General features: G+C 46.4%; 54 protein-coding genes, 3 tRNA genes and 1 pseudogene (1 of these 58 running past the window's edge). 39 read left to right on the top strand and 19 right to left on the bottom strand.

What is annotated here, in order from left to right; genetic code table 11:
• From H3V14_RS00280 to H3V14_RS00225, 13 genes and pseudogenes are all read left to right on the top strand, one after another.
• A protein-coding gene (locus H3V14_RS00280) for an NAD(P)H-quinone oxidoreductase (RefSeq protein WP_246784906.1) crosses the window boundary here: on the top strand, positions 1–455 show its 3' end. 547 nt of this gene lie to the left of the window's left edge; 455 of the gene's 1,002 nt are visible here — the last part of the coding sequence; the start codon falls outside the window, past its left edge; its stop codon occupies positions 453–455.
• A 131-nt stretch (positions 456–586) separates the two neighbouring features.
• Positions 587–1,282 (top strand): DUF1013 domain-containing protein, encoded by a 696-nt coding sequence (locus tag H3V14_RS00275; protein WP_198226027.1) that lies wholly within the window; start codon positions 587–589, stop codon positions 1,280–1,282.
• 812 nt (positions 1,283–2,094) lie between these two features.
• A complete protein-coding gene (gene tolQ / locus H3V14_RS00270; RefSeq protein WP_075913894.1) occupies positions 2,095–2,808 on the top strand; it encodes a protein TolQ in 714 nt (237 codons plus the stop codon).
• 13 nt (positions 2,809–2,821) lie between these two features.
• Positions 2,822–3,283, top strand: coding sequence for a protein TolR (tolR, locus tag H3V14_RS00265; protein ID WP_075869306.1), 462 nt, complete (start codon positions 2,822–2,824; stop codon positions 3,281–3,283).
• Positions 3,284–3,304: 21 nt separating this feature from the next.
• Positions 3,305–4,357, top strand: coding sequence for a hypothetical protein (locus H3V14_RS00260; RefSeq protein WP_198226026.1), 1,053 nt, complete (start codon positions 3,305–3,307; stop codon positions 4,355–4,357).
• Between the two features lie 124 nt (positions 4,358–4,481).
• Positions 4,482–4,616 carry a hypothetical protein gene (locus H3V14_RS10900; RefSeq protein ID WP_255520363.1) on the top strand — a complete coding sequence of 45 codons (135 nt, stop codon included), beginning with the start codon at positions 4,482–4,484 and terminating at the stop codon, positions 4,614–4,616.
• Positions 4,617–4,847: 231 nt separating this feature from the next.
• Positions 4,848–6,089, top strand: a pseudogene (gene tolB / locus H3V14_RS00255) (Tol-Pal system beta propeller repeat protein TolB); the annotation flags it as partial.
• Positions 6,090–6,455: 366 nt separating this feature from the next.
• Entirely contained in the window at positions 6,456–6,947 is a 492-nt protein-coding gene (gene pal, locus H3V14_RS00250; RefSeq protein WP_075869304.1) for a peptidoglycan-associated lipoprotein Pal, read from the top strand.
• A 122-nt stretch (positions 6,948–7,069) separates the two neighbouring features.
• Positions 7,070–8,125: a tol-pal system protein YbgF gene (gene ybgF / locus H3V14_RS00245; protein ID WP_198226024.1), complete on the top strand. Its 1,056-nt coding sequence runs from the start codon at positions 7,070–7,072 to the stop codon at positions 8,123–8,125.
• On the top strand, positions 8,116–9,465 hold the full coding sequence (gene tilS / locus H3V14_RS00240) for a tRNA lysidine(34) synthetase TilS (RefSeq protein WP_198226023.1): 1,350 nt from the start codon (positions 8,116–8,118) through the stop codon (positions 9,463–9,465). The genes ybgF and tilS overlap by 10 nt, the downstream gene beginning before the upstream one ends.
• Before the next feature lie 101 nt (positions 9,466–9,566).
• Positions 9,567–11,717 carry an ATP-dependent zinc metalloprotease FtsH gene (gene ftsH / locus H3V14_RS00235; protein WP_198226022.1) on the top strand — a complete coding sequence of 717 codons (2,151 nt, stop codon included), beginning with the start codon at positions 9,567–9,569 and terminating at the stop codon, positions 11,715–11,717.
• 231 nt (positions 11,718–11,948) lie between these two features.
• Complete coding sequence (gene glmM / locus H3V14_RS00230) at positions 11,949–13,301, top strand: phosphoglucosamine mutase (protein WP_075915452.1); 1,353 nt, start codon at positions 11,949–11,951, stop codon at positions 13,299–13,301.
• A 219-nt stretch (positions 13,302–13,520) separates the two neighbouring features.
• Positions 13,521–14,249: an outer membrane protein gene (locus tag H3V14_RS00225; RefSeq protein WP_198226021.1), complete on the top strand. Its 729-nt coding sequence runs from the start codon at positions 13,521–13,523 to the stop codon at positions 14,247–14,249.
• 73 nt (positions 14,250–14,322) lie between these two features.
• On the opposite strand, the gene H3V14_RS00220 is transcribed toward H3V14_RS00225, so the two are convergent.
• Positions 14,323–14,760 (bottom strand): phage holin family protein, encoded by a 438-nt coding sequence (locus H3V14_RS00220; RefSeq protein ID WP_198226020.1) that lies wholly within the window; start codon positions 14,758–14,760, stop codon positions 14,323–14,325.
• 3 nt (positions 14,761–14,763) lie between these two features.
• Positions 14,764–15,075: a YqjD family protein gene (locus tag H3V14_RS00215; RefSeq protein ID WP_075869297.1), complete on the bottom strand. Its 312-nt coding sequence runs from the start codon at positions 15,073–15,075 to the stop codon at positions 14,764–14,766.
• A gap of 184 nt (positions 15,076–15,259) precedes the next feature.
• Here H3V14_RS00215 and H3V14_RS00210 point away from each other — a divergent pair, with 184 nt between their 5' ends.
• The 7 genes from H3V14_RS00210 to H3V14_RS00180 all read left to right on the top strand — a co-directional run bounded on the left by H3V14_RS00210 (position 15,260) and on the right by H3V14_RS00180 (position 22,781).
• On the top strand, positions 15,260–16,540 hold the full coding sequence (locus H3V14_RS00210) for a glycerate kinase (protein WP_198226019.1): 1,281 nt from the start codon (positions 15,260–15,262) through the stop codon (positions 16,538–16,540).
• A gap of 142 nt (positions 16,541–16,682) precedes the next feature.
• Entirely contained in the window at positions 16,683–17,705 is a 1,023-nt protein-coding gene (gene exbB / locus H3V14_RS00205) for a tonB-system energizer ExbB (protein WP_198226018.1), read from the top strand.
• A 6-nt stretch (positions 17,706–17,711) separates the two neighbouring features.
• Positions 17,712–18,143 (top strand): TonB system transport protein ExbD, encoded by a 432-nt coding sequence (exbD, locus tag H3V14_RS00200; RefSeq protein ID WP_198226017.1) that lies wholly within the window; start codon positions 17,712–17,714, stop codon positions 18,141–18,143.
• A 283-nt stretch (positions 18,144–18,426) separates the two neighbouring features.
• The gene (gene fdhE, locus H3V14_RS00195) at positions 18,427–19,341 is read left to right on the top strand and encodes a formate dehydrogenase accessory protein FdhE (RefSeq protein WP_075913902.1); all 915 of its coding nucleotides are present in this window, start codon (positions 18,427–18,429) and stop codon (positions 19,339–19,341) included.
• On the top strand, positions 19,341–20,723 hold the full coding sequence (selA, locus tag H3V14_RS00190) for an L-seryl-tRNA(Sec) selenium transferase (RefSeq protein ID WP_198226016.1): 1,383 nt from the start codon (positions 19,341–19,343) through the stop codon (positions 20,721–20,723). The genes fdhE and selA overlap by 1 nt, the downstream gene beginning before the upstream one ends.
• Positions 20,720–22,648, top strand: a complete 1,929-nt coding sequence (gene selB, locus H3V14_RS00185; RefSeq protein WP_198226015.1) for a selenocysteine-specific translation elongation factor — start codon at positions 20,720–20,722, stop codon at positions 22,646–22,648. The genes selA and selB overlap by 4 nt, the downstream gene beginning before the upstream one ends.
• A gap of 37 nt (positions 22,649–22,685) precedes the next feature.
• Positions 22,686–22,781, top strand: a tRNA-Sec gene (locus tag H3V14_RS00180).
• A 381-nt stretch (positions 22,782–23,162) separates the two neighbouring features.
• Here the strand turns inward: H3V14_RS00180 and H3V14_RS00175 are convergent.
• Together H3V14_RS00175 and selD are read right to left on the bottom strand one after the other, a co-directional pair.
• Positions 23,163–23,822 carry a DUF4167 domain-containing protein gene (locus tag H3V14_RS00175; RefSeq protein WP_083650177.1) on the bottom strand — a complete coding sequence of 220 codons (660 nt, stop codon included), beginning with the start codon at positions 23,820–23,822 and terminating at the stop codon, positions 23,163–23,165.
• 371 nt (positions 23,823–24,193) lie between these two features.
• A complete protein-coding gene (gene selD, locus H3V14_RS00170) occupies positions 24,194–25,237 on the bottom strand; it encodes a selenide, water dikinase SelD (protein WP_198226014.1) in 1,044 nt (347 codons plus the stop codon).
• Positions 25,238–25,583: 346 nt separating this feature from the next.
• On the opposite strand from selD, the gene fdnG reads away from it, so the two are divergent.
• Genes fdnG through H3V14_RS00155 form a run of 3 tightly spaced genes read left to right on the top strand, consistent with a single transcriptional unit; the run spans position 25,584 to position 30,293 of the window.
• Entirely contained in the window at positions 25,584–28,682 is a 3,099-nt protein-coding gene (gene fdnG / locus H3V14_RS00165) for a formate dehydrogenase-N subunit alpha (protein WP_198226013.1), read from the top strand.
• The gene (gene fdxH / locus H3V14_RS00160; protein ID WP_198226012.1) at positions 28,679–29,623 is read left to right on the top strand and encodes a formate dehydrogenase subunit beta; all 945 of its coding nucleotides are present in this window, start codon (positions 28,679–28,681) and stop codon (positions 29,621–29,623) included. Before fdnG ends, fdxH begins: the two co-directional genes overlap by 4 nt.
• Positions 29,613–30,293 carry a formate dehydrogenase subunit gamma gene (locus H3V14_RS00155; RefSeq protein WP_075913908.1) on the top strand — a complete coding sequence of 227 codons (681 nt, stop codon included), beginning with the start codon at positions 29,613–29,615 and terminating at the stop codon, positions 30,291–30,293. The genes fdxH and H3V14_RS00155 overlap by 11 nt, the downstream gene beginning before the upstream one ends.
• Positions 30,294–30,505: 212 nt before the next feature.
• On the opposite strand, the gene dut is transcribed toward H3V14_RS00155, so the two are convergent.
• From dut to H3V14_RS00125, 6 genes are all read right to left on the bottom strand, one after another.
• Positions 30,506–30,976, bottom strand: a complete 471-nt coding sequence (gene dut, locus H3V14_RS00150; RefSeq protein WP_198226011.1) for a dUTP diphosphatase — start codon at positions 30,974–30,976, stop codon at positions 30,506–30,508.
• Positions 30,977–31,062: 86 nt separating this feature from the next.
• A complete protein-coding gene (gene mbfA, locus H3V14_RS00145) occupies positions 31,063–32,049 on the bottom strand; it encodes an iron exporter MbfA (protein WP_075869286.1) in 987 nt (328 codons plus the stop codon).
• 632 nt (positions 32,050–32,681) lie between these two features.
• Positions 32,682–33,173 carry a GNAT family N-acetyltransferase gene (locus H3V14_RS00140; protein WP_198226010.1) on the bottom strand — a complete coding sequence of 164 codons (492 nt, stop codon included), beginning with the start codon at positions 33,171–33,173 and terminating at the stop codon, positions 32,682–32,684.
• A gap of 81 nt (positions 33,174–33,254) precedes the next feature.
• Entirely contained in the window at positions 33,255–34,130 is an 876-nt protein-coding gene (gene gluQRS, locus H3V14_RS00135; protein WP_369522664.1) for a tRNA glutamyl-Q(34) synthetase GluQRS, read from the bottom strand.
• Positions 34,120–34,599: a disulfide bond formation protein B gene (locus H3V14_RS00130; RefSeq protein ID WP_083650178.1), complete on the bottom strand. Its 480-nt coding sequence runs from the start codon at positions 34,597–34,599 to the stop codon at positions 34,120–34,122. Before H3V14_RS00130 ends, gluQRS begins: the two co-directional genes overlap by 11 nt.
• Positions 34,600–34,673: 74 nt before the next feature.
• Entirely contained in the window at positions 34,674–35,261 is a 588-nt protein-coding gene (locus tag H3V14_RS00125) for a YqaA family protein (RefSeq protein ID WP_198226009.1), read from the bottom strand.
• A gap of 168 nt (positions 35,262–35,429) precedes the next feature.
• On the opposite strand from H3V14_RS00125, the gene H3V14_RS00120 reads away from it, so the two are divergent.
• Together H3V14_RS00120 and arsC are read left to right on the top strand one after the other, a co-directional pair.
• Positions 35,430–35,515, top strand: a tRNA-Leu gene (locus H3V14_RS00120).
• Between the two features lie 448 nt (positions 35,516–35,963).
• A complete protein-coding gene (gene arsC / locus H3V14_RS00115; RefSeq protein ID WP_075869282.1) occupies positions 35,964–36,335 on the top strand; it encodes an arsenate reductase (glutaredoxin) in 372 nt (123 codons plus the stop codon).
• Between the two features lie 316 nt (positions 36,336–36,651).
• Here the strand turns inward: arsC and H3V14_RS00110 are convergent, their stop codons facing one another.
• Entirely contained in the window at positions 36,652–37,368 is a 717-nt protein-coding gene (locus H3V14_RS00110) for an NAD-dependent deacylase (protein ID WP_198226008.1), read from the bottom strand.
• An 85-nt stretch (positions 37,369–37,453) separates the two neighbouring features.
• Between H3V14_RS00110 and H3V14_RS00105 the strand changes: the two genes are divergently transcribed.
• Complete coding sequence (locus tag H3V14_RS00105; RefSeq protein WP_198226007.1) at positions 37,454–39,451, top strand: hypothetical protein; 1,998 nt, start codon at positions 37,454–37,456, stop codon at positions 39,449–39,451.
• Between the two features lie 47 nt (positions 39,452–39,498).
• Here H3V14_RS00105 and H3V14_RS00100 read toward each other — a convergent pair whose 3' ends face one another.
• Positions 39,499–40,815 carry a L,D-transpeptidase gene (locus H3V14_RS00100; protein ID WP_198226006.1) on the bottom strand — a complete coding sequence of 439 codons (1,317 nt, stop codon included), beginning with the start codon at positions 40,813–40,815 and terminating at the stop codon, positions 39,499–39,501.
• 459 nt (positions 40,816–41,274) lie between these two features.
• A tRNA-Thr gene (locus tag H3V14_RS00095) sits at positions 41,275–41,349 on the bottom strand.
• A gap of 168 nt (positions 41,350–41,517) precedes the next feature.
• Here H3V14_RS00095 and H3V14_RS00090 point away from each other — a divergent pair.
• The 11 genes from H3V14_RS00090 to clpB all read left to right on the top strand — a co-directional run bounded on the left by H3V14_RS00090 (position 41,518) and on the right by clpB (position 50,837).
• On the top strand, positions 41,518–41,679 hold the full coding sequence (locus H3V14_RS00090; RefSeq protein ID WP_198226005.1) for a hypothetical protein: 162 nt from the start codon (positions 41,518–41,520) through the stop codon (positions 41,677–41,679).
• Positions 41,680–41,859: 180 nt separating this feature from the next.
• Complete coding sequence (murA, locus tag H3V14_RS00085; RefSeq protein ID WP_198214530.1) at positions 41,860–43,149, top strand: UDP-N-acetylglucosamine 1-carboxyvinyltransferase; 1,290 nt, start codon at positions 41,860–41,862, stop codon at positions 43,147–43,149.
• A gap of 56 nt (positions 43,150–43,205) precedes the next feature.
• Complete coding sequence (locus H3V14_RS00080) at positions 43,206–43,649, top strand: DUF2948 family protein (RefSeq protein ID WP_198226004.1); 444 nt, start codon at positions 43,206–43,208, stop codon at positions 43,647–43,649.
• A gap of 20 nt (positions 43,650–43,669) precedes the next feature.
• Positions 43,670–44,962 (top strand): histidinol dehydrogenase, encoded by a 1,293-nt coding sequence (gene hisD, locus H3V14_RS00075; RefSeq protein ID WP_198226003.1) that lies wholly within the window; start codon positions 43,670–43,672, stop codon positions 44,960–44,962.
• 19 nt (positions 44,963–44,981) lie between these two features.
• Positions 44,982–45,452 (top strand): UPF0262 family protein, encoded by a 471-nt coding sequence (locus tag H3V14_RS00070; protein ID WP_075869275.1) that lies wholly within the window; start codon positions 44,982–44,984, stop codon positions 45,450–45,452.
• Between the two features lie 2 nt (positions 45,453–45,454).
• Positions 45,455–45,901 (top strand): low molecular weight phosphatase family protein, encoded by a 447-nt coding sequence (locus H3V14_RS00065; protein WP_075869274.1) that lies wholly within the window; start codon positions 45,455–45,457, stop codon positions 45,899–45,901.
• 158 nt (positions 45,902–46,059) lie between these two features.
• A complete protein-coding gene (infA, locus tag H3V14_RS00060; protein ID WP_075869273.1) occupies positions 46,060–46,278 on the top strand; it encodes a translation initiation factor IF-1 in 219 nt (72 codons plus the stop codon).
• Between the two features lie 4 nt (positions 46,279–46,282).
• On the top strand, positions 46,283–46,939 hold the full coding sequence (locus H3V14_RS00055; protein ID WP_246784945.1) for a Maf family nucleotide pyrophosphatase: 657 nt from the start codon (positions 46,283–46,285) through the stop codon (positions 46,937–46,939).
• Positions 46,940–46,941: 2 nt separating this feature from the next.
• The gene (gene yacG, locus H3V14_RS00050; RefSeq protein ID WP_198226002.1) at positions 46,942–47,154 is read left to right on the top strand and encodes a DNA gyrase inhibitor YacG; all 213 of its coding nucleotides are present in this window, start codon (positions 46,942–46,944) and stop codon (positions 47,152–47,154) included.
• Positions 47,151–47,954, top strand: a complete 804-nt coding sequence (locus tag H3V14_RS00045) for a glutamate racemase (RefSeq protein ID WP_198226001.1) — start codon at positions 47,151–47,153, stop codon at positions 47,952–47,954. Before yacG ends, H3V14_RS00045 begins: the two co-directional genes overlap by 4 nt.
• 198 nt (positions 47,955–48,152) lie before the next feature.
• On the top strand, positions 48,153–50,837 hold the full coding sequence (gene clpB / locus H3V14_RS00040) for an ATP-dependent chaperone ClpB (protein ID WP_083639739.1): 2,685 nt from the start codon (positions 48,153–48,155) through the stop codon (positions 50,835–50,837).
• Positions 50,838–50,907: 70 nt separating this feature from the next.
• Here clpB and H3V14_RS00035 read toward each other — a convergent pair whose 3' ends face one another.
• The 4 genes from H3V14_RS00035 to H3V14_RS00020 all read right to left on the bottom strand — a co-directional run bounded on the left by H3V14_RS00035 (position 50,908) and on the right by H3V14_RS00020 (position 54,006).
• On the bottom strand, positions 50,908–51,450 hold the full coding sequence (locus tag H3V14_RS00035; protein ID WP_198226000.1) for a hypothetical protein: 543 nt from the start codon (positions 51,448–51,450) through the stop codon (positions 50,908–50,910).
• Positions 51,451–51,606: 156 nt separating this feature from the next.
• Positions 51,607–51,966, bottom strand: a complete 360-nt coding sequence (locus tag H3V14_RS00030; protein ID WP_198214536.1) for a hypothetical protein — start codon at positions 51,964–51,966, stop codon at positions 51,607–51,609.
• 186 nt (positions 51,967–52,152) lie between these two features.
• Positions 52,153–53,166, bottom strand: a complete 1,014-nt coding sequence (locus tag H3V14_RS00025; RefSeq protein WP_198225999.1) for a PAS domain-containing sensor histidine kinase — start codon at positions 53,164–53,166, stop codon at positions 52,153–52,155.
• A gap of 48 nt (positions 53,167–53,214) precedes the next feature.
• Positions 53,215–54,006, bottom strand: a complete 792-nt coding sequence (locus H3V14_RS00020) for a response regulator (RefSeq protein WP_198226476.1) — start codon at positions 54,004–54,006, stop codon at positions 53,215–53,217.
• A gap of 186 nt (positions 54,007–54,192) precedes the next feature.
• Between H3V14_RS00020 and H3V14_RS00015 the strand changes: the two genes are divergently transcribed.
• Positions 54,193–54,381, top strand: coding sequence for a NepR family anti-sigma factor (locus H3V14_RS00015; protein ID WP_198225998.1), 189 nt, complete (start codon positions 54,193–54,195; stop codon positions 54,379–54,381).
• A gap of 18 nt (positions 54,382–54,399) precedes the next feature.
• Positions 54,400–54,960 (top strand): RNA polymerase sigma factor, encoded by a 561-nt coding sequence (locus tag H3V14_RS00010; RefSeq protein ID WP_075869267.1) that lies wholly within the window; start codon positions 54,400–54,402, stop codon positions 54,958–54,960.
• 230 nt (positions 54,961–55,190) lie between these two features.
• On the opposite strand, the gene H3V14_RS00005 is transcribed toward H3V14_RS00010, so the two are convergent.
• Both H3V14_RS00005 and H3V14_RS10765 read right to left on the bottom strand, forming a co-directional pair.
• A complete protein-coding gene (locus H3V14_RS00005) occupies positions 55,191–57,179 on the bottom strand; it encodes a M23 family metallopeptidase (RefSeq protein ID WP_075915472.1) in 1,989 nt (662 codons plus the stop codon).
• A 135-nt stretch (positions 57,180–57,314) separates the two neighbouring features.
• Positions 57,315–57,671 (bottom strand): hypothetical protein (locus H3V14_RS10765; protein WP_210326508.1); only part of this gene is annotated, 357 nt, incomplete at its 5' end.

Below are 57,671 nucleotides of genomic sequence, written 5' to 3'. Positions count from 1 at the left end.
AATGCGAAGCCTGTTTGAAACTCGGGGCCGATCTTGCAATCAATTATAAAAACGAGGACTTTGTGAGCAAGGCTCAGGAATTTACCAATAAAAAAGGTGTCAACGTAATCCTTGATATGGTCGGAGGAGACTATGCCAATAAGAATTACAAAATCGCTGCACCTGAGGGACGCATTGTCCAGATTGCCAATCTTTCCGGCTCTATGGCAACCGTCAATCTCAACTACATTTATGTAAAGCGGCTTATTCATACCGGCTCGACCCTGCGGGCACGTGACACAGCCTTCAAAGCTGCCATTGCCGTCCAATTGCAAGAAAAAGTCTGGCCGCTTCTTGAAGCACAAAAAGTTCATCCGGTTATTGATAAGGTTTTTTCGCTTGAAGAGGCAGCAAAAGCCCATGAACGCATCGAATCGAGCACCCATATTGGCAAAATAATTCTCGAAATTGATTGATCGGCTGCCGAGTTTTACCTGATGTCTTGTCGTTTTATAAAATTCGGTTTATAAGGCTTGGCGAATTCCCGGAAAATGTGGTCTATTCCACGTCCCGCCTCACCGGAGCGGGCGAACGAGAGGATAATGTTATGGCAACACAACTATTGATGCCCAAAGCCACAGCTGTTTGGCTGGTTGATAATACGGCGCTTTCTTTTGACCAGATTGCCGCTTTTTGCAAGTTGCATCCATTGGAAGTCAAAGCGATTGCCGATGGAGAATCAGCACAAGGCATCAAAGGGCTCGATCCGATTATTACCGGCCAGTTGACGCGTGATGAAATTGAGCGCGGCGAAAAGAATAACGATTACCGTCTGAAAATTTCCGAACCCAAGGTTCGCCTTCCGGAAAACAAGCGTAAAGGACCGCGCTATACCCCGCTTTCAAAGCGTCAGGATCGTCCGAATGCCATTTTGTGGCTGGTGCGCAATCATCCCGAACTGAAAGATGCGCAGATTTCCCGTCTGATTGGCACAACCAAGTCGACAATTGAACAAATCCGTAATCGTACCCATTGGAATTCCGCAAACTTGACTCCGATGGATCCGGTAACATTGGGGCTTTGCTCGCAAATCGAACTCGACATTGAAGTTGATAAGGCTGCCAAAAACCGTCCGGCTGTTACACCTGAAGACGGTACTTTGTTACCTGCATCGGCAACCGAAAATCTCGAAGTCAATGAAAATAAGGATGAAGAGCTGGATGCCGACAAGGTTTTTGCCAAACTTTCATCTCTCAAAAGTAATACTGACGACCAGACAGGTGATAACCGCGACGACAAATAGGCTCTGAAAAATTGTACAGGTTTATTTGCTGTTTAACTTGCTTGAGCAATGAATGAACGCAAAAGTAGGGTCTTGGCATGTGACACAATAAAATGATGTCGGATAAAAGGATGCCACGTTTAAAGATGTCTGAGTTATCAGAAGTTTGATTGTTTTGAATGACCCGCAATTTGAAAAATTGCGGGTTTTGTTTATTCTTGTATTACTGGTTTTATTTTTTTGGAATAAATGCTTGTTTTTTGAAAAATTTATGTCGACGTGAATCGGATAATAAAAATTATCAATCTCGTTCTGGAAAGGTAATTGAAACGGGAAAGCCGAAAAAATCAGTAAAAGTCAACAATTAGCTTGATCGGAATAAAAACAATTAAAATTCTTTGAGCTCATTAACTGTTGAGAAATACGATTGAGCAAGCCGATTGAATTAATAATTTTCACCGGCCAGTTTTATTTTTTTGCGATATTTTTACAATATTTGAATATCAGCATGAGGAATAGCTATCCGATCCTGCCAATATGACAATGCAAAAAAGTAAATCTGTAATATTTATAGCATTATCGAATTCGCATTGGGACAAGAAAAATTACCAAAAATTAACCATCTTTGTCTATCTATAGCGAGGAAGCGGAGGCACCGGAATCTTCCAGTCTTGGCCTTTGTTTCACCAAATTTAAACGTCATAGAAATGTCGTGAAGCATTATTAATAGAATTTTTTTGAATGCTTCGGGCGTTTAGACAGGAATTGAAGAGTTTTGCTAAAGGCCGCCCGGTAAAAGATGCCGGGCGTTTGGATTCAGGGATTAACACATTATGCCGGGAATAGAATTAGCAAGTCCAGCGTCGGTAGGAATCTGGAGCCTGTTCATGCAGGCCAATTGGGTTGTAAAAGCTGTCATGATCGGCTTGCTATTGGCATCTATCTGGAGCTGGGCAATTATTATTGATAAATTGATTGCCTATAGTCGCATTCGCCATGCGATGAACCGTTTCGAACAGATTTTCTGGTCCGGACAATCGCTTGAAGATCTTTACAGAAATCTGAATGACCGACGGGTTTTCGGAATGGGAGCCATTTTTATGGCTGCCATGCGGGAATGGAAGAAGTCGCTTGAAAAGGGTGCACGTTCACCTATGGGCTTGCAAAGCCGCATTGATAAAGCCATGGATGTTGCACTCGCCCGCGAGAGTGACAGAATGGAATCGCGTTTGGGGTTTCTCGCAACAGTCGGTTCGGCAGGGCCATTTATCGGCTTGTTCGGAACGGTTGTCGGTATTATGAGTTCTTTCCAGTCCATTGCTGCATCGAAAAATACCTCTCTTGCCGTTGTTGCACCCGGTATTGCGGAAGCCTTGCTGGCAACGGCCATTGGCCTTCTTGCGGCTATTCCGGCAGTTATTGCATTCAATAAATTGTCGGGAGACGCGGGGAAAATCACCGGACGTCTTGAAGGCTTTGCCGATGAATTTTCAGCCATTCTTTCCCGTCAAATCGATGAGAAATTGACTTCTCGCCAGTCTTACTAAAAGGAATTCTGAGATGGGTATGGCTGTAGGAAGTTCCGGTGGTTCAAGACGGCGTGGTCGCCGTGGCGGCGCACCGCGTCGTGGCTTGATGAGCGAAATCAACGTTACACCATTTGTCGATGTGATGCTGGTTCTGTTGATTATTTTCATGGTTTCGGCACCATTGCTTGTCAATGGTGTGCCGCTTGATTTGCCAAAGACGCAAGCCGGCCCCGTCAATACCGAAACAAAACCTTTGACAGTTTCCATTAACGATCAGGGGCGCCTTGCTGTTAACGAAGAATATTATGATACGCCCGATGAGGTTGTCGCAAAATTGAAAGCTGTGACAGAATCAGGCGGCGACGCTTCCAAGCAACGTATTTTTGTTCGCGGGGCAAAAACAGTAGAATACCAGAAGGTTCTTGACCTTCTTGCAATCATTCAGAAAGCGGGCTTTACCAATGTTGCATTGGCAAGTCTGCCACAACAGTAAAATTGGCGATAGACTGATATTATGAAAGCAGGTCTGGCAACATCGGTAGCGGCACATGCCCTGATTCTTACCTGGGGGCTTATCAGCCTTTCCTCGCCAGCCGATTTTAATGCGGAGGTAACCGAAGCTTTGCCGGTTTCTCTGGTGCCGATTGTCGAAACAACTTCGATACAAAAAGGCGAGTTGACTGCATCCAAAGAGAATAAAGCCGCGCCGAAGCCGACCACAAAACCGGTTGAAAAGCCTGACGCCGAGCATGTCGGTGATGGCAAAGTTGATAATGAAGCACCATTAAAGCCCAAGGAAAAGGATCGCGATGTGGATGCAACACCGCCGCCTTCAGGCACACCCGACGCGGATCCGAATCCTGTTCCACCTACAAAAACACCGGAAACAAAACCGGATAATACGCCAAAACCTGAAGAAAAACCGAAGGTAGAAGAACAAAAGCCGGAAGAAAGTTCAAAACCGGATCAGGCAGAGCCGAAGCCGCAAGAATCAGCTGATGCGAGTGAGCCTGCAAGTGAGCCGAAGAAGGATCCTTTCCCGAATCTGCCTGAAAAGGCACCTTTGCCGACGGCAAAACCGAAACCGGCAGAACCAAAGCCTGCTGTAAAAGCCAAAGGTGAGAGTGTCGATGATATTCTGGCAATGAATGAAAAGGCCTTGATAGATAAAACGCGCACATCGGGCGGTGGTGCTGCCCGTTCGCAAGGGCCTGCGGGGTTTGGCGCCAAGAAAAATATCGGCAATGGTCAGGATGTTGGACAGACACTCGTTAATGCGGCAACAAGTTGTATCACCAAAAACTTGAAATTGGCGGCTCTTGGCGGCGGAGTTGCCGGAGAAAATCCGGTTGCAGAAGCCAAGTTTAATTTGAGCATCGAGGGCAAAGTTGTCGGTGAACCGATTATTACCGGAATGAGTGGTAACCCCAATAAAGTGGACTTGCTGATCAACCAGACACGTGCGGCCATATTTGCCTGTCAGCCGTTCGAGGATTTGCCACGTGACCAATACGACAAATGGGGTCAGGGATTTGATTTGAAAATCGACCCGTTCAATTCGTTCTGATTGTGTCGACGTATTTTGTGACGGGATTAAAGAAGGTAAAAAACTTTAGGGGAGATGACCGACTTTGCTATTCACCAATGGTGTTGATGAAATAATTTCTTCATGATGGCGTAAGACAGTTTCGATGTTCATGTTGTTTTCGGTTGCACATCCGGTTTCCGGCCTAACAAAATTATCTCACGGCAATGATGATAGTGGCAGAGGACAAGGCGTTGCTCGAAAATGGTTTGAAGATATCGGGCAGTTGGTAACAATCTGATGCAAAAAGGCTTGGAACCGGTTTTTCAAAAAAGTCTTGTCATGATTGAAAAGCGGTTCATGCAATTGGAATAAACATCGGAATTTTTACTATTCCGATACGAAAAAGACGTAACGTGGAATGCTTCAAGGCAACGGAAAGAAAATGGTTTCTTCGATGATTAAGAAAAATAAGCGCCTTTATATTTTTGTTTTTGTGTCAATGGTTTTGCCATTTTTAAGCTGGCATACCGCTTTTGCGCAATTGAAGGGAACTGTCTCGTCAGCCGATTTCAATCCAATCCCCATTGCGGTTACCGATTTTATCGCGGGTGACCAGATGGGGGTGCAAATTTCTTCAGTGGTGACCGCCGATCTTGAACGTTCAGGGCTTTTCAAGCCGATTGACAAATCGTCATTTCTGGAACGTATTTCCAATCCGGATGTACAACCGCGGTTTCCCGATTGGCAACAAATCAACGCACAGGGTCTGGTAACCGGCCGTGTGACAAAAGAAGCAGATGGACGACTGCGCGTAGAATTCCGCTTGTGGGATGTCTATGGTGGCAAACAACTTGAAGGCCGCCAGTTCTATGCAACGCCCCAAACCTGGCGCCGCGTTGCCCATATTATCGCCGATGCTATTTATACCAAAATGACCGGTGAAAAGGGGTATTTTGATACGCGCATCGTATTCGTTGATGAAACAGGTGCAGCAAATGCACGTGTCAAACGTCTTGCCATTATGGATCAGGATGGAGCAAACCTCACTTATATCTCGAACGGCCGTGAACTCGTTTTAACGCCGCGTTTTTCACCAAGCCGTCAGGAAATTACCTATATGGCTTATGCCGGTAACAATGTCCCGAAGGTTTATTTGCAACAGATCGAAACTGGCCAGCGTGAACTTGTCGGTACTTTCCCGAATATGACCATTGCACCACGTTTTTCACCTGATGGTCAAAAAGTGATCATGAGCCTCTTGCAGGATAATGGCAGTGCCAATCTTTACACCATGGATTTGCGCTCCCGTTCGACAACTCGCCTCACGACAACACCGGCCATTGATACATCGGCTTCCTATTCGCCCGATGGTACGCAGATTGTTTTTGAATCCGATCGCGGAGGAAAACCGCAAATCTATGTTATGAATACCGATGGCAGTAACCAGCACCGTATTTCATTCGGCGATGGCAGCTATTCGACACCGGTCTGGTCACCTCGTGGCGATTATATTGCCTTCACCAAACAGTCGCAGGGGCAGTTTTCAATCGGTGTCATGAAGCCTGACGGGCAGGGTGAACGCTTGTTGACATCGGGCTTTCATAATGAAGGCCCGACATGGGCGCCGAATGGTCGCGTTATCATGTTCTTCCGGCAAAATCAGGGACAGCAACCAAAGCTTTATACAATAGATATTACCGGACGCAATGAACGTGCTTTACCTACCCCCAATGGAGCCTCCGATCCGGCCTGGTCGCCGCTTCTTGACTAGCAGGAATACTGCTATCTATCTAAAAAGAGCTTCAAGGTTTTATAATTCGGAGTTTTTCGGCTGATTGACCTTGTTAGCCTGAACAAGAAAAGAAATTGGTTTCAACGCCGCTTTGAAAGTTTTAAAGCGGCGTTTTTATTTAACGGCTTTTCCGTTTAACTTGCTATTGGACTTTTTACTCATTTCGCGCTAAGGAAAAACACATCTGCCGTCTTTCCGCCTCAATCAGCGAGCAACCGGTGGATTTGTATTTTTTATAAAAAGTGATGCGTAAGTATTCATTAACCATGCGTGTTGAGAGCTTTTTAAGCAAATCAAGCTAAAAGCCTTGAAAATCAACCGCTAACTTTTAAGGAGTCTCGGCACATGGGCCGTTTCCAAAAACTTGCTCGCAATCCGCTTGCTATAGCATTTGTCTTATCGCTAACTCTCGCTGGCTGCGCCAAACACGGCCTGAATGATCCCAATGCGCTGGGACTGAACAACGCAAAACCGGGATCAGCGCAGGACTTTACAGTCAACGTTGGTGACCGCGTATTCTTTGATCTTGATTCATCCAGCATTCGTGCAGATGCCCAGCAGACATTGACCCGTCAGGCACAATGGTTGCAGCGTTATCCGCAATACACCATTACCGTTGAAGGTCATGCCGACGAACGTGGTACACGCGAATACAATATCGCACTTGGCCAGCGCCGTGCTGTTGCCGCACGTGATTATTTGATTTCACAGGGTGTTGCCGCCAACCGTATGCGGACCATTTCTTATGGTAAGGAACGTCCGGTTGCAGTTTGCGATGCTCCGCAGTGCTGGAACCAGAACCGTCGTGCTGTTACAGTCCTGAACAACGCACGCTGATTTAAAGTTTTATTCACATTTGAAAACGGCTCTTTAAAAGGGCCGTTTTTTTGTGACAAATTTCCGCCGAAGTTGGCTGCTAACGGTGTTGAAGACGCGAACATAAATAAAAGGACAGCACAATGGGTTTTCTTTCTTCCCCCCGTTTATTGACATGTTCGGTAAAACGTCTGGTTATCACAGCAGCTTTTGTACCGGCATTGTCATTTGCCGTACTCTCTCCCTGCTATAGTGCATCTGCCGATCAGGGTGGATCGTCTTTTGCAAACGGGCTTTTTCCATTCGGCAAGAAAAAAACTGTCGAAAGCCAGACAGTGCAGATGTCGCCCCAGCCGGATAGCCGTGTAACCGATCTTCAACAACAGGTGCGTGAACTTACCGGAAAAGTTGAAGAACTGAATTTCATGGTTTTGCAAATGCAGGAACAGTTGCGCCAATTGCAGCAAGGTGGCGGGGCAGCAGCCCCTGCCCAGCAACCGGCACAAGAACCGAAAAAACAGTCACAGGCGGTGGAACCGCAATCGCCCGCAAGTGAAACCGGTGCCAAACAGGAAATGCCACGGGCGGCAAGCACAACTCAAAGTGCACCGGCACTTCCGGGTGTGGGGGCAGAAAAAAACGCCGAACAAAAGAATATAAATGCTGAAGAAGCGCCGAAAGATTTGGGGTCAATCGAATTTGACAAAAATGGCAATATCCTTAACGGGAGTGTCAACCAGAATGCGGTAGCAACGGGAGGCCAAGGGCAAGCCGCACAGAGTGGCTCGGCTTTGCCAACTGCACCACAAACAACAAGCGCAAAAGAACTTTATGACATTGGTTATAAAAATATTCTATCCGGCGATTATCGTGCTGCTGAAGCAGATTTTCGAGCTTTTCAGGAGCGTTATCCGACCGATCCGCAAATTGCCGATGCAAGTTTCTGGCTTGGTGAATCTCTTTTTGGACAGAAGCGCTATCGCGAAGCGGCACAAGCTTATATTGATGTGCAGCGTAATTACAAAGATTCTCCACGCGGGCCCGAAAACCTTTTAAAACTTGGAATGAGCATGGCTCATCTTGATGAACAGAAAGTGGCTTGCGCAACCTTTGCCGAAGTGACAAAACGTTACAAAACTGTAGATCCGGCAGTTCTGAAACGTGTCAAGGACGAGCAAAGTCGCAACAAGTGTCAATAATAGATTTCAAAAAACTCTTTCAGCCATCAGATTTCGAAAACTGCAAAATTGTCATTGCCGCTGTTTCAGGTGGCGGGGATTCGACTTCTCTTTTATTTCTTCTGCGCGATTATTTGAAAGAACTGGAAAATCCGCCCGAACTCATCGCTGTCACAGTCGATCATCGTCTGCGTCCCGAATCTGCGGCCGAGGCCGAAGAAGTCGGAAAACTGTGTGAGCGTCTTAACGTGAAACATGAGACCGTTTGCTGGGCAGATGCAAAGCCGCAAACCGCCTTGTCTCATGAAGCACGGATCGCCCGTTATGGCTTACTCTTTTCTGTTGCCGAGAAAGTCGGGGCAAGCGTTATCATGACCGGCCACACTTTGAATGATCAGGCCGAGACATATGAAATGCGATTGCATCGCGGTAGTCATCGCGGTCTTGCCTGTATGCCGCGTGAATCACTTCTTATGCGCAAAATACGCTTGATCCGGCCACTTTTGGGAGTGAAGAGACAAGCATTACGGGAATATTTGCGCTCGATCAACCAGGGTTGGATTGACGATCCGACGAATGAAAACCCGCATTATGAACGGGTGCGCATCCGTAAACGTTTGAAGGATGAGGATGTCGACGCTATTGCGAAAAAAGTCGAAGAGGCGGCAACTTTCAGGCGCGCTCAAAGTAAAGCTGCCGCTCGGCTTGTTGATAAACTCGGCATAACAATGCAGCATGCCTTATGTACGATAAGCGAAGTGTCGGACGAACAGTTGAATGATCCGCAATTTCCTTTTGTTATGGGTGTTCTTGCGTCAATCATCGGCGGCTCGCAAGTTCTTGCAAGTGATTCACAAGTCGATTTTCTGAAAAACCAGTTCTCGAAGAAACGCACATCTCTTTATCATTTCACGTTGCTTGGAACAGTCATCGAGCTCAACGGTAAAAATATCAGATTGTGGCGTGAGGCAAGAAATCAGACAGCAAGTGTTGCCGGTGCCCATTCTTCGATCATCTGGGATGGTCGCTATCGAATTGATAACCGGTCGGATAATGCTATACGGGTGAATGTTCCTTCACTTTGTGATATAAAAGCGGTGGCTCAAGAACAAAATATCAACAATCGGTCGATCCATTTTCTCTCGCTACAGACAGCGCTAGCGATTTTCAGCCGGTCGGGAATTGATATTCCGGCTCTTACCGGAAAACTTGTTCATGCAGAAAATCTCACCTGTAAAAGATTTATGCGTCCTTTTGGTTGGCTCATCTCGTCGGATGATTATCCGCTTTTTAAAATATTGAGCCGTTTTTTCGAAATTACCTTGTCGACATCGCAAGAAAATGACCAAAAAGCTGGATGAAACATCATGAAAGCTCATCTTCAGCCTTGGCAAGGCAACTTCAAGCACATATGTTACATTAAAATTATCCAATAGAGCGTAATAGATCGAGTGGACCTAATATGAATCCAAATTATCGTTCCTTCCTGATATGGGGGATCATTGCACTCTTGCTGATTACTTTATTTTCGTTTTTTAACGGCAATAGTCAGCAAGCTGGCGCAGGAGAGATAACGTATTCAGACTTTCTGAAGCGGGTTGATAATAAAGAAATCAAAACCGTTACCATGCAGGGACAACGGTTGACCGCTGTTACAACCGATAACAGAACAGTTCTTTCTTTCGCTCCTAATGATCCCGGTCTTGTCGAACGTCTTGAAAGCAAGAACGTCAATGTCAGGGCGCAACCTGAAAGCACAGGAAACAGCACGTTTATGAATTTGCTTTTCTCGCTTTTGCCGGTTGTCATCCTGATCGGCGTATGGATTTTCTTCATGCGCCAGATGCAAGGCGGATCGCGCGGAGCGATGGGGTTCGGCAAATCCAAGGCAAAACTGCTCACTGAGGCGCATGGCCGCGTAACATTCAAGGATGTTGCGGGTGTCGATGAAGCAAAACAGGATCTGCAGGAAATTGTCGAATTTCTGCGTGAACCGCAAAAATTCCAGCGTCTTGGTGGTCGTATCCCGCGGGGTGTCCTGCTTGTTGGCCCGCCCGGAACAGGTAAAACATTGCTTGCCCGTTCGGTCGCCGGTGAAGCCAATGTGCCGTTTTTCACAATTTCCGGTTCGGATTTTGTTGAAATGTTTGTCGGCGTTGGTGCAAGCCGTGTTCGCGACATGTTCGAACAGGCAAAAAAGAATGCGCCATGTATCATTTTCATTGATGAAATTGATGCCGTCGGCCGTCATCGCGGTGCCGGTTTTGGCGGTGGCAATGATGAACGCGAACAGACGCTGAACCAGCTTCTTGTCGAAATGGACGGGTTCGAGCCGAATGAAAGCATTATTCTTATTGCCGCAACCAACCGTCCTGATGTGCTTGATCCGGCATTGTTGCGTCCGGGGCGTTTTGACCGGCAGGTGGTTGTTCCCAACCCCGATGTTGCAGGGCGCGAGGAAATTCTCAAAGTCCATGTTCGCAATGTGCCTTTGGCGCCGAATGTCGATTTGAAGATTGTGGCGCGCGGTACACCGGGATTTTCCGGTGCCGATTTGATGAATCTTGTCAACGAAGCCGCACTTATGGCAGCACGGCGTGACAAACGTTTGGTCACCATGCAGGAATTCGAGGATGCTAAAGATAAAGTCATGATGGGAGCGGAACGCCATTCCGCCATGACACCGGCAGAAAAAGAGCTGACAGCTTTTCACGAAGCCGGACACGCCATTATCGCAATCAATATGCCGGCAGCCGATCCGGTGCACAAAGCAACGATTGTCCCGCGTGGTCGTGCACTTGGTATGGTTATGCAATTGCCGGAAGGTGACAAATATTCGATGAGTTACCGCTACATGATTTCGCGTCTGGCAATCATGATGGGTGGCCGTGTTGCCGAAGAATTGAAATTCGGCAAGGATAACATCACTTCCGGAGCTTCCTCCGACATTGAACAGGCAACAAAGCTTGCCCGTGCGATGGTCACACGCTGGGGCTTTTCCGACGAACTCGGTAAGGTTACCTATGGCGAAAGTCAGGAAGATATGTATCTTCAAGGTGGTGGCCGTAACCAACAGGTTTCGGAAGAGACAGCAAGAGTTATTGATTCTGAAATTCGTCGTCTTATTGACGAAGCCTATCAGACAGCAAAACAAACCTTGACGTCGAAGAAGAAACAATGGGTTGCTCTTGCCGAAGGTTTGCTTGAATACGAGACCCTTACAGGATCGGAAATTCAGGAAGTCATCAATGGCAAACCGCCATCACGCGATATGGGCAAGGATTCTCCAACCCCGCATGTGTCAAGTGTTCCGAAAGCCGGAAAAACACCTGAAAAACCCAAAGCCGATCATTCAAAGTCGGTTGTTGTAAGGGCAAAAACTGTTTCCAATGAGGCCGACAAGGTCGATGAAAAGCGAGAGGCTTCCGACAAGTCCGAAACAGCAAAAACTGCGGTTGAGAAAAAGTCGACAAGGACCAGAAAGATGACGAAAACGTCAAAAACGTCAAAGTCTCTAAAGTCCGAAAAAACGGTAAAAAAAGCTGAAAAGCCATCAAACAAATCGGCTGAAACAGAAACGGACACCGACAATCCGGATGACAAAAAGGCCTGAACTTTATTTTAAAAACTTTGAAGCGGCTTGATAACCTCAAGTCGCTTTTATTTTGTTCAAGCGCTGTTATGTTAACCGTGTCTTGATAATTCCGGCCTTTATAACCTTTGTTTGGTGAAGCAATGATTGGTTTTCTTACTAAAAATTGTTAATCGGAACAAAAGAGACTGGTGTATGAGTGGCTGACAGAATTTTATTGAACTTGGAATTTTGTCGAAAAAGGAAAATATAATGGCGTTTAAATATTTCGGTACCGATGGAATAAGGGGGAAAGCCAATACATTTCCGATGACCGCGGATGTGGCTATGAAAGTCGGTATGGCGGTGGGTATTCTTTTTCGCAGCCAAGGGCGGCCGGGAAGAGTCGTGATCGGGAAAGATACACGTCTTTCGGGCTATATGCTGGAAAATGCAATGGTTGCAGGCTTTACAGCAAGTGGCATGGAAGTGTTTCTTCTGGGGCCAATTCCCACACCTGCCGTCGCAATGCTTTGCCGTTCGCTGCGTGCCGATGTTGGTGTTATGATTTCAGCTTCACACAATCCTTTTTTCGATAATGGTATAAAATTATTTGGTCCCGACGGTTTCAAGCTTTCCGACGAAATCGAGTTGAAGATCGAGAAACTTATTGAAACCGATATGACCAACGAACTTGCCGGCCAATCGCAAATCGGTCGGGCAAAACGTGTTGAAGGTGACATTTATCGCTATATCGAATTTGCCAAACGTACGTTGCCGCGCGATGTCCGGCTGGACGGTATGCGGATTGTTGTCGATTGTGCCAATGGTGCGGCCTATAAAGCAGCGCCGCTTGCTTTGTGGGAACTTGGTGCGGAAGTTGTGACACTAAGCGATAAGCCGACAGGTACAAATATCAATGAAGATTGCGGTTCGACCCACCCGATTGCTTTGATGCGTAAAGTTCATGAAGTCAGGGCAGATGCGGGTATCGCACTTGATGGTGATGGCGACCGCGTGGTGATGGTTGATGAAACCGGTGCCATTATCGACGGAGACCAGTTGATGGCAGTCGTTGCCGAACGTTGGCTGGAAAATGGTCTGTTAAGAGGGGGCGGCATCGTTGCAACAGTGATGTCCAATCTCGGACTTGAAAGGTTTCTCGCCAAAAAAGGGTTGACCATGGCAAGGACCAAGGTTGGCGACCGTTACGTTGTTGAATATATGCGCCAGCATGGTTTTAATGTTGGTGGTGAACAATCGGGTCATATCGTGCTATCCGATTACGGCACAACCGGAGATGGTTTGGTGACATCGCTACAAATACTGGGATGTGCGAAAGAATCTCAAAAACCGATGAGCGAGCTTTGCCATCGCTTCGAGCCGGTTCCGCAAGTCTTGAAGAATGTTCGTGTTTCTGAAGGTAAGCCCCTTGAAGAAGCTCATGTCAAAGACGTTATTAAAAACGTCGAAAAGCGTTTGGGGAAAAACGGTCGTCTGGTTATCCGTCCGTCGGGAACCGAGCCGCTCATCCGTGTTATGGCCGAAGGTGATGATGAACGTCTGATCGGTAATGCGGTTGACGAGATTGTGGATGCGCTAAAGAAGGTGAGAGACGCCGCCTGACGGGTTTGTGAAGCGCCGAGAAAACCTTCGACATTTGCGAATTTTGAAAAAGCAGCCTTAAAATGGCTGCTTTTTTTTATGCTTTTTTGAGCCTTCATATGCATCTTATTTATGGAAAATAGATGGTTAAAAATTATGGTTAAGAACGTCTTAACCAATCATGTTTAAAAAGCCTCATGAGAAGATAAAGGCACTTGCGTCTTGTTTTGAGGCTTGAAAATGAAATTTTGCTTTGCGCTTATTGGAGCATTGTCGGTACTTGGTTCAACTCAGGTGCAGGCTGCGGATATCGACCTTGACAAGGTTCCCGAAGTTGCCATTACAGCTGAAACCATTCCCTTCTATGTGAAAGCATATGCCGGCGTAAGTATGGCCGATATCAATAAAGTCGATAAATTCGATTCGGGCGAAGCAAGCAGCAATTATCACTGGAAAAATAAAGGTGATATGGATAACGCTTTTCTTGGCGGGGTCGGTTTGGGTTATCGTCTTAATGATATTGTTCGCGTTGACGGCACAGTCGAATATCGCGCCAAAAATACAACGACAGCACGTGACCGCGATTTTGATACGACAAGAAAATATGAAGGTGATGTGGCCTCAACCGTGTTGATGGCAAATGCTTATGTCGACCTTGTAACTTATCATAATGTTACGCCTTATATCGGGGCAGGCCTTGGGGCAAGTGCCAATCGGGTGAGCAACTTCGAAGTGGATACTTCTAGGCAAAACTATCAAGCAGCATCAAATACCGAATGGGATCTTGCTTTTGCAGTTCATGCCGGCGTCGGTATCAAACTTTCCCGTCGTGTTATTTTCGATATCGGATATAGCTATAGCGATTTGGGCGACGCAAAAACTCAAGATATTTCCGGAAGCGGTTCTCTCAAGCTTGATCATCTGACATCCCACGATGTAAAAGTGGGTATAAGATATGCTTTCAATTAGGTGACCGGAGAATTGGTCAAAAAAACCGGCTGTTGTACAACCGGTTTTTTAAAAATCATTTTCTATTATAATTTTATGATTTCCGGTCTTTATCTTTATTCCGGAACATCAATGCTGCCAATCCGATAATTGGAACTGCAAGCGCAAGCGTTTTTTTGTTTTTCAATATGGCAGGAACGGCAGCGACAAGAGATGCAGCCACAAGGTTGAAACGCTCGTCATTCATCTGCTCGTCATAGACTTTGCGTCTTTTGGCAGCGATGGAACGCCCGACTAAAAATACAACGAGCGCAACGATGAGCCAGAAGGCAAAAATAATAGTAGCCGATAAGATAGGCGAGACAACCCAACTCAGTGCAATAAATGCTATAACGCAAAGGAATGTCACTGCAAAAAACAGCGACAATCCGATCAGAAAATAGCAAATTGCCTGATTACGCGTCGATTTGACTGCTGTTTTCACGCTGCCATTTGCCAAACCGCCAATAAGCGGCGCGATAAGCCGCAACATATTTTAACGCCGCATCAAGAGAGCAAGAATAAAGCCGACACCGGCTGCTGCAGCGAGGCTTGCAATCGGTTTTTCACGTATACAATTGCACAATTGTCCTTGCACGTCGCCAATCTTTTCTTTCGCCTGCGAGATAGCTTCTTCACCATTTTCTTTGGCCGATGCGTAAAGTTTTTCGGCCTTTCCTTTGGCCGCGGTCATTTTTTCGGAACCCAAGTCATTCAATGAGGAATGGATATTGGAAACCTCTTTCTTCAATTGCTCGAATTGTTCTTGAAGACTTTTTTCGGCTGGTGTCGCATTTTCTTTAGGCATATTGTTTTCTCCTGCTTTTAAGAATGGATGATCGTGCGAGATTTTTCGGACGATGTACTTTAATTACATAGTTATTGCGTTGGTTTTTTCCACTTTTTTTGCAAATTCGGGCAAGAATAAACTGTAAACGAAAATAAAAATCTGAGAAAAAAGAGGCGGAGAACTATTTTTCGGGAGGCAATAATTGACAAATACCGACGATCGCAAATTATTGCGCGAACTTTTTGATTGTGCAGTCGCTGCCGCCAATCCCGAATATTTGATGGAAAAATTTTTGCCGAAAAAGCCGAAGGGCAGGACAATTGTTGTCGGAGCTGGAAAAGGCGCGGCCCAAATGGCTTTGGCACTTGAAAAACTATGGGCCAAGGCCGGTTATGGCAAGCTCGAAGGTGCAGTTGTTACCTGCTACGGTTGTGGTGTGGAGCTTCGTTCAATAGAAGTTATGGAGGCCTCTCATCCCCTGCCGGATGAAAACGGGCTAAGGGCTGCAAAAAAGCTGGTCAAACTTGTTCAAGGATTATCATCCGACGACCTTGTGATTGCTCTTATTTGTGGTGGTGGCTCGGCCCTGCTGCCGCTGCCGCTTGAACCTTTGACGCTTGCCGACGAAATCGGGATCAATGAGGCATTGTTGAAAAGTGGTGCTCCTATCGGTGCAATGAATACCATCAGGAAGCATTTGTCACAAATCAAGGGGGGGCGGCTTGCACTTTATGCAGCCCCCGCCGGTGTCATAAGTTTTATTGTGTCGGATATTCCCGGTGACATTGCCTCGCAAGTTGCTTCAGGACCGACAGTTGCCGATTGGTCAACACGAGAGGACGCACTCAAATTTATAAACCAGTACCATATTGTGTTGCCGCAAAAAGCTATTGAAGTTTTGAATAGCAAGTTTTCTGATGCCCCGACACCTGATAATCCGGCTTTTGAAAGAAATGCAGCCTATATTGTTGCATCGGCTGCGACATCGCTCGAAGCTGCCGCAAATTACGCGCGCAAAGCAGGATTGAATGCCGCTATTCTCTCCGATTCGATAGAAGGTGAAGCAAAAGATATCGCCCTGATGCATGCTGCAATTGCCCGTGAGGTTGCTTTGAAAAACCGGCCTTTCGAAAAACCAGTTGTCCTGCTTTCGGGCGGTGAAACGTCTGTTACAATTAAAGATGACCACGGCAAGGGCGGAAGAAACAGTGAATTTCTGCTGTCATTTGCTATGGCAATAGAAGGTAGACACGAAATTACAGCACTTGCTGCCGATACGGATGGTCGTGACGGGAGCGAATTCAATGCCGGAGCTTTTTGTGATGCTAACACAGTTGTGCGTCTCAAACAGAAAAGCGTTGACCCTGCGATTTTTCTTTCAAAACACGATGCATGGACCGCATTCAATATTCTTGGCGATCTTCTTGAGACAGGCCCGACAGGAACCAATGTTAATGACTTTCGCGCAATTCTTGTCCGGTAGTTTTGACAAAACGGTTCGAGCGTTACATGAAAATTTTGTTCCGCGAGAAAATATGTTTGATATTTGTTTAAACATGACTTGATTTATCATATTAAATTTTGTTAATTAATCGCCATCGAATTGAAGTTCAGGAACGAGAGCGATGACGAGATTTTTTAGAAGCCTCGCAATGACTGTAACATTTCTATGTTTGGTCGGCGGCTACGCATCAGCACAAACTGAAGTGACCGGGACGAATAATGGGCAGCTATTGCAAGCTGGTGACCAGGCCTTGCAAACCGGCGGAAATGTGTCGCAACCTGCCGCAAGTGCCGCTCAAACTAGTGAAAATGCTTTGAAAGCAGGCGAACAAGCATTGCATTCGGCAGCTTCGCAGAGTTCGAATGCGGCTCAAGCAACGATCGATACAGCCAAGCAGGCAGCTGACCACTTTGCAGCCTCCATTCCCCACGACCTCTCGCCCATCGGTATGTTCCTGAACGCAGACTGGGTCGTTAAAGTGGTCATGGTCGGTCTGGCACTCGCCTCGGTTGCAACGTGGGTTATTTTTATTGTCAAACTCATTGAAGTATCGGCTGTTAAAAGACGTGCAAGAGCAGCTATGCAGCAGGTTAATCGTGCGGGAAGTCTTTCCGAACTTGCCTTGGCAGTCAAAAATGACAAAGGCGTCGGCTCACGCTTGGTACAGGCTGCACAAAATGAAGTGGAAGCGTCGCTGGCAGCTGTGGATTCGGCAGGAACCGATGGCTTGAAAGAAAGACTGGGTTCGGTTCTCTCGCGCATTATTTCTGCTTCCGGTCGTCATGTTGCATTCGGAACCGGTGTTTTGGCAACAATCGGCGCCATCGGCCCGTTTGTCGGACTTTTCGGAACTGTATGGGGCATCATGAATTCTTTTATCGGTATTTCCCAAGCGCAAACAACCAATCTTGCTGTTGTGGCTCCGGGTATTGCCGAAGCACTTCTTGCAACGGCTATCGGACTTGTCGCAGCCGTACCTGCCGTCATCATCTATAATGTCTTTGCCCGTTTGATCACCGGCTATCGTCAACAACTCATCGATGTTTCTGCAGGGATTGAACGTCTGGTAAGCCGTGATCTCGACTTCCGTAAGGTCAAGCGTGAAACAGCAACAAGACCGAATCTGTCGATTGCCGCGGAGTAGGACGAGATGGCGACAAAGCTTTCAGATCTTGACAATGATGAACTTGATGTCAGCCATGAAATCAATGTGACACCGTTTATTGATGTTATTCTGGTTTTGCTCATCATTTTCATGGTTGCTGCACCTCTGGCAACAAGCGATATTCCGGTGCAACTGCCGACATCCTCGACACCTGCGCAACCAAAGCCGGATAAACCGGTCTATATAACATTGCAGCAGGATAAATCACTTTATGTCGGTGAAGAAAAAGCGTCACTGGAAAATCTTAAAGAAACGCTTGATCGGCTCACTTCAAACAATCATGAAGAAAAAATCTTCATTCGGGGTGACGCAGGTGTGGAATATAGCGGCATTGTGGCCCTTCTTAACGAATTGCGCGCGGCCGGCTATACAAAAATAGGTCTTGTCGGTTTGGAAAAAGCGCCGGCAGCACAGTAACGACGCTATCAAGAAACATCGCATTGAACGCTCGCACTTGAAGCTTGGATTGGCTTCAAGTGCGTTTTATTTTCGAGTTATCGAAGTTATATACCAGCTTTACAGCAGAAGCTTTTTGGTGAAAGGCGGCTGAATTTAATTCCTGACCTATTTTTAAGGCCGTGTATTGCGACTTTTATAATTTTATAAAGAGTTGATCGCGACTTTTATAGCGAGCCCGTTGGACAAGACCCATTTTCCGGTTATAGAATTGGCTAGATTAGAAAATGGAGTTCAATCAAATATGCCGCGCAATAAAAAATTCGAAGGAGATATGACCGAAGTTGGCCATATGCGCACACCTCCTTTCGTCCGGCTTCCCGATATCAATACGTTATTCGAGGAACGGAGCAAACGTTTTGAAGAGCTTGCTCCTACAAGTCCGGTTAAAGATTATATCGATTTCATGACAGAATTTACCGGAGCGCAGCAATTTGTCTGTAACGAATTTGCTGCAAGTGATATTCCGACAGCCGATCAGGATCAGGCGCAAAAATTCACAATGCCGCCGATCGACCGGCAGGCAATTATATCGGCCCCTGTCTTTGGAGAGATTGCCAATAGTTTTTTCAAGGTTCTTGGCAAAAGAAAGCTGAAAGGTTCAAGTCTCGTTGCCCTTGAGGATACACGAGCCAACGAGACAAAATGGGAAAACTGGGCGTCCGACATTATTGCGCATAAATTGCCGCAGGAAAACCTCGCCCAGCATATCTATGTGACCGGTGCTTTGCAGATTGCATTGACACTGGCTGCTGCAAAACTCGATCCTAAAAAATTACAGCCTATAGAAGGCAATCTTTGCCCCTGTTGCGGTGGTACCCATTCGGCTTCAATGATTGTCGGTTGGCCATCATCGGAAGGCATCAGGTTCTGTTCATGCCTTTATTGCGGATCCATGTGGCGCTATGTACGCATCAAATGCACGTTTTGTGAAGAAACCAAGGGAATCAGTTTCCGCGAGATTGATGAGGGGCCGGGAACGATTCTTGCCGAGACATGTGATACCTGCAAACGCTATTGCAAACAGATGAATCATCAAAAAGACAGCCATTTCGATGTATTTGCCGATGATATAGGCTCACTGGCACTTGATCTTTTGATGAAAGAGGACGGAACGTTTAAAAGGGGTGCATTCAATCCATTTCTGGCGGGTTATTGATGGTCGCGGATTTTTCCCTTCTACCTCCGGTCAACGCAATTCTTGCCGAACAAGCGGCAAGAGAAGCGGAAGCCAAATTCGGTCATAGTGCAACGGTTGATGCCATCAGGGCAACCCTTGCCGACGAGCGCATTCTCATTAAAGCAGGACGCACGCCGCGAACGAGTGCTGTGCTTGCAATGATGGCGCTTGAACGGCTGGAGGTGGATGCCCAGTCGACCATGCGTGCCGTGTTCAACCTCACCGGCACGATATTGCATACCAATTTCGGACGTGCGCAACTGCCGGAAGTTGCAATCCAGAATGCTGTTAATGCTATGCGCAACGCCGTTTCGCTGGAATATGATCTGGAAAGTGGCGAGAGGGGAGAACGTGACGACCATTTGCGCGAATTGATTTGCGAGCTTACCGGTGCGGAAGATGCAACCCTCGTCAACAATAATGCGGCCGCTGTTCTTCTGGTGTTGAATACGCTTGCTGGTAAACAGGGTGAAAGCATTATTTCGCGTGGCGAACTCATCGAAATTGGCGGTGCTTTCCGTATGCCGGACATTATGGAAAGTGCCGGTTGCAAGTTGATAGAAGTGGGAACAACCAATCGCACACACCTTGCCGATTATGAAAAAGCAATCAATGAGGAAACCGCGCTTTTATTGAAAGTGCACACATCGAACTATCGTATCGAAGGATTTTCTTCGTCAGTTACCACAAAAGAGCTTGCGGCATTGGCTGCAACGAAACATGTACCTTTCATGGAGGATCTTGGTTCGGGAACGCTCGTCAATCTCGTTGCTTTCGGTCTTCCCTATGAGCCGACCGTTCAGGACGTTATTAAAGCCGGTGCGGATATTGTCACTTTTTCCGGCGACAAATTATTGGGCGGTGTTCAGGCCGGTTTTATTATCGGCAAGCAGGAATTTGTTGCACGGGTCAATAAAAACCCCATGAAACGTTCGTTGCGTGTCGACAAGGTACGCCTTGCCGCTCTGGAAGCGGTTTTGCGCGCCTATCGGAACGAAGAAAAACGGAATGCAACTATTCCGACCTTGCGTTATCTTTCGCGAAGCCAAAGTGATATTGCCCATCAGGCAGCCGATTTATGCGCCAAAATTAGCGATTTTTTTCAACCTGCTTATCGCGTGGAAATTTGTTCCTGTAACAGTCAGGTTGGCTCGGGCGCTATGCCAATGGAAACTTTGCCAAGCTATGGCATATCAATAAGCCCGGTTGATCCGGCAGTTTCGTTGACAGAATTGGCTTATCGTTTGCGCCAATTGCCAAAGCCCGTTATCGGACGCATGCATGCCAACCGGCTGGTTTTTGATTTGCGTTGTCTTGATGATACAAACGGTTTTGTTAACAATCTCGAAAAACTATCATGATTATTGGTACATCCGGTCATATTGACCATGGAAAAACAGCTCTCGTCAGAGCACTGACGGGCATTGATACAGATCGTCTGCCACAGGAAAAACAACGTGGTATCACTATTGAATTGGGTTTTGCCTATCAGACATTGAAAAACGGCGAACGGATCGGTTTTGTTGATGTTCCGGGGCACGAAAAACTCATTCATACTATGCTGACAGGTGCCGGTAGCATTGATTATATCATGCTGGTCGTCGCGGCCGATGACGGCATTATGCCCCAAACGCGTGAACATTTCGAAATATTGAAGCTTATGGGGTTAAAACACGGGGTTGTTGTCATTACCCGCATCGACCTTGTTGATAAAGAGCGTGTTGAAGCATTGAAAGCGGAATTACACGAATTTCTTAAAGGTTCATTTCTGGAAAATGCACCTATATTTCCTGTGTCGTCATTGACCGGCGAGGGCATACCGGCCCTTCGGGAAGAGATAGAAAACGCCGCTTTGCATTTGAAAAAACGTGTTTCCTATGGGCGGTTTCGCCATGCGATTGACCGGTGTTTTGTGCTTTCCGGTGCCGGCACCGTGGTGACGGGAACTGTGCTTTCTGGCGAAGCATCCACCAATGATCTTATGGTCATTGCACCCGATCATCTGACAGCACGGTTACGTTCGATCCATGTACAGGATGAGGCTTCTAATAAAGCAAGAACGGGCGACAGGGCAGCACTCAATATTGTGGGCGACGCTATCAACAAGGATACAGTCAAACGGGGAATGATGGTCATTGACCCGTTTCTTGATAAGCCGAGTCAAAGGTTCGATGTTCGTCTAACGATTCTTCCATCTGAACCAAAGCCTTTGAAACAATGGTTTCCTGTTCACTTGCACCATGGTTCTTTAGAAACCAATGCCCGCCTTGTATTTTTGTCGCAAGACACAATGAAGGCCGGTGAAACCGCTTACGTGCAGATTATTTCCGATAAAGCTGTGATTGCGGCAACTGGCGACCGCTTCGTTATTCGTGATACATCGGCAAGCCGCACAATTGGTGGTGGTATTATTCTTGATCCACTAGCACCCGAACGGCACCGCCGCGCGCCGGAGCGGTTCAAATTTCTTGCCGCTATGGAAAAGGAAGATAACCTTCAGGCATTATCGGCAATTCTGGCATTGCCGCCCTATGGCATTGACTGGCTTTATTTTTGCCGCGCGCGTAACCTGTCTGAAGTCGAGGCGGGCAAACTTCTTTCGAGCGGTCATTTTGTCGTTCTTGAACATGGTCAAGAACGGTTTGTTATGGAACAACAGCAGGAACAGCGCCTGCAAAAAGCAATTGTCGATTATCTTGTCGAATTTCATAAAAACGAGCCTGATCTCTTCGGCGTTGGTCTTGAAAAATTGCGTCGTGACGTTGCTCGCGAAATCCGTGCCCCTTATTTTCGTGATCTGTTACAGAACGAAATTGATAAAGGTCGGCTGAAAATTCGCGGCGCCTGGGTTGGTCTTGCCGGTCATGAAGCCAAATTATCGCCTGAAGATGAAGCAATCTGGCAACGTGTCTATAAAGTTTTAAAGGGTGAGGAACGTTTCCGCCCGCCGCGCACGCGCGATTTTGCGCAAGAACTTGGAATTGACGAAAATCATATGCGACAAATCCTGAAGTCGTGCGCACGGATGGGACGTGTCTATGAAGTGGCGCAAGATTATTTCTTCCCGCGCGAAGTGCTGGCTGAAATTATTATGATTATGCGGGATATTGCCGAAAAAAAGGAAAAGCACGAATTCGTCGCGGCCGATTTGCGTGACCGGCTGAATAATGGCCGCAAGGTTTCCATTTTTCTGCTGGAATTTTTTGACCGCCATGGCGTGACAATCAGAAAAGGCGATATCAGGCGGTTAAATCCGCATCGGCTTGACCTGTTTGCCGATAGTTAGACTTGCAGTTTTTGCCTAAAAGCAGCATAAGACAATCGGAAGGGCTTTTCATCCGGTGATGGATGCGGCCTTCAAAGCCGTAAGGGGCCGTGAGACGGTCTTTTATGGGTTCGACTCCCATGCTCTTCCGCCAATTATTTTCAATTGAATGACGTTCAGTTGACGCACATTGCTTGTCATTACTGTTTCCGGATTGTTTTTATTGCCGTGACACATCAAGCGTCAGGAAAGGCATAAGCTATTGAGCTTCGGAAAAAAAGAAAAACAACGAACGTTAGAAACGTGTTCGGCCAAGTTCGTCATCTGCAAAGCAGTATCCATCATTAGAGTATTTGAAATCGGCGGAGTGTGCGTCTGCAAAATTCTCGAAACTAAAACAGGAAAACCGGTTTGCCAGCAACAGGAAAGTAGAGAAGGTTAAGCCACAACCAAAAAGCAGGCAATAAGCAAAGAGCACGAGAAAACAAAAAAGACGGGCAATGACCCGTCTTTTTAATGAACATCATAGAGTGGCTCAGGCTTCCTCTTCAGCCTTTTCCACTTTAGGCTTTGTAGTGCGTCTACGACGCGGCTTCTTTTCAACAACCTCTTCGGCTTCAACCGTCTTTTCAACCGATGCTTCAGGAGCCTTCGCTTTTTCTTTTGCTTCCTCTGCGGCTTCGTTTTCGCCAGCATCATCAGAACGATTTACTGGAGCACTGCGACGACGCGGTGCACGACGGGTTTTCTTGAGTTCAACGACTTTCCCGACTTCCCCGGTATCTTCCGAAAGAGCGACTTCGGCAGGGACCCCCTGAATTTCCGGTTGCGGGCCACTTCCCGCAGCTTCATGTTCCTCATTCAATTCCAAAGACACAACCGGGGAGTTCTCATCCTCTTCATCGTCATCAATCAGTTCTTCACGCTGGATCGGCTGAGGCATTTGTGCTTGGGCCGCCAGAATAATGCGAACATAGTGTTCGGCATGTTGAAGGTAATTTTCTGCCATAACTCTGTCACCGGCAGCCTGAGCATCCCGTGCCAGAGCGGTATATTTATCTGCTATATGTTGTGCATTACCACGAATTTTTACATCCGGTCCGTTGCTTTCATAATTGCGTGAAAGAGGATTTGGACCGCGACGATTATTATTATTGTTGCGTCCACGGATGCGCCTATTTTGTTGTGGCCTCATAATGATCTCTTTAAGAATATGTTTTATCTAATTTTATTCAGTTGATTTTCAGACAAGAATATTATGGCGTTCGCGCCAATATCCGTTTTGATTATGCTTGTTGACAAGCCATCAAGCTCAAATCAATTTTTTGAAAATCTCAAAAAGCCTATGGAAACGACTCCAACAGCTATGTTCCACGACGATTTATTTGATATCCGGCAAATTAGCGTTCTTCAACCGAATTGCCAAGTATTTTTTTAAAAAATCATCATCTTATTCAAATGAAAAGGGAAATTCGTTTGTGAAATTTGTTCACATCATCGAATTAACGATCATTCGGGCGGGAATTGACAATTGCCAACCCGCCCGTTTGTGAAAAACCACTCGAATCACTCTTCGATCACAACCTTTGGAGTGCCACTGCGCACTTCGCCGATAATGGTGGAAAGCGGATAGCCCTGGCTTTTGGCATAGGCAACGATCGACTGTGCTTTCTCAGGCGAGATTGACACAAGAAGGCCACCGGACGTTTGCGGATCGGTCAACAAAAAGCGTTTATAATCAGGATAATTTTCCGGCAATACAATGTGTTGGCCATAGCTATCCCAATTGCGACGTGAAGCACCGGTAAAGCAACCGTCTTTGGCAAGGGCTTCGGCCTCGGTGAGAAAGGGAATTTTCGAATAATTTATGGCAATCTCGACATTGGAGCCTTGTGCCATTTCAAGGCTATGCCCCAAAATCCCGAAGCCGGTTACATCGGTTAACGCGTGAACATCCGGATTCTTTCCGAGTTCTGTGCCGATTTTATTAAGAAGCGTCATTGACGCAATCATTTCCTGATAGGCTTTGTCAGAAAGTTTTCCGGTTTTGAATGCATGCGAATAAACGCCGACACCGATACCTTTCATAAGTACCAGTTTGTCGCCCGCATGGGCGCGGGCATTCAATTTGATCTCGTCTTTTTTGCAAATGCCGATAACCGCCAAACCATAGACCGGTTCGGGATTGTCGATCGAATGGCCACCGGCTACAGCAATTCCGGCTTCGGCCGCTTTTTGTCGCCCGCCTTTTAAAATCTCACCGACAATTGCCGGATCGATTTTATCAACCGGCATGCCAAGGATTGCGAGCGACATGATAGGCTTTCCGCCCATAGCATAAACGTCGGAAATAGCATTGGTCGCAGCAATTTGGCCAAATGTGACGGGATCATCCACCATCGGCATGAAAAAGTCTGTGGTAGCAATAACACAAGTACCGTCGTCAAGCTCATAAATAGCAGCGTCGTCACTTGTTTCGGTTCCTACCAATAGATGTTCAAATGGTCCATACTCCGGCTGGTTTTTCAGCATTTTCTGCAAAACGGAGGGTGCCAGTTTACAACCGCAACCCCCACCGTGAGCAAGACTTGTCAAACGGAAGGGTGTCATCGAAGTTTCCTTTTTAAATATTCAATTTTGTGTGGGTATCAAAGATATCCAACAATTTGACAATATTAGCATTTGTCAAACATACGTGCAATGTAGCTCATTTTTATCACGATCATTCGCCTGTGTTCACAAAAACGTCAACGCCATCGGGAAAGCGATTGCATTATTGTCTTTCAGGATCCATATGAAAAAGCTGCGAATGATCTTCCCCGATCAATAGAATCCGCTTTTGTAACAACAGGGCATCAAGCAGACTTGTTTGAAGCTTGATTGGTTGCTATGGAACGATTGTTGATCTAAAATAAACAGCGTGTGGGACGATCAAAAATACAAGAGGAATGCCCGTATGAATATAGAGATATCGCGTCGCGCCTTTTTAAAGGGTGCTGGTGCGGGTGTCGGCGCAACAGCATTGGGTGCGCTCGGTTTTAGTGAGGCCGAAGCAACAGTTGTTTCGGCTATAAAACCTTTCAGGTTAGCTTCAACAACCCAGACCCGACAGACCTGTACTTATTGTTCGGTTGCTTGTGGCATTATCCTTTATTCGAAAGGATCAATGAAAGACGGCACTGCGAAAGTTATCCACGTTGAAGGGGATGTTGATCACCCGACCAATCATGGTACTCTGTGCCCGAAAGGTGCAGCCCTTCTTGATACAATCCATTCAAAAAACCGTTTGACGAAACCGAAGGTTCGTCGCCCCGGTTCCGATCACTTTGAAGAAATCACATGGGACGAGGCACTTGATAAAATTGCCCGCTACATGAAAGATGACCGCGACGCCAATTTCGTCCAGAAAAACGAAAAAGGCCAGACAGTCAATCGCTGGTTGACAACAGGATTTCTTGCAGCCTCTGCAGCAACAAACGAAACCGCCTTTGCGACTTACAAGGTCGTACGTTCATGCGGTATGTTGGCATTCGATAACCAAGCACGCGTTTGACACGGCCCCACGGTGTCCAGTCTGGGCCCAACATTTGGTCGTGGCGCGATGACAAATCCATGGACGGATATTCGGTCAACGGATCTCGTCATTATCATGGGTGGTAATGCTGCCGAAGCACATCCTTGTGGCTTCAAATGGGTTACTTATGCAAAAGAGCATCGCGGTGCAAAGCTGATCGTTGTTGATCCGCGCTTTACCCGTTCGGCTTCGGTTGCCGATTTTTATGCACCGATCCGTCAGGGAACCGATATTGCCTTTTTGTCCGGTGTCATTAACTACTGCATAACGCATGACAAAGTTCAGTATGAATATGTCAAACATTTCACCAATGCCGGTTTGATCGTCAATGAAGGTTTCGGTTTCAAGGATGGTCTGTTTACCGGATATGATGAAGCCAAACGTGATTATGACCGCTCGACCTGGTCCTATGAAATGGACGAGAACGGTTATGCCAAGATTGACGAGACTTTGACGCATCCGCGTTGTGTCTGGCAGCTTCTTAAAAAACATGTTTCGGTTTACACGCCTGAAATGGTTGAAAGAATTTGCGGCACTCCAAAGGATAAGTTCCTCAAAATCTGCGAGATGATTGCAGAATGTTCGAGCCCGACAAAGGCGATGACATCCATGTATGCTCTCGGTTGGACACAACACTCCAAGGGTGCGCAGAACATTCGCACAATGTGCATGTTGCAGCTTATTCTCGGTGATATCGGTGTACGTGGTGGCGGTGTGAATGCACTGCGTGGCCACTCCAACATTCAAGGCCTTACAGATGTCGGACTGATGTCCAACCTCATTCCGGGCTACATGAATATTCCGATGGAAAACGAGACAAATCTCAAGACTTATCTCTCGAAACGCAAGTTCACGCCAACGCGACCGAATCAGGTCAGCTACTGGCAGAATTATGATAAGTTCTTCATCTCGTTTATGAAGGCAATGTGGGGCAAAGCCGCAACAAAAGAAAACGACTTCGCCTATGATTATCTGCCGAAGCTTGATATCGCCAATTACGATATTCTTAAAGCTGTCGACATGATGGATCATAACCAGATGAACGGCTATTTCTGCCAAGGGTTCAATCCTGTTCTTGCTTTCCCGAACCGTAAAAAGGTCGAGCGTGGCTTGAGCAAGTTGAAATTCCTTGTCGTGATGGATCCGTTGGAAACAGAGACTGCACGGTTCTGGGAAAACCACGGTGATTTCAATGATGTCAATACATCCGAAATCAAAACGGAAGTTTTCCAATTGCCGACAAGCTGCTTTGCAGAAGATGAAGGAGCTGTTGTCAATTCGGGTCGCTGGTTGCAGTGGCACTGGGCAGGGCAAAATCCGCCGGGTGACGCAAAGCACGACACATGGATCATGGCGCAACTTTGGTTAAGGCTGAAGAAGCTTTATGAAAAAGAAGGTGGTGTGTTCCCTGATCCTATCGTCAATCTTCATTGGCCATATAAGGATGCAAGCGAACCTCAGCCGGCAGAACTCGCCAAGGAAATGAACGGTTATGCTGTTGAAGATCTTTATGATCCGAAAGACCCGACCAAGAAAATCCTTGAAAAGGGCAAACAGGTTCCAGGCTTTGCTTCGTTGAAAGCCGACGGAAGCACTGCTTCGGGCTGCTGGATTTATTCAGGCAGCTTTACCGAAGACGGAAACATGATGGCACGGCGTGATAACACCGACTATGATGGTGCCGGACTTTATCCGAAGTGGACATTCGCATGGCCTGCAAACCGTCGTATTCTCTATAATCGCGCATCAGCCGATTTTGACGGTAAGGCTTGGGATCCGGAGCGTAAGGTTATCGAATGGAATGGCGAGAAATGGACGGGATTTGATGTTCCGGATATTCCGCCGGCATCCGATCCGCACGCTGTCGGTCCGTTTATCATGAATGCGGAAGGCACTGGCCGGCTCTTCACGCTTGCCGGACTTCGTGACGGTCCGTTCCCGGTTCACTACGAACCGTTCGAATCGCCGATCGTCAACCCGATTGCTCCGAATATCCGTGGTAATCCGGCTGCTCGTATCTTTGATGAAGATCTTGCACAATTGGGAACAAGTGATGAATTCCCTTATGCTGCAACCTCTTATCGCTTGACCGAGCACTTCCACTATTGGACGAAGAACAACCGGATCAACGCTGCTTTGCAGCCGCAATTCTTTGTCGAGATTTCGGAAGAACTGGCTGCTGAAAAAGGCGTTGTAAAAGGTGATTGGGTCAGAGTCTGGAACAAACGCGGGCAGGTTTTTGCCAAAGCGCTGGTTACCAAACGTATCCGTCCGATCATTTGTGATGGAAAGCCTGTTCATGTCATTGGCATTCCACTGCATTGGGGCTTTATCGGTGAGGCGAAGAAAGGTTTTGGGCCTAACTCGCTCACACCATTTGTTGGCGATGCCAATTCCCAGACGCCTGAATTCAAGGCATTTCTGGTGAATATGGAAAAATCGAAGGCACCGGTCGATGAGAATGGAAAGGCGGAACAATGATTAATATCAATCCTCCAACCCAGGACAAAATCGAACCGCAGATTGGTCCGGATGACTACATCCGGATTTCTGCCTCGCCAGCGCCGAAGCCGAAGCGCAAATTGGAAGAAATCGCCAAGCTGATTGATGTTTCACGCTGCATCGGTTGCAAAGCGTGCCAGTCGGCGTGCTCCGAATGGAATGAGTTGAGCCCTGAAATTGGCGACAATGTCGGCGTTTATGATAACCCGCGGGATCTTTCTCCAGATGCGTTCACAATCATGCGGTTTACGGAATGGGTTAATCCCGAGACCGATACACTTGAATGGCTTATCCGCAAGGATGGCTGCATGCATTGTTCGGAGCCGGGATGTCTTGCTGCTTGCCCGTCACCCGGTGCGATTGTGCAATATTCAAATGGTATTGTGGATTTTATCCATGATAAATGCATCGGTTGCGGTTATTGCATAAAAGGTTGTCCGTTCAATATTCCTCGGGTTTCGCAAGTTACCCACAGAGCCTATAAATGCACTTTGTGCTCTGACCGTGTTGCTGTCGGGCAAAAACCTGCTTGTGCGAAAACCTGCCCGACCGAAGCGATTATGTTCGGAACAAAGGCCGAGCTTAAAGAGCACGCCAAGGAACGCATTGCCGATCTGAAAGCCCGTGGTTACAAGAATGCCGGTCTCTATGACCCGCAAGGCGTTGGTGGAACACACGTCATGTATGTTCTTCACCATGCCGATCAGCCGAGCATTTATGCAAACCTGCCGGAAGACCCGCATATTTCACCGATTGTCAAAACGTGGAAGGGCATTTCCAAATATTTCGGGCTTGGTGCTATTGCTGCTGCTATCCTCGGAGCAGCTGCACATGGTATCTTTATCGGACGTACAAGAGTAACCAAGCACGATGAAGAACGTGCCGAGAAAACCTTGAAGGATATCGACCATGACGCATAAGCTTTATGAAAAATACGATTATGTCCATAAAGGTGACCCGATTATAGTCGACCGCTATACAAAAGGCGCACGTATCAACCACTGGATTGGTGCCATTTCGATGATTCTTTTGGCGTTTACCGGTCTGATGATGTATTGGCCACCGCTTTTCCCGCTTGCAAATCTCATTGGAGGCGGGCAGGTGGTGCGTACCATTCATCCTTATATCGGTGTTGTCATGGTTATCAGTTTTGCCGGACTTTTCTTCCGCTTCTGGCGCCTCAATATCTGGGAAAATTCCGATTTGAAATGGATTGTCGATATCAAGGATGTTCTTGAAGGCGATGAAGAAAGACTGCCTATGATCGGAAAATATAATTTTGGTCAAAAATGTATTTTCTGGTCGATGTCTATAGGACTCATCATATTGATTGTGAGCGGCTTTATGGTTTGGCAGGCTTATTTTGCACCTTTTGTTCCTATTGAGTGGCAGCGTTATGCACTGCTCACCCATTCACTGGTTGCCGCATGCATTATCGCTGTGTGGATTTTCCATGTTTATGCAGGCTATTGGGTTGCCGGTTCGATCGGAGCAATGATTAAGGGCAAAATTTCAGGCGGCTTTGCATGGGCTCACCATCGCAAATGGTATATTGCGCTTTTGCGCGCAAACCGTATTAAAGACCGCTAAGCTTTATTTTAAAGCTTCAATAAATTTAACCGCAATGTTTGGAAAAACATTGCGGTTTTATTTTTTTGCGTTGTTTATCCGTTGATGATGCAAACGCAATATCGGTAATGGCAAAAGTGTGATTAAAAGGAGCTCAGGAGCTAAAGCGAATCAGTCGGTTGCACTTTTCTTCACAATTATTATCTTAAAAAATCTTGATGGATTTCGGTTCTCTAGTTGTGTCCGGTCGAACCGAACCCTTTTGTGCCACGAATTGTTTCGGAAAGGGTTGTGGTTTCCACGATGGCAATTTGAGGCGCCGGAGAAATGACAGTTTGCGCGATCCGCATACCGCGGGTAATTTTGAATGGTTCTTGCCCGAGATTGATGAGTAAAACTTTTATTTCCCCGCGATAATCGCTGTCGATTGTGCCGGGTGTATTCAAACAGGTAATCCCATTTTTGAAAGCAAGACCGGAGCGAGGGCGAATTTGCGCTTCGTAACCTTCTGGTAATTCGAATATCAAACCGGTAGGGACGAGCGCACGTTCACCGGGAGAAAGAACAATTTCTGTTCCCTCTTCCAATGCCGCCCTCAAATCCATTCCGGTCGAGCCAGCAGTTTCATAGGCAGGCAATTTCAGCCCTTCAGAATGAGGGAGCCGATGGATAGCAAGTGTTACAGGGCAATCTTTATGCGACATGAAGAGCCTTCAAAACGAAATAATTATTTAAAATCTTTTTAAAGAGGATGGCCGAAAGTTACAAGTTCCCTTGAAGCCGGTCTTTTTCAGGCACTACCGATAAGAATACCGGTAGCAAAAACCAATGCCCCACCGACCACCACCTGCAATGCCGCACGCCAGAACGGCGTTTCCATGAACTTGTTCTGGATCCATGCAATCGCCCATAACTCAAAGAACACAACCGCAAATGCAATGGCAATCGCAATATGAAAATCGGGAATGAGAAACGGCAGCGCGTGGCCGAGGCCACCCAGAGACGTCATAACACCATTGGCAATGCCGCGTTTGATGGGCGAGCCGCGGCCGGATAGTTTTCCGTCATCATGGGCAGCTTCTGTAAAGCCCATTGATATACCGGCGCCGAGTGAAGCCGATAAACCGACGAGAAAAGTCTGTCTTGTGTCACCGGTAGCAAAAGCAGCCGCAAAAATTGGTGCAAGAGTTGAAACAGAGCCATCCATCAAGCCGGCAAGACCAGGCTGGATCCATGTGAGAAGTGTTTGCTTACGTTCTTTCGCCCGTTCCTGATCTGCGACAGATTTCGGCGTGTATTTTTTTTCAAGCTCGATTGCCACATCTTCATGGTGCTTTTCTTCAAGAGCAAGATCGCCTAAGAGTTTGCGGATTTCTGCATCCTTGGCATGGTCTGCAGCCTGTTCATAAAAGCGCGCCGATTGGTCTTCCATTTGTGCAACCGAATCACGCACTTTATCGATTCCGAGCGGGCGAACCAACCAATCCGGTTTGCGATCATAAAAGCCGCTGACATGTTCACGCCGGATAAGCGGAATCATTTTGCCAAAGCGTTTTTCAAAAATCTTTATAAGCCTATCGCGGTGGCTATGTTCCTCATCGGCCATTTTTTCGAAAATCTTGGCCGTTGCTGGAAACTCGTCACGCAAACCGTCGGCATAGTTGAGATAGATGCGCTCGTCGTCTTCCTCTGAAGAAATGGCAAGGGCAAGAATTTCCTTTTCGCTAAGCGAAGAAAACGGTTTCCGATAGGATGATGCAAAAAGTTTTGAAAACATGGGAGACCTATAATTTAGAATTATTCTAAATTAATAAAGTTGTAGGAAAATTCAATTGCAAAAATATATCATGCACTTGAACGTGAATTGGTTTAGATTTTCAAAATCACCGATCCATATTGTTTGTGATGACAGGCGATTTTGAAAGAGTGGAGCGAAAACGTTGCGCGTTTCTATCTTGGTACTGTGATAATTAATCCGGATAGCCTCCTCATTTTCTGCCAATCATTCGTTTTGATAAGTTTTGTTACCCTTATCTTTTCTAGCCTCTTTTGGCTGGAATTCCCGTTGCATCCGGTTGTTACAAAAATGACAGGAAAAGTCACCTTCTAAATTTCAAAAAACTATTCCGGATTATTTTATAAGCCCGTCAGGCACGCAGATGCAGCCATATATGCAGGCAACTAGTTGCCGCCATATTCCAGGAATATGCGAAAGAATAGGTACCAAAACCATTTTTTGTTAAGTGCAGGAACGAGGTGAATATTATCTGGTAACTGTCTAGAGTGTGGAAAACAAAAGTGGTTTTCAAGGCCATGAGCGGTGGAATGAATACACGGAACAAAAAATCTGTTCGAACCGGCGACGAACTTTTATATCTACAACAATTACAACTTGACCGACTAACGTTTTTATAAAATTCTCTGCATCAACACGAGATTTAGCCATTGTCCGGCTTTTCTGCCGACCTCGGGCATATGTCCAGTGATTGTAAAACCGAAGGCTTTATGGATGGCAACGGATGCCTTGTTTCCCGCTTCAATGCCGGCAACAAGCACATGGATATGGTTTTGTTCGGCATGGGTAATCAAAGCGCCAAGCAGTTTTTTGCCAATACCTTTGCCACGTTCGGTTTTTTCAATATAAATGGATATTTCAGCAGAATAACGATATCCTTCGAATGGTCTGAACGGGCCATAGCTCGCATAGCCAACTGTTTTGCCATTATCTTCTGCAACGAGAACAGGATATCCTGCGGCATTTCTTGTTTTCAGCCATTCCCGACGGTTATCAAGATCGACAGTTTTCTCATTCCAGATAGCAAGGGTATTCTTTACCGCATCGTTATAAATATCTTTGATGGCTTCAAGATCACGTTCTTCTGCCGGTCTTATGGTAATCATTTTTAAAATCCAACGAATATTATGATTTCAAACCCTAATCGCTTTTTAAAAGCGTGGGAAGAGGGGGAGGCATTGCAACCACTAAAATTCCGGCAACAGAGAAATGATATCTTTAGGCGTAAACCCCTGTTCGCGTAATGAGCGCAAACTTGTATCCTTGTTGGATTTTGATAATTTGTGCCCGTCATCACCAAGAACGAGCGGGTGATGGTAATAAAGCGGCGGTTTATAGCCGAGAATCATCTGCAACAACCGATGAACCGAAGTTGCTTGAAAAAGATCGGCTCCTCTTACGACATGGGTGATCTTCTGAAGAGCATCATCAACAACCACCGATAAATGATAACTTGTGGGGATGTCTTTGCGCGCGATGATAACGTCGCCCCAAAGTTCCGGACGGGCTATAATCTTCTTTGTTTGATTGCCATGAAATTCGTACCAAAAAAGATGACCGCCTGCAAAATCGATTGCAAGGTCCATATTGAGCCGCCAGGAAAAAGGCATACCAGCGGCAATCATCTCGCGTGCTTTTGTTTTTGAAAGCGAACGTTCATCAGTCGGATAAAGTGGAGTGCCATCAGGGTCACGCGGCCAATTCTTTCCCTGTCGTTCGGCCGTAACAATTTTTTCTTTTACTTCTCCCCGCGTTAAAAATGCGGGATAGACAAGGCCGAGTTGTTCAAGTTTATCCAGTGCTTTCTGATAATCTGAAAAATGTTCCGATTGTCGGCGGAAGGGCGTTTGAAATTCAAATCCCAGCCATGAAAGGTCTTCAACAATTGCATCTTCAAATTCTGTTTTGCAACGGGTTATATCAATGTTTTCCATGCGCAAAACGAGTTCGCCATTCAGTCTTCGGGCAATCTGCCGGTTGACAAGTCCAGAATAGGCGTGCCCCAGATGCAGATATCCATTGGGACTAGGGGCGAAACGTAACCTTATCGATTTAACGTTCACCACTTTTCCTGAAAGCACAAAATGCGCCGGCAAATCCCAAAATAGTCAGAAAGAGACTTGCAACACCATTCCATCCGGCAAAGGAAAGCCCGAGAAAATATCCTAATGCTTTATCACATGAAGGAGGGCGTTTGCTGTTCAAATTGGCAAGCAGATCATTTGCATCAGTAGTAATTGCAGTAGCGGCAGCCGAGCAGTCGGTCGGTCCTGGCCAGAATTTATATTCTGCACCGGCGTGATAGACAGATAACCCGAAATTATAAAGCATCAGAAGCGCGGTGATTAGAAACAGCGCACGGATGAGAAGACCGGGCTTCCCCTTTAAAGACAGGGCAAATGTTACAATCATCAAAGGAATGCCGGTATAATAGGGGATGCGTTCTTCGAGGCATAATTTGCACGGCATAAAGCCGCCAATATGTTCGAAGCCGAGTGCGGTTCCGATAGCGATCACCATAAAGATTAGCATCAAACACGACAGGATAGTTTGAAGTTTTCCGGATAGATGAATGGGTGAAGCAAAAGTAATCACACAAAATCCCCCTAGACCAGTATTTTATAGAAAATATAGGCAATTATCAGGATAGTGCAAGCAATGGCGATAACCCATTTCAATCTCGGCAAGAGATATTCGAGCACCGTCGCACCATAACGGCTTATCAACCAGGCGAGAGCATAGAACCGTGCACTGCGAGTGATAATTGCGGACAGGATGAAAATCCATATATTCATGCCCACGACACCGGCGAGAATTGTAACTACCTTGATTGGTGGAAGGTGTGATATTCCCGAAGTAATGAGCAACAGTAGAATAATTTCCATGCTGGTATTGCTGCGCAATGCTTCGAAAGTCTCGAATTTTCCGTAAAATTCAAGAACCGGTTTTGCTATAGCTTCATAGGCAAAATGGCCGATCAGCCAACCGGCTATTCCGCCAAGGACTGAAAAGAGCGAAGCGATAAACGCATAACGATAGGTCTTTTCTTTATTGATAAGCGACATCGGGATAAAAAGGACGTCAGCCGGAATGAGAAAGACAGAACTTTCTACAAAAGCGATAAATGCCAGCCAGTATTCGGCCGAGCGGCGTCCTGCTAGAGATAATGTCCAGTCTCCAAGCTTTTTGAGCATTTTTCATTCCTTGTCAATGACGTTACCTCTAATGGGGGTTAAAGCGTTAATCCAGTAGCTTGAACAAATTTTTTAAGATAATTGTGTGTAAGGCAGTTGACGAGACCTCGGTTCTTAATATAACTCAACAAATCCGTGACACATGGTTTGTGTCCTCACTTCATCGATGCGGGTGTGGTGGAACTGGTAGACGCGCCAGACTCAAAATCTGGTTCCCAAAAGGAGTGTCGGTTCGATTCCGACCACCCGCACCATTTGAACTTTCCTTCTCCTTTATATTTTCTTTTATTCCTTCTTTAGCGGTGTTTTTTGGAAAGTTCCTCGAAACAAATTTCTTATTTATAACTACCGGGTTGTTAATAATTTTATCTGTGCCAAGAAAACAGATGTTTACGCTTCGAGCTATCCGGTCTATTTGCTACCTGTCTATCTGTTAAAACGGAATCACCGATGATCCGCATTTCTTTGTACTTTCAGGTTAATTACGGAATATCCGGTTTATTTTTTCCCTATTATTTTCGTCCAACCGACCGGTTTTGATGAAAAAGCATGTTGAAAACATAACTTTCGATGCCTCAAATGGTGCAAATGAAACCACGAGCCGGTTTCACCTAAAAAATTGAAAAAGAATATCTTCACCAAATCTCCTTAGTCCATGTTAAAGCTATTGGTGAAATATTAAAATCAGCAAAGGGCCAATTCATGCAAAATACCGATGTCATTATTTATCATAACCCGCGTTGTGCAACCTCACGCAATGTAGTTGGTCTTGTGCGTGCCATGGGTTATGAACCCCATATTATTGAATATTTGAAGACGCCGCCGACACCGGAAATGCTCCTTTGGCTCGCTAGCCGCGCCAATGTTTCCATCCGCGATTTTTTAAGGACAAAAGAGCCTGCTTATAAAAAGCAAGGCCTGGACGATGAAACATTGCCGGATAATGTGATTGCCAAAAAAATGCACGATCATCCCGAACTCATCAACCGGCCGATTGTTGTTTGCGCCAAAGGTGTTCAACTGTGCCGTCCGGCAGAAACAGTAACAAACCTTCTAATTTTGCCTGAAGACTGAATTTTTCGAAAAAAAGATTTTTTTTAAAAGATAAAGAAAGCTCATGAGGGCTTTCTTTATCGCTGCCAACTTTATTGCTGCAAATATGATTTTTAGTACATTCGCAATAAAAATTATCGAATATCAATATTCGGAATTCAAACATGAAAAATTCATGTAATATTTTGGATATTCTATATTTGAATATTCTATAATTTAATAATGTAATTGTAATTTTATAGCGAAGAAGAGATATCAAACATTTGAATGCAATCGCAAAATCATAAATATTTTTTTATTGAAACGATAACGTTTTCTTTAAAATTTAAAAAGCCTGTCATTTCCCATATTTTTTAAGCAGCATATTTGCAAAATCCGGCACTGTTTTTGTTGCCGGTCCGGAAATGATTTCATCAAATAATGAATAGGAATTCGGGTTGGCCGCAAGGTTGAGTTCGAAACATTCGGCACCCGCCTGTTGTGCAAGCACTACAAAACCGGCGGCCGGATAAACGACACCTGACGTGCCGATTGCAGCAAAAATGTCGGCTTCAGCCAATGCCTTTTCGATTTGTTCCATATGAAAGGGAATTTCACCGAACCAGACAATATCGGGTCTTAGCTTTGCCTTGGCATGACAATGGGGACAGATGCTTTCTTCTGTCACATCCCCTTTCCATTCTGCTCTTTCATGACAGGAAAGGCATAAAACGTGGTCGAGGGTGCCATGCATGTGCAGAACATTTCGTGATCCTGCTTTTTCATGCAGATTGTCTACATTCTGTGTAACAAGCAGGAAAGAATCGGGAAAATGCTTTTCGAGTGTTGCAAGTGCCAGATGAGCTTTGTTGGGGCGCGCTTTCGCCGCATCGCGGCGGCGTTCGTTATAGAAATCATTGACGAGACGCGGTGATCGTGCAAAAGCTTCAGGTGTCGCGACATCTTCGACCTTATATTTGTTCCACGTGCCATCGCTGCCACGAAAGGTTTCCAAGCCGGATTCTGCGGATATACCGGCACCTGTTAAAATGACAATATTGGGTGATTTATTCATTTGTTACTCGTTCGTGACAAGGGTATTTCTGTTTAATAAACAATGCATATGCTACAAGGGTTTTTAAATAAAAGGAATCGTTCACTTGGCCTTGGATAGTGATAGCAAAAAAACACTCCGCCAGAAGGTTGAGGATGCAGATTTGGCATTGTCACTCAAACAACGTGCCAAAAACGATACGTCATGGGCTGAAGCCCAGATTGAGCTTTCCGAAGCGCTATTGGCACTGGCCGATGCAGAAGAAAATGAAGACGATGCGTTAACCCATTATAGCGAAGCTGCATCCGGTTTTGAAAAAGCTTTACAGGTTTTTACCCGCAAAAGCAATTTCACCCGTTGGGGAGGCATTGTTGTTTCCTATGTGAGGTGTTTACGTAACTATTCTTTGCGTGAAGGTGGCGAAATTGCTGTTTTGCGGTTGAAACGCGGACTTTCTTTACTCGACCAGGTCTATAAAGCTTTGCCGAAGAAGAAAGGCGCCTTTGATCGGGCACTCATTTTAACGGAAAAAGGCCATGTCTATCGTGCTTTGTCCGATATTGATTTGGCAAGACCTCGTGCAGAAAGACTGAAATTGGCAATGGCAGCATTTGATGAAGCCATTACTATTTTACGGGAAAAAGAAAATTTCCATTATTGGTCGCTCGCCGTTTCTGCAAGTGCGCTGGTTGCAGCAGAATTGGCACGGATTGAGCCCGCTGAAAAGGTTCGTGGCTATCTGGAACTTGCAATCGAACGATTCGAGACAGCACTGGTATTTTTTAGCGGGGACGATGCGCCGCAAGACCTTTCCTATGTTTATTTCGAAATGGGGCGGACATTGATGCAGCTTGCAACAATAAATAGCCCCGCAAACGTAGACCTTTTGGAAAAAACACTGATAGCCTTTGACAAAGCGAGTGACGCATTGAACGAAGATAGTGGAACTCAGGCTCTCTTTCGGCTTCAAAGTGAAACAGCATTGGCGCTTTCACTTCTTGCCCAGCAAAAAGATCGAGAGAATGCAATTGTGCTTTTGGAAAAATCGGCTTCACTCTATCGGTCGAATATAGCTTTGATCAAAGACCAGAACGAAGCTTTAGGGCTTGCCATTGCTTACGGCAATTTGGGAAAAGATCTAACGCAATTGGCGAATCTGGCTGCTTCACCTTCAGTGGAACTTGAAAAAAGATATGAAGCAATTTCCGCTTTGCGAAATGCAATCGGCAAAGAAATAAAACTTGCCCGTCCGCTTGACTGGCTTTCCTTCTTTATCGAGTTGGGAGCAGCCCTTCAGGCGGCCGCGAATGTCGAAGTGCCGGAAAAACGTGGGCAATTGCTGCGGGAAGCGGTCAAGTTTTATAATGAAGTTCTCGAGACGATCAAAGGTCAAAAGAATGACAAACTCGTCAACCGGATTTTGCAGTGGCGCGCGCTGGCACGCGCCCGACTTGGTGAAGATGAAAAAAGTCGTCAGGGTTTGATCTGGTTAAAACAGGCGGAACTCGATTTCCGTCTGGCAATTTCCAAGCTTGACCTTGAAAAGGATAAAAGTGATCTTTTCCGGCTTTATAGCAATCTGTCTCACGTTCTCTATTCTATGGCCAGACGGAAAGATTCCGAAATACCGGTTGATTTGTTGAAATCTGCCAATATTGCTGTTGAAACGGCTTTTCAACTTGTCTCTGACGGAGCTTCCAATAACGATGACGAGAAATTGGAGGCCCGTTCCCATCAGGCGCTCATTTTGTGGCGCTTGGGATCTTTTGGCGGCGTGCTTGATGCTTTTGAGAAATCACAAGCAATTTACGAGGAATTGCTTGTCTCGCCTCTAATGGAAAGCAAACATGGCAAGCTTGCAAATATAAAAATCAATTACGCTTTGATGTTGAAAGACCGGGCACAAAAATTACCGGCAACACAAGCCCGTCCACTGCTTGAAAAAGCTTCAAAGCTGATTGGTGAACTGAAAGAACAAGCACACGATAATAATGATAAGAAAGCACTCGTCCGGTATGATGAAGTGTTGACAGATATCAAGTCGAGCAGCGATGCACTTGCCAAAAAGCGGTTTTTCAACTTTTGGCCATTCAGCCGCAAATAACAGCTTTTTATTTTGCGTATGGATAGCCTTGATTGATGCTTCAAGTATCAATCGGTAAAGTGCACAACAACACCGGGTTTAACCAGTTTTGCCAGCTCTTCTGCATCCCAATTCGTCAAACGGATGCAACCGTGACTGGAGGTCTTTCCGATTCGTGAGGGATCGGGTGTGCCATGAATGCCATAAGTCGGCTTCGATAGCGCTATCCAGACTGTTCCAACCGGTCCGTTTGGCCCCGGTGGAATGGTCAGAATTTCATTGTTGCTTCCCTGCTTGAAATTGACTTTCGGATTATAAGTGTAATTCGGGTTGAAGGCGATGCGTTCAACCTGTACCGTTCCTGATGGGGATGGATTATCGGTCGAACCGATTGTTGCCGGATATGCCACAACAAGCCGACCTTCCGCATTATAGCCGCGTACCTGTTTGCGCGCCTTGTCGGCGACAATCCGGTCTACACTTTGCCGTTTCGGCAATTCCAGATTCGGTACCTTGATGGTTTCTCCGGCATGGGAAAAATGCGCCTGCGGATTGAGCTCTTGTAAAAAACTCTCATCAATATGGAAGCGTTCGGCCAACATTTCTCTTACGGATGTGTAAGCCATGGCAGGCATTTGTGCCTTCATCGCGTAATCGGCAGGAATCGAAGAAACATATTGCCGGTTTATATCGGCTTCGGTAATCGTATATTGGGTAAAAGCCGGACCGCCGGTTGCTTGCAGGGCCGAATCAAGGCGTTGTTTGTCATTCGGGTCGATAAAACGACCACTGATTTCGCTGGCCGCTGCTGCCGCCTTGTCGAAATTGCTTCCCGCCAGGCCATCAATTGCTCCCGGAGAGGACCCGAGGCGGTCCATCAGAATTTGTACGGCCGCAACTGTTTCACGTCCCTTCGGCACGTTGATTGCCGGCGTATGTTCGGACGGCATTTCGCCAGCCTGATAGCGAGGAGGATTTTTTCTGTAGGAACGCGGATTATCTTGTCCGTTGTCATGATAGGGCTTCGCGTCGGGTGCTTCCGGAACATCCCGATCATCATAAGGGGCACCGCCTTCCATTGGTCCCTGATTATTGGTCCCATAAGGCGGTGGTGTAACACCTTGCGGATAATTCTGCGGTTCTTCTACCCTTACGACCCGTCCATTTTCATCAACATAAATACGTCTTCCATATTGGTCCTGATAAATGCGCAATTGTTGATGGTGACGGGGTAAATCGGCAGGGTCATAAAGTTGCGCCAGTTCTATTGTTTCGTTTCTTTGTGCGCCACTTGAAAAAGCGGATGCCGTCGACGTCAGGAAGACAACGATCGTCAGGTAGGAAACTGAAGACATGTGGGAAGAAATGGAAGACATATGCAACATAAAAACCGCACGAACCTATACTGGCAAAACCCGGTTGATCAGACGAATTGGCATTTCTAGACCAATTTGACGGCAGGAAAAAGGCAAGTTTTATGCTCTTTCCGTTAAATTATTTTAATTGATTGCGTTTTTATCAATAGGCCGTTCAAAAGGTAAAATGTATTTCTGGAAGAAAAGCGTGAATTTTGTTTAAAGCAAAATGCATCGGTCCCTGACCGGTAACATTTTTTATGTTTCACGCTTTGTTTTGAACCATGAACGGTTTTTAAAAGCCATTTGAAAAACTGAAGTGATCTTAGCCGGTAAATCGTCGTTCTATGTAAAGGATTTGGCTTTTGTCAGGCATGGTTCTTTCCGGTTCATGCCGATATCGCTCTAATGACGACAATTGAATAACAATACTGGTGAACAAAAATACCGGTGAAGAGGAATTCAGGCCTGAAGGAGTGCAGGAAATTCTGGTGCTGCGAGAGAGGATTGAACTCTCGACCTCTCCCTTACCAAGGGAGTGCTCTACCACTGAGCTACCGCAGCTAAGAAAAATAGTTTTCGGGCGGCGTTCTGCCACATTGTAAAGAAATAGGCAAGCGGACATTCACTTTTCTTATAAGAAAAATCAAGGCAATATTCTTTGGCTGGCAATTTTTTAAACATGGTGTTATGACCGGAACCGTTTTTTTGAATATTCAACAGGTTTGAAGGATGGCAGATTCAATCGCGCAGCAACGTCGACAAATGCGGCTGGCACAACAATTGCGCGCCAATCTTTTGCGACGCAAGCAACAGGCACGGGAACGCGACGGGGCAAATGAAGTTGAACACCACGAAAAAACGGACGAACCCCGACATTCATCGGCAAAATAAGTTTGAAACGCCTTGTTGATCGACCGCTTTCTGTCCGGTTTGATCCTATTTTAAATATTATAGAAACCGTTTTCGGATAAATGTGTATCGAGTCCAGTTTACGCCACGTTTTGTTACTAAAGGCTAATTGGATAAACCGACAATAATCACTAATTGAAACCTCAGGAAAGGTCTTTCGGTATGGATCGTATCAAAATTATCGGCGGGAACCGTTTGAATGGTGTGATACCCATTTCAGGTGCAAAAAATGCAGCATTACCGTTGATGATTGCCTCTTTGCTTACTGATGATACATTGACGCTGGATAACGTTCCCCACCTTGCCGATGTCGAACAACTGATCAGAATTCTCGGCAATCACGGTGTCGACTATTCGGTGAATGGTCGTCGGCAACATCAGGATGGCGCCTATTCCCGCACGGTTCATTTTACCGCACGCCAGATTGTTACAACGCGCGCGCCCTATGAGCTTGTATCAAAAATGCGTGCAAGCTTCTGGGTAATTGCACCATTGCTCGCACGTATGGGGGAAGCTTGTGTCTCGCTCCCCGGTGGCTGCGCAATCGGAACGCGTCCGGTCGACTTTATCCTGCAGGGACTTGAAGCACTGGGTGCAGAAATCAATATCGAGAATGGTTATGTCCATGCCAAGGCACCGAAAGGATTGAGCGGAACGGAATTTACTTTTCCAAAAGTGACAGTTGGTGGCACCCATACCATGCTGATGGCAGCAAGTTTGGCAAAAGGCGAAACCGTTCTTCACAATGCTGCTTGCGAGCCGGAGGTGGTCAACCTTGCAGAATGTCTCAACGCAATGGGAGCAAAAATAAAGGGTGCCGGTACACCGACTATCTATATCAAAGGTGTAGACGGGCTTTCGGGCGCCCGCATCAAGGTAATTTCCGATCGTATTGAGGCCGGCACCTATGCAATGGCTGTTGCCATGACCGGCGGTGATGTGATGCTCAAGGATGCACGTCCTGATTACTTGCGTTCGGTGCTTGATACGCTTGCCAAGACCGGCCTTGAAATCAAAGAAAGCGACGAGGGCATCCGTGTTGCAAGAAATGGTCTTGATATTGTTCCGACCGATATTGAAACACAGCCTTTCCCCGGTTTTCCGACAGATTTGCAGGCGCAATTTATGGGGTTGATGACACGTGCAAAAGGTGTTTCCCACATTACCGAGACAATTTTTGAAAACCGGTTCATGCATGTTCAGGAACTGGCACGGCTTGGCGCCCATATTTCGCTATCAGGGCAGACCGCAACGGTTGAAGGCGTTGAACGGCTGTTAGGCGCACAGGTTATGGCAACCGATTTGCGCGCTTCGGTTTCTCTCGTTATTGCGGGGCTTGCCGCCGAGGGGGTTACAACAGTCAACCGTGTCTACCATCTTGATCGCGGTTTTGAACGGCTTGAAGAGAAGCTTTCAAATTGTGGTGCGCAGATTGAACGCATCAGTGGATAATGCCAATATCTTTCCTGTATGAAGAAGGATAATATAAAACAGAATGGGGTTGTAGGATGCCGCTTTTGAAATTGATAGCCATGGATGATGAAGATCTCGAGATCTTGTCAGCGCATTTGCAGGATGCGGTGGCCAAGGTTGCCGATCTTGATTGGCGTTGTGGTGAAAAGCGTTTTATTGCGGCACTTAACCGTTTTGCCTGGGAAGAACAGATGAAGGGCGGGCTGTTTTCGCGTGCGAAAACCGGCGAGCGCCATCGCACGGCTCTGCGTTTCGATCGTGTTTTAAGTGTCAAAACCCGCGGGTTCGATCGCGAGAAAAAAGACAATGTTTTGTCACTTCTAACAATGCAATTCCAACCGACAACAGCCCCCGCCGGTATTGTAACGCTGATTTTTTCCGGTGAAGCGGCAATCCGCCTTGAAGTGGAATGTATTGAAGCGCAATTGACCGACCTTGGTCCCGTTTGGCAAGCCAAGGCCAATCCCCATCACAGATAGTTTTTTCGACAGGAAAAAGAATGGCTCAAATTCTTCGTCAATCATCGGCAAATTTCGAAAACGAATTTCGAAAATTCCTTGATTCAAAACGTGAAGTTTCCCAAAGTGTTGATGACACTGTGCGCGACATTATCAAAACGGTTCGCGAACATGGTGATCAGGCTTTGATCGACTTATCGGCTAAATTCGATCGCGTAGACCTTAAAGAAAAAGGTTTGAAAATCAGCGAGAATGAAATTGATGAAGCGATGAAGCGCGTTTCACCAAAGACACTTGACGCTTTGAAGCTTGCCCATGATCGCATCGTTGTTTACCACCAGAAACAATTGCCAAAAGATGAACGTTTTGTTGATCATCTCGGTGTCGAACTCGGTTGGCGGTGGACCGCAGTCCAATCGGTCGGGCTTTATGTGCCAGGCGGCACAGCAAGCTATCCAAGTTCGGTGCTGATGAACGCTGTTCCCGCTAAAGTCGCGGGTGTCGAGCGCATTGTTATGGTGGTGCCGACACCGGATGGCCATCTTAATCCACTGGTTCTTGCTGCTGCAAAACTTGGTGGTGTGAGCGAGATTTATCGTGTTGGCGGGGCACAAGCTGTCGCAGCCCTTGCCTATGGTACAAAAACCATAAAGCCGGTGGCAAAAATTGTCGGGCCTGGTAACGCTTTTGTTGCTGCCGCAAAAAGGCAGGTGTTCGGAAAAGTCGGCATAGATATGATTGCCGGGCCTTCCGAAGTGCTGGTGATTGCTGATAAACTTAACGATGCCGACTGGATTGCCGCTGATCTTCTGGCACAAGCCGAACATGATACGGCTGCCCAGTCAATTCTCATGACCGATGATGAAGCTTTTGCAAACGAGGTCATGAAAGCGGTTCAAACGCAATTGAAGACATTGAAACGCGGCAAAACCGCTTCTTCAAGCTGGCAGGATTTTGGTGCGGTTATTCTTGTCAACGATCTTGAAAACGCCTTTCCGCTTGCCAATCGCATCGCACCGGAACACCTTGAACTGGCAGTTGAAAATCCTGATCGGTATTTACCTCTCGTTCGTAATGCCGGAGCCATTTTTGTGGGGCGCTATACACCGGAAGTAATTGGCGATTATGTTGGCGGTTCCAACCACGTTTTGCCAACCGCCCGTTCGGCAAGATTTTCATCGGGCCTTTCCGTCCTTGACTATATGAAACGAAGCTCCATTCTGAAACTTGGTGCAAATGAATTGCGCAAACTCGGGCCGTCGGCAATAGAACTTGCCAATGCCGAAGGGCTGGAAGCACATGGACGGTCCGTTGCAATAAGGTTGAATCTATAGCTTGTCGGGGAGGGGGAGTGTGGAGAAGGCGCGGCTCATTGATGTCGAACTTGATGAAACCATCGGGCGCTCGACGCCGGAGATCGAACATGAACGTGCGGTCGCTATTTTCGATCTTATTGAGGAAAATAGTTTCATGCCTGTGGGTGACACAGGAAGCGGCCCCTATAAACTGAAATTATCATTGGTTGACAGAAGGCTGGTTTTTGACATTTTTCGTGAAAATGGCGACCAGGTTGCCACCCACATTCTGTCGCTTGGACCATTCCGCCGCATTGTCAAGGATTACTACCTTATTTGTGACAGCTATTACGAGGCTATACGCTCTGCTTCTTTGTCAAAAATCGAAGCCATCGATATGGGGCGTCGGGGCTTGCATAACGAAGGTTCAACAACCCTGCAGGAACGTTTACGCGGTAAAATAGATATGGATTTGAAAACTGCACGGCGCCTTTTCACCCTCCTTTGCGTTTTATATTGGAAAGGGTGACAATGTCTGACAACCAGTTTCCGGCGAGCAAGCATCCCTCATCTGTTCTTTATGTCTGCGGGCAGAATTCTATACGCTCGCCAATTGCGGAAGCATTGACGCGTAAAATGTTTCCCGACATTTATGTTGCTTCTGCAGGCGTTGTAAAAGGCAATCGTGATCCTTTTGCAGCCGCGGTTATTGCCGAAGACGGGCTTTCCATGGAAGACCATAACCCGCGCGGATTGGAGGAATTGTCGGACGGATTTTTTGATCTTGTCATCACTCTTACCCCGCAAGCCCATCATGCGGTTCTTGAACGTATGCGGGGTTTTTCGGTCGATGTCGAATATTGGCCGACACCTGATCCGGCACTTGCAACGGGTTCGCGCGAGCAAATTCTTGATGCTTATCGTGATATCAGGAAAAATTTGAAGAAAAGGATATCTGAACGATTTGGCAGTAAATAACGCCCATACACTTAAAAAACCGGCATAAACTATGATGGCCTTTTGATTCAGATGTTCACAAATGGCCGAGAATAGGGTAGGTTTGCCGCCGTTGGATGGGCAGTTCAAGCTGCCTGTCGGATTTTGATCAAAATAAACAGTCTAGAAACAGGTAATTTATGGCCAAAGAAGAAGTCTTGGAATTTTCCGGCGTGATTACAGAGCTTTTACCCAATGCGATGTTTCGCGTAAAACTCGATAATGATCACGAAATCATCGCCCACACGGCAGGACGCATGCGCAAAAACCGTATCAGAGTACTTGCAGGCGATAAGGTTATGGTGGAAATGACACCTTATGACCTGACAAAGGGTAGGATTACTTACCGTTACAAATAAAATGATGACAGATTCTGTTATGCCGGAAGAAGATACGTTGGCAAAAACCAAGCTTGTTCTTGCTTCGGCTTCTCCGAGGCGTTTGGCATTGCTCCGTCAGATCGGTGTTTTCCCCGATCATTTGCATCCTGCCGATATTGATGAAACGCCACACCTTCTTGAACATCCACGTTTTCTGGCACGGCGTCTGGCAAAAGAAAAAGCTGAAAGGGGTGCCAAGCTCGTCCGCGTTCTACCGGGATTGGAAGAGGCTCTCGTTCTTGCTGCCGATACGGTGGTTGCTGTCGGGCGCAGAATTCTTCCCAAACCCGCCGACGAAGACGAAGCACGCGAATGTTTGCGCCTTTTGTCGGGACGTACCCATAAGGTTTATACGGGTGTTTGTCTTATCAATGCGAAGGGCAAAAGCCGTCATAAGCTTGTAGAGAGCAGAGTGCGTTTCGAGCGTCTTGGACGCGAAGTTATAGAAGCCTATCTTCTGTCGGGCGAATGGCAGGGTAAGGCCGGAGGTTACGCCATTCAGGGGCGGGCCGGTTGTTTTGCCTTGCAAATTAGCGGTTCCTATAGCGGGATTGTAGGCTTGCCGCTCGCTGAAACAGTAGAATTGTTGACGACGCAGAATTATCCCGTGTTTGAACGTTGGCAGAAAGATGAGGTCTGAAAATGGCTACATCGGATAAAGACCAATCCCGGGCAACCGCTAAAGTATATCCGCTGCGCCCGCCAAGGCCGTGTCCGGAATGTGGCAAACCTTCAACCCGCGAAGCTTATCCATTTTGTTCTGACCGTTGTCGCGCAATTGACCTTAACCGGTGGCTCAAAGGCGCTTATGTTTTACCGGGTAAGCCCTTTAACAATGCGGATGAGCAAGAATGAAACTCGTAAAGCCCGTTGCCATTTTCGACGCCGGTATCGGCTCTTATGCCATTGTGGATCTGTTACATAAAAGGCAGCCGAAGCGCGATATCCTCTATTTTGCCGATCGGGCGCATTTCCCATATGGAAAAAAGACAGCTGACGAGCTTGTCGGAATTGTCAAACAGACGTTCGAACGATTGATGCGCTATGACCCGTCGGCTATTATTATGGCTTCGAATGCACCTTCTATCATGGTGTTTGATCGCGTCAAAGATAGCTGCTCCGTGCCGCTTTATGGAGTATTTCCGCCGCTTGAAGAAGCGGAAAGAAAAAGCCGGAGTGGTCACGTGGCAATTATGGGTGTAGCCTCGATGGTGAAAAGCGAGATGGGGAAGGCATTTGTCAAAAATCACAGTAAAAATCCGGACAATGTCGCTCTCGTCAATGCTTCGGCGATGGTTGAACTGGTCGAAAGCGGGACTTTCTTGTTTGATCCGGAAAAGACACAAGCAGAAGTCAACCGTTTCATGGAAGACTTGCTTGCACGATATCCTTCGGTTGATACATGCACACTTTCAAGTACCCATCTACCTTGGCTTAAAAACTTCTTTGAAAAAGCGGCGCCACAATGCTGTTTTCTTGATCCGGCGGAAAGCATCATTGCAAAACTTGATAAAAGTGATGAAGGAAGCGGCTTTATTCAGGGGCTTGTAACCGAAAGTGCCGAATATCGGCTGCGCGATTTCGAAAATATGTTGCATAAGCTTGATGTCAACATTCCTTTGGAAGTTGTTAGAGACAACCGCAATTTTCCTTAAAAGCAATTTTCCCCGATTAAAGAGCGTTACCGTGATTCTTGCGGGCTTGCGCATTTTGTCGTTTTTCAGACTGTTTTTGATCTTGTCGAATTTGAATGCAACTCCCATATCAGGTGACGAGTACGGCTTGCCTAGAAGGGAGCTTGTCACTTCAACCCCGTAATGCCGTTTTATGGATTATGGGAAAAGGAGACGAGGATGAATTTAGAAAAATATACCGAGCGGGTGCAGGGGTTCCTACAATCTGCACAAAACTTTGCCTTATCATCAGACAATCAGCAGTTTGTACCGGAACATCTGTTAAAGGTATTGCTGGACGATAATGAAGGCCTATGTGCATCATTGATCGAGAAGGCGGGTGGCAATGTAAAAGCAGCAAAAGATGCTTTGGCAACAGCGCTAGCAGCATTGCCTAAAGTCAGTGGCGGCAATGGACAGCTTTATATGTCCGAACCGATGGCAAAGGTTTTTAACCGGGCTGAAGAATTAGCTGAAAAAGCCGGTGACAGCTTTGTGACAGTCGAGCGCCTTTTGCAAGCGCTCCTGATGGAACCGAACGCAAAAACAGCAGACATTCTTTCCAAAAGCGGGATCACGCCAACGGCGTTAAATAAGGCGATCAATGAAATGAGAAAAGGACGCACAGCTGATTCGGCTAATGCCGAAGCACAGTATGACGCATTGAAAAAATATGCACGCGATCTGACAAAAGATGCGCGCGAGGGGAAACTTGATCCTGTTATCGGCCGTGATGAAGAAATCCGCCGGACAATTCAGGTATTGTCGCGGCGCACCAAAAACAATCCGGTGCTGATTGGTGAACCGGGCGTTGGTAAAACGGCAATTGTCGAAGGACTTGCTTTGCGTATTGTGAACGGCGATGTTCCTGAAACTTTGCGTGACAAATCGCTTTTGGCCCTTGATATGGGAGCATTGATTGCCGGTGCAAAATATCGCGGCGAGTTCGAAGAGCGTTTGAAAGCTGTTTTGACAGAAGTTCAGGCAGCAAACGGCGAGATCATTCTGTTTATTGATGAAATGCATACTTTGGTTGGTGCCGGTAAATCCGATGGCGCTATGGACGCATCCAACCTGTTGAAACCCGCCCTTGCCCGTGGCGAACTTCATTGTGTTGGTGCAACGACACTTGAAGAATATCGCAAATATGTTGAAAAAGATGCGGCTCTTGCCCGTCGTTTCCAACCGGTTTTTGTTGATGAGCCCAGTGTCGAAGACACCATTTCGATTCTTCGTGGTATTAAGGAAAAATACGAGCAACACCATAAAGTCCGTATTTCGGATTCAGCCCTTGTTGCGGCTGCAACTTTGTCCAACCGGTATATTACAGACCGGTTTTTGCCGGATAAAGCGATTGACCTTATTGATGAAGCGGCTTCAAGGCTGCGTATGCAGGTTGATTCCAAGCCGGAAGAACTTGACGAAATTGATCGTCGTGTCATGCAGTTGAAGATCGAGCGGGAAGCTTTGAAAGCCGAAACCGATCCTGCATCGAAAGACCGTTTGGAAAAACTCGAAGATGAATTGGTCGAGCTTGAAGAACAATCGCATGAAATCACGGCAAAATGGCAATCGGAAAAACAGAAATTGGGTCATGCTGCCGAGTTGAAGAAACAATTGGAAGCAGCACGCAATAATTTGGCTATTGCCCAGCGTAACGGTGAATATCAGAAAGCCGGCGAGCTTTCCTACAGCATCATTCCGCAATTGGCTAAACAATTGGAAGAGGCTGAAAGCCAGGAAAATCACGGTTCAATTCTGGAGGAAACCGTCACACCCGATCACATTGCACAAGTGGTATCGCGCTGGACCGGTATTCCGGTTGATAGCATGCTGGAAGGCGAGCGTGAGAAACTTCTTAGAATGGAAGACGAGCTTGCCAAACGTGTTGTCGGACAAGGAGAAGCGATTCAGGCTGTTTCGCGGGCGGTACGCCGTGCACGTGCGGGCTTGCAAGACCCGAATAGGCCGATTGGTTCGTTCATTTTCCTAGGTCCAACAGGTGTTGGTAAAACCGAGCTCACCAAGGCTCTGGCAAAATTCCTGTTCCAGGACGAGACCGCAATGGTTCGTATCGATATGTCGGAATATATGGAAAAGCATTCGGTTGCCCGTTTGATCGGCGCTCCTCCGGGATATGTCGGTTATGAAGAAGGCGGCGCTTTGACAGAAGCGGTTCGTCGTCGGCCCTATCAGGTCATCCTGTTTGATGAAATTGAAAAAGCCCATCCGGATGTTTTCAACGTTCTGTTGCAGGTGCTTGATGACGGGCGCTTGACCGATGGGCAGGGTCGCACTGTTGACTTCCGCAATACGCTTATCATTATGACATCAAATCTCGGTGCGGAATATTTGACAGCGCTTGACGATAATGAAGAAGCTGAAAAAGCCCGTGACGATGTTATGGCTGTTGTGAAAGCTGCTTTCAGGCCGGAATTCCTCAACCGTGTCGATGAAATCATCCTGTTTCACCGGTTGCACCGGAAAGAAATGGGAGCCATTGTCGATATCCAGTTGCAGCGTTTGCAATCATTATTGTCGGATCGGAAGATCAAACTTGTTATTGACGATAGTGCTCGTGAATTCCTTGCCGACAAGGGTTACGACCCTGCTTATGGTGCACGGCCTCTTAAACGGGTTATCCAGAGAGAAGTTCAGGATCCACTTGCCGAAAGGTTGCTGATCGGTGATATTCTTGACGGCTCTACAGTCAATATTTCACGTGCTTCCGATCGTCTGATTTTTACGCCAACTCCGGCTCATCCTGTTGATGAATCGAAGGTGGAAGAAAAGGAAGCCGAAAGCACGGATAACAAAGACGACAAAAAGAAATCCGATGCAAAACAAAATAAGCCCAAGAAATAATAGCTTAGGCTCATGAAAAAAGGCCACTTTTCACAAGTGGCCTTTTCTTTAGGTTGAACTTTGATTTTCTTTATTGGGCAGGCGTTGCTACCGGTTCTTCGACCGGCTGTTTGGCAACCGGCGAGGTGTCGACCGTGATACCGGCGACAAGATGACCTTTACGATAATCGTAGATAACAAGTTCCGTGTTGCCTTCAGGTGTCAATGTTTCAAGCGCAATCATATCGTTCGAAAGGCTTTGCGAGAGGATACGAGTTCCTTGTGGCAAAGCAATCGAACGTTTGATGAATTCAGGAACAGCGGGTGCCGGTGTTTTTGCGTCACTTGCTGCATTATTGGCAGTCTCTGCACCGGGAACCGGATTTGCCTCTGTTTTTGTGACTTCAGCAGGTGTTTTGTCAGATGACGAGGAAGTTACCTTGTAGATGACTGCTGCCAAAATAATTAAAATCAGAATGATTGTTATGGCGATTGAAACAATCATCAAACGCATAAGCTTGCGTCTTACTCTTTCGACGGCAGGGTCCAATTGGGTTTGTGGCTGCGCAAGCTGTTGGTTATACGGATCCTGATAATCCATATCCTCAAAACCGGACTGATAATCATCGCGCATAGAAAATTCTCCATTGATAGTGCCCCGCATTTACGAGTTTCGCGGTCATCTTTCAATGGAAAATAAATTTTTTAAGCTTTGGTGAACAGTTTGCTAATTTAACAAAAACATTTCTTCACTTAAACTTTACGTCAGAGTAATTCTATTTACTCCTCATTACGCTGCCGGCTTGGTGGCGACTTTATCATTCGAGGCAATCGGTTTGTCTATTTTTCTAAGAGGTACGGTCAACTCTTCGTTGTCACTGTCATCATTGGTCAGCTCGACGATGAGATCGCCGTTCTCATCGACTCTCCAGTAAATGCTCAAGTCACCATTGATGAAATCCGGATCAGCTTTGATACATTGTCCAAAAACCATTTCATTGGTTTTGCCGATGTGATTGACCGACGGCAATAACTCCGCTTCACATGCTTCATGCGTGGGGTACACTTTGACCATGTCGTCGGCAGCATTGCAGGCCGAGAAACCATCTGTGCAGGAAACAAGCAACATTACGGCGATGACGGAATTCATGATCGACCCCTTCAGGAAAAACTTTAACAAGTGGATGATTTTATCTTTTTATACAAATATAACGGTTGTCGAAGCGATTTGTTCCGGAACAAAACACTTTTGGTGGAAAGTGGTTTTATTATGTCTGAATTAAGTTGAATTTTGCAGCAATAATCACCGTAAAATTTAAAAACAGACGAGCCGTAATCAATTGTAAAAATCGAAATATGTGTCTGGCAAAGCAAGGTGATAGACAACGCCATCGCCAGTAAATTCCAGACTTGCGGTTCCGCCTACGGAAATCGGAACAATCTTTTCCAACACAGCGCTGCCAAAACAAGCCTTGCGGTCATCATCCGGCGTATGGCCCGGCGCAAACACTTCATACCATGAAATATAAAGTTGCGAGGGACGCCCTTCGTCTCTTCTGATTTCACTTGTCACACGGACCAGTCCTTCAGGCTTTGAAAGGGCACCGTAGGAAAGAGAATTGACGATAAGTTCGTGAAACGCCAAACCGATATGCAAGGCTGCGCCGGGAAACAGATAAGGATCTTCTCCCTCGACCGTAAACCTTTTTTGTTCCTTTCCAAGGTAGCTTGATGCCTGACTGATAAAAAGCTCACGAAAATGGGCGCCACGCCAATTGGAATCTGTAACGATATCCTGAGAATGCGAAAGGGATTGAATACGCCCCTGGAATTTTCTTAAAAAAGTTTGCAGCGAATCGGTATAGCGCGCAGTCTGGCCCGCAACACTTTGGATAATAGCCAGAAGGTTTTTCGAACGATGGCTTAATTCCCGCAATAATGCTTTGAGAACTTGTTCGCGCCGTTGAAGTTCGGTGATATTCACGCCGGTTGTCAAAAGGCCAATAATTTCGCCTTCATCGTCACGGTGGCAGTCAATAGTAAATCTATACCATGAAATACGGTGCGACTTATTTTCGAAACGGGCTTCAATGGTTTCCATTTTGCCTGTCTTGAGCACCTTTGATTTGATGGATTTAAGCTGATTGGTGAGCGGTTCTGGTAGAAAATCGCTGTCAGAACACCCGATGCGCCATTTTTCTGCAAACAGTTGAGGCAGATTTTCTGCCCAGCGATAAATGAGATCAGGCGTCTCAAAAAGAACAAAAACATCGGCGCCGTGAATAGCCTGCACCAAGGCATTCACACGCGTTTTCTCAACCGCAAGAGCTGATTTGGATGCCGATGTCATAAGGATTTTGAGACCTTCTCTTCTTTTCTGTTTTCAAGATAAAACGTATTATTTCTTTGACGCATTTTCCTGAAAGAAGAGCGCCTGTGAAATGAGTGCCTTGACCATATCGGGATTGAACGGCTTGGTGACAAGAAAAGTCGGCTCCGGCCGCTCGCCTGTAAGTAGCCGTTCCGGAAATGCGGTAATAAAGATGACCGGAACTTCATGAGTCTTGATAATGTCGTTAACAGCATCAATACCGGAACTGTTATCGGCAAGTTGGATATCGGCAAGGATCATTCCGGGATTTTCCTTCTCTGCCATGGCAACAGCTTCGCTGCGCGTTCTCGCAATGCCGACCACTTGATGGCCGAGTGATTCGACAAGCTGCTCGATATCCATGGCTATCAAAGGCTCGTCTTCGATAATAAGTATACGTGTTGCCACCTGTTCGGAAATGTCGCGCGAAGCGTCGTTCAGCAAGGCTCTGAATTCATCGGCGTCGACATCCATAATTTCGGTGGCTTCTTTATCATTAAAGCCCTCGACAGCAATAAGAAGAAATGCCTGACGTGCTTTCGGAGTAAGATAGGAAAGTTTAGCCTTGGCTTTTTGTTCAATACCGAATTGAGGCAAGGGATCGGCAACATTCGGTGTCGTTTGGTCGAACAATTGACAGAAAAGCCGATAAACGCTGATACGATCCGAAGACGATTCCGGAAAAATCGATGTATCGGCGATCAAAGCTTCAAGCATTGCAGCAACATAAGCATCACCTGACGTTTGTGATCCGGTAACGGCACGAGCAAATCTTCTCAAATAAGGTAGATGCGGCGCGATGCGTGTTGATAAGGTCATGTAATAAACTCCTTCTGCCCCTGAAAGGGTGGCCATGACGGCTACCTGTGAAAGATTAATTCACGAATAATAAAAAAGTTCCAGCCCCTTGGAACTTTTTACTTGCTTCTATATTCTTTACTCAATGCGTGTTTTTATACACACTGTTATGCATTAACCGATAGCGTCATTTTTAAGGGACTGAAGATGGATGACAGCAAGGAAAAAAACGGATCCGCGTTTACCGATCCGCAAGATGATCTGCTTGGATCCAATAGTGAAATAGCGATTAAACTGCGGCAATTCTACACGGCAATTCAGGACGAAGAAATCCCCGAAAAGTTTCTCGATCTTCTCGAAAAACTCGATAAAGCCGAACAAGAGAACCAAAATTAATATGGGAAAGTAAAACCCATGAGCCCACATAATCCTGATTTCAAACGTGAACTTCTTTCAATTTTACCATCTTTGCGTGCTTTTGCTGTTTCGTTGAGCGGACAGCACGACAAGGCGGATGATCTCGTTCAGGACACAATCATGAAAGCTTGGGCAAAACAGAATAGCTTCGAGATTGGCACGAACATGAAAGCCTGGTTGTTCACAATCCTGAGGAACGAATTTTTCAGTCAAATGCGCAAAAAGGGGCGTGAAGTGCAGGATAGTGAAGGGGTATTCACAGAAAATCTTGCCGTTCATCCGTCCCAATACGGTTCCCTTGATTTGCAGGATTTCAGAAAAGCGCTTGATCAATTACCCGATGATCAGAAAGAAGCAATTATCCTCATCGGTGCTTCCGGTTTTTCCTATGAAGATACAGCCGAAATTTGCGGATGCGCTGTGGGGACAATCAAAAGTCGTGTCAGCCGTGCCCGCACCCGTTTACAGGAATTATTGGGCGTCAACGGGCAATCCGACTATGGTCCCGATGCCGATTCAGCTTCCACAACTATGCGTTCATTCACCAATCCCCGCTAAATCGGATAATTACGATAAGTCTAAGATTAGTGTCTTGTCATTTTCAGCCTTTGAGAATGATGTGTTGTCAAACTTCAATATCAAGTTCGAGAGTTCACGAGGTCTGTTGTTTTTGAAGCTTTGTCGCGGTTATGTGCCAGGAACGCATTGTTATTGGCAACAATACCGGAATATCTGTCAAAAATGTTAAAACAGACCGGCCGGCTTGAAATAATAACTTGAAATAATGGTCAAATATCCGACCGTGGATTGCGGCCCTTGTCATCCGTGTTGACAGTTGCTGCAAGTTTCTGGTCATCCTGTCCGTTGATAAGTGCTTCCAGTTTGTTCCGATCACGTTTGAAAGCTTCGAGATCTTTTCCATGCAATGATTTTGCATCGGGAAGACGAATGCGCATCGGGTCAACTTTGGTATTGTTGACGGAAACTTCGAAGTGACAGTGAGGACCTGTCGCGAGACCGCTCGAGCCGACATAACCGATAATTTGCCCCTGATGAACCTTTGCACCAGCTTTAATGCCGGGAGCAAAACTGTTCTGGTGAGCATAGGAGGTCACATAGCCATTTGCGTGGCGAATTTCTGTCTGATTGCCGTAACCGCGCACAGGTCCGGCTTTTGTAACGACCCCGTCGCCCGCAGCGACGATCGGCGATCCTCTCGGTGCACTCCAATCAACACCGGTATGCATGCGAACATAGCCAAGAACGGGATGTCTTCTGGGGCCGAATGGCGAACGGAAAATAGCGTTGGGCACAGGCTTGCGCAACAGAAACTGTTTTGAACTGCGACCTTGCGAATCATAATAGTCAATCGTTCCGTCATTTGAACGGAAACGATAATATTTGCGTGTTACACCGCCAAGTGTGGCGCTGACAAAACGAATTTCAGGTTCCGAACTTTCTGCTTCGTCCTTATTCGGCGTTGCATAAAATACTTCGAGCGTATCATTTGGAGATACCTGATCTTCAAGGTCAACATCATTGGCCATGACGCGAATGAGTTGGCGTGCCGTCGTTAACGGCATGTCATAACTTAAAACCGACCGATAAATTGCATCATAGATTGTCGGTAAATTCGACGCATTGATATGGGTGAGCGGTACGCCGCCTTCAAACGCGGTTTTTAAAACCGGAGTCATTTCCGGTTCATCGCTTCTTATAAATTCGTTTTTGTCGTTTAACGAAATGGACAATATATGGTGCATGCCATGATAAATGCTGGCACGTACGAGATGGTCATCATCTTTCGAATCGGTTTCTATTCCGATTCGTAGAACGCTGCCGGCGCGAAGTGTGTCGGAGCCGTTGAAACGGGCGAGTGCCTCGGCCAGCCGGTCGGCATCATCACCTTCATAATTGGCGTCATTCAAAGCGTTGATAATCGTCTGGGCTTTTCTGAACGGAATGATGTCTTCGGCATATTCGGCAGAATTGTCGGCTTGCGTTGCACGTGGGGAAATACTCACATTTTCCTGAATGATTTTTACATCCGGCATTTCGGAAAATTTGATGGAACCGAAATGACCCAATTGCGCAGGATCCAGATAATGGAGGGCGGCGACTCGTGTAATATTGTCGCCAAGGACAAATCCCGCAGCGCGAATATTCTGTTCGGCCTGTTCTGACGTCAGTGTATCAGAATCATCAAAGGTTGCCGTATTGACATCAAAGTCAACGCTATGAAGCGTAATTTCCGTTTCGACCTTGGTGCCATAAATTTGAAGATTGTTTTCCGGCTTGTCCCCTTGTTTGACTGACTGGTCGGTAAAAATCGTCAAGGCATTAAAAGGTGGATATTTCAAATTGCTTGGCCGGTCTTCTGCAAGCGCCATGCGCACAAGTTCAAAAGGTTGAGTGCGGATGACTTCCTTTTCACCCTGCTTTTGCATGATAGACAGATCGAAATGGCGCCGGTCATCAAAATTCTTCCGCGGTACCACCTGGGCGATTCGATCAACTTTTTTCTCTTCCGATTCTTCTGCCTCGATTGTCGGAAGTTCTGCCTGCGTCATCAGTTCGGGGGGCGTTGCCAGTTGCTCACGTCCATCGAGCGCTACAAACAGAGCAACCCCCATTAACGTACATGAAGTAACACCGGTCAAAATCGTACCGGCAAGCCAACGGATAGAAATTTGTCGACGATCAGGTTGCCGACGCCCGTCGGCGACGAGCGCAGGATCTTCTCCCGGATCATTGGTAAAACGTCGATCTTCTAACATAAATTCAACAAATGGTTTCCAAGAACAAAATTGGCAATATTCTTTTTCCGGTTTCTTTCATGCCTAAAACTGAAAGAAGTTATAACATCAATAGAAAGAAGAATTCTGCCACACGGATTGGCAAAAGAAAAGGCATCAGATTATCTGCTGCCACTGATATGAGCACTCTATAGATTGAGAGCTGTAATTCAGGACAACAACATACTGCTCGAAAACAGTTCCAGCAGAGTATGGTTTTCTACTAAAGAACGAATGCGGCCAGTTTTTGACCAAAAAATCTTCAGTTATCAACTGCTGGAAACCGGTAGGAAGAAATTTTGCCGGCAAACCGGTTCTTTTCAACGGTGTTTTGGAAAAAATGAAAAAAAATGAAAAAAAATGAAAATTGTCTGTTGACTCTGGGAGAAAGTGAGGTCTATATGAGCGCCACAACGAGGGCGGTACGCCGCTGGCGACAGTGAGTTGCGCTCTTGGAAAGAACGGATAGATTAA

Origin of the sequence: Bartonella sp. W8151, assembly GCF_016100385.1 — a bacterium.
Taxonomy (GTDB): Bacteria; Pseudomonadota; Alphaproteobacteria; order Rhizobiales; family Rhizobiaceae; genus Bartonella; species Bartonella apis.
This window is presented reverse-complemented; position numbering and strand designations above follow the sequence as displayed.

What these genes read in the sequence shown, in the direction of transcription:
- H3V14_RS00215 (WP_075869297.1), bottom strand. Translation starts at nt 15,075, where the DNA reads ATGCCTAAAGAAAATGCGACACCAGCCGAAAAAAGTCTTCAAGAACAA.
- exbB (WP_198226018.1), top strand. Translation starts at nt 16,683, where the DNA reads ATGACGAGATTTTTTAGAAGCCTCGCAATGACTGTAACATTTCTATGT.
- H3V14_RS00090 (WP_198226005.1), top strand. Translation starts at nt 41,518, where the DNA reads ATGGCAGATTCAATCGCGCAGCAACGTCGACAAATGCGGCTGGCACAA.
- selD (WP_198226014.1), bottom strand. Translation starts at nt 25,237, where the DNA reads ATGACACCCTTCCGTTTGACAAGTCTTGCTCACGGTGGGGGTTGCGGT.
- ybgF (WP_198226024.1), top strand. Translation starts at nt 7,070, where the DNA reads ATGGGTTTTCTTTCTTCCCCCCGTTTATTGACATGTTCGGTAAAACGT.
- pal (WP_075869304.1), top strand. Translation starts at nt 6,456, where the DNA reads ATGGGCCGTTTCCAAAAACTTGCTCGCAATCCGCTTGCTATAGCATTT.
- H3V14_RS10900 (WP_255520363.1), top strand. Translation starts at nt 4,482, where the DNA reads ATGTTCATGTTGTTTTCGGTTGCACATCCGGTTTCCGGCCTAACAAAA.
- H3V14_RS00005 (WP_075915472.1), bottom strand. Translation starts at nt 57,179, where the DNA reads ATGTTAGAAGATCGACGTTTTACCAATGATCCGGGAGAAGATCCTGCG.
- mbfA (WP_075869286.1), bottom strand. Translation starts at nt 32,049, where the DNA reads ATGTTTTCAAAACTTTTTGCATCATCCTATCGGAAACCGTTTTCTTCG.
- H3V14_RS00155 (WP_075913908.1), top strand. Translation starts at nt 29,613, where the DNA reads ATGACGCATAAGCTTTATGAAAAATACGATTATGTCCATAAAGGTGAC.
- H3V14_RS00125 (WP_198226009.1), bottom strand. Translation starts at nt 35,261, where the DNA reads ATGCTCAAAAAGCTTGGAGACTGGACATTATCTCTAGCAGGACGCCGC.
- hisD (WP_198226003.1), top strand. Translation starts at nt 43,670, where the DNA reads ATGGCTCAAATTCTTCGTCAATCATCGGCAAATTTCGAAAACGAATTT.
- dut (WP_198226011.1), bottom strand. Translation starts at nt 30,976, where the DNA reads ATGTCGCATAAAGATTGCCCTGTAACACTTGCTATCCATCGGCTCCCT.
- selB (WP_198226015.1), top strand. Translation starts at nt 20,720, where the DNA reads ATGATTATTGGTACATCCGGTCATATTGACCATGGAAAAACAGCTCTC.
- murA (WP_198214530.1), top strand. Translation starts at nt 41,860, where the DNA reads ATGGATCGTATCAAAATTATCGGCGGGAACCGTTTGAATGGTGTGATA.
- H3V14_RS00055 (WP_246784945.1), top strand. Translation starts at nt 46,283, where the DNA reads ATGACAGATTCTGTTATGCCGGAAGAAGATACGTTGGCAAAAACCAAG.
- infA (WP_075869273.1), top strand. Translation starts at nt 46,060, where the DNA reads ATGGCCAAAGAAGAAGTCTTGGAATTTTCCGGCGTGATTACAGAGCTT.
- H3V14_RS00065 (WP_075869274.1), top strand. Translation starts at nt 45,455, where the DNA reads ATGTCTGACAACCAGTTTCCGGCGAGCAAGCATCCCTCATCTGTTCTT.
- H3V14_RS00225 (WP_198226021.1), top strand. Translation starts at nt 13,521, where the DNA reads ATGAAATTTTGCTTTGCGCTTATTGGAGCATTGTCGGTACTTGGTTCA.
- tolR (WP_075869306.1), top strand. Translation starts at nt 2,822, where the DNA reads ATGGGTATGGCTGTAGGAAGTTCCGGTGGTTCAAGACGGCGTGGTCGC.
- H3V14_RS00080 (WP_198226004.1), top strand. Translation starts at nt 43,206, where the DNA reads ATGCCGCTTTTGAAATTGATAGCCATGGATGATGAAGATCTCGAGATC.
- arsC (WP_075869282.1), top strand. Translation starts at nt 35,964, where the DNA reads ATGCAAAATACCGATGTCATTATTTATCATAACCCGCGTTGTGCAACC.
- H3V14_RS00110 (WP_198226008.1), bottom strand. Translation starts at nt 37,368, where the DNA reads ATGAATAAATCACCCAATATTGTCATTTTAACAGGTGCCGGTATATCC.
- H3V14_RS00035 (WP_198226000.1), bottom strand. Translation starts at nt 51,450, where the DNA reads ATGCGCGATGATTATCAGTCCGGTTTTGAGGATATGGATTATCAGGAT.
- H3V14_RS00030 (WP_198214536.1), bottom strand. Translation starts at nt 51,966, where the DNA reads ATGAATTCCGTCATCGCCGTAATGTTGCTTGTTTCCTGCACAGATGGT.
- tolQ (WP_075913894.1), top strand. Translation starts at nt 2,095, where the DNA reads ATGCCGGGAATAGAATTAGCAAGTCCAGCGTCGGTAGGAATCTGGAGC.
- fdhE (WP_075913902.1), top strand. Translation starts at nt 18,427, where the DNA reads ATGCCGCGCAATAAAAAATTCGAAGGAGATATGACCGAAGTTGGCCAT.
- H3V14_RS00220 (WP_198226020.1), bottom strand. Translation starts at nt 14,760, where the DNA reads ATGTTGCGGCTTATCGCGCCGCTTATTGGCGGTTTGGCAAATGGCAGC.
- H3V14_RS00010 (WP_075869267.1), top strand. Translation starts at nt 54,400, where the DNA reads ATGAGCCCACATAATCCTGATTTCAAACGTGAACTTCTTTCAATTTTA.
- H3V14_RS00100 (WP_198226006.1), bottom strand. Translation starts at nt 40,815, where the DNA reads ATGTTGCATATGTCTTCCATTTCTTCCCACATGTCTTCAGTTTCCTAC.
- H3V14_RS00130 (WP_083650178.1), bottom strand. Translation starts at nt 34,599, where the DNA reads ATGCTAATCTTTATGGTGATCGCTATCGGAACCGCACTCGGCTTCGAA.
- H3V14_RS00045 (WP_198226001.1), top strand. Translation starts at nt 47,151, where the DNA reads ATGAAACTCGTAAAGCCCGTTGCCATTTTCGACGCCGGTATCGGCTCT.
- clpB (WP_083639739.1), top strand. Translation starts at nt 48,153, where the DNA reads ATGAATTTAGAAAAATATACCGAGCGGGTGCAGGGGTTCCTACAATCT.
- H3V14_RS00175 (WP_083650177.1), bottom strand. Translation starts at nt 23,822, where the DNA reads ATGAGGCCACAACAAAATAGGCGCATCCGTGGACGCAACAATAATAAT.
- H3V14_RS00015 (WP_198225998.1), top strand. Translation starts at nt 54,193, where the DNA reads ATGGATGACAGCAAGGAAAAAAACGGATCCGCGTTTACCGATCCGCAA.
- fdxH (WP_198226012.1), top strand. Translation starts at nt 28,679, where the DNA reads ATGATTAATATCAATCCTCCAACCCAGGACAAAATCGAACCGCAGATT.
- H3V14_RS00140 (WP_198226010.1), bottom strand. Translation starts at nt 33,173, where the DNA reads ATGATTACCATAAGACCGGCAGAAGAACGTGATCTTGAAGCCATCAAA.
- ftsH (WP_198226022.1), top strand. Translation starts at nt 9,567, where the DNA reads ATGAATCCAAATTATCGTTCCTTCCTGATATGGGGGATCATTGCACTC.
- H3V14_RS00275 (WP_198226027.1), top strand. Translation starts at nt 587, where the DNA reads ATGGCAACACAACTATTGATGCCCAAAGCCACAGCTGTTTGGCTGGTT.
- exbD (WP_198226017.1), top strand. Translation starts at nt 17,712, where the DNA reads ATGGCGACAAAGCTTTCAGATCTTGACAATGATGAACTTGATGTCAGC.
- yacG (WP_198226002.1), top strand. Translation starts at nt 46,942, where the DNA reads ATGGCTACATCGGATAAAGACCAATCCCGGGCAACCGCTAAAGTATAT.
- H3V14_RS00260 (WP_198226026.1), top strand. Translation starts at nt 3,305, where the DNA reads ATGAAAGCAGGTCTGGCAACATCGGTAGCGGCACATGCCCTGATTCTT.
- H3V14_RS00025 (WP_198225999.1), bottom strand. Translation starts at nt 53,166, where the DNA reads ATGACATCGGCATCCAAATCAGCTCTTGCGGTTGAGAAAACGCGTGTG.
- glmM (WP_075915452.1), top strand. Translation starts at nt 11,949, where the DNA reads ATGGCGTTTAAATATTTCGGTACCGATGGAATAAGGGGGAAAGCCAAT.
- H3V14_RS00020 (WP_198226476.1), bottom strand. Translation starts at nt 54,006, where the DNA reads ATGACCTTATCAACACGCATCGCGCCGCATCTACCTTATTTGAGAAGA.
- selA (WP_198226016.1), top strand. Translation starts at nt 19,341, where the DNA reads ATGGTCGCGGATTTTTCCCTTCTACCTCCGGTCAACGCAATTCTTGCC.